Origin of the sequence: Streptomyces sp. NPDC088350, from assembly GCF_044753545.1 — a bacterium.
GTDB lineage: Bacteria > Actinomycetota > Actinomycetes > Streptomycetales > Streptomycetaceae > Streptomyces.
In genome coordinates this window covers 364,544-422,214 of the sequence record NZ_JBIVNL010000002.1, presented here as the reverse complement: position 1 = coordinate 422,214, position 57,671 = coordinate 364,544, and the positions used below count along the sequence as shown (strand labels likewise).

Genomic DNA, 57,671 nt, shown 5'->3' with positions numbered 1-57,671 from the left:
GAGGACCTGGCGAAGGCCCGCACGGCGGCCTCCGTCACGGGCTGGCTGTCGGCACGGCTGACCGGGCCCGCCGTGGAATCCGCAGCCGACGCGCAACCGGCCGACAGCGCCCCGCAGGACGAGGTCACCGGCGCCGCACCCAAGCGGCTCCAACTGCGCCCGGTACTGCTGGCGCACCAGGACGGTGACAACCCGGCCGACCCGGCGTCCGTGCTGAGCGGCCGACGGTTCGTCCTCTACGGCGACGGTGACGGCTCGGAGGCGGTGGTGGCCCGGCTCACCTCGCACGGCGCCGACGCGGTGATCGTCGACCCCGAGCACCAACTCACCGACGAGGACGGCCCGTTCGACGGCGTCCTGTATCTCGCCCCGCTCACGGCGTCGGCACCGGTGCTGCCCGACGCGTTCCCCGTGTTCCAGGCCGCCCTGCGACGCGGCCCGCGCCAACTCCTCGCGGTGCAGAGGGCGGACGGCGGATCGGCGGGGTTGCACGGCCTGTTCCGCACGGTCGCCCGCGAGTATCCGGACACCGTCGCCCGGGTCGTCGAGCTGGCGGACACCGCACCGGACGCCGTCGCCGACGCGCTGATCGCCGAACTGCTGGCACCCGACAACGAGCCGGTGGTGCTGCGAACTTCCGCCGGGCGGCACGGACTTGACCTGGTCGAGACACCGCTCGGCGCGCTCGCGACCAACGGTGCCGGACCGGCGGGCGACGGGGTCGCCGAAGCCTCCGCCATCGGGCTCGACCGCGACTCGGTGGTCCTGCTGGTGGGCGGCGCGCGGGGCATCACCGCGAAGTTCGCCGTCGCGCTCGCCGCGGCTTCCCGGTGCCGTATCGAACTCCTGGGCAGGACGGCCGCACCGGCCGGACCCGAGGACCCGGCGACCTCGGGCGCCCGCACCCCGGCCGCACTGCGCGCGGCCCTCGCGGCCAAGGGCGGTGGACTCACCCCCGCCGAGATCAACCGCACCGCCGAACTCCTGCTCGCCCAGCGGGAGATCACCGCGACGCTGGACGAACTCGCGGCACTCGGCAGCCAGGCCCGCTACCACTCCGTCGACTTCCGCGAACCGGACGCGGCGCTCCAGGCGGTGAAGGAGATCCACGCCGAGCACGGCCGCCTCGACGGTGTCGTCTACGCGGCCGGGGTCATCGAGGACCGGCTGATCGCCGAGAAGACCACCGAGTCCTTCCAGCGGGTCTACGGCACGAAGACGCACGGCGCCGAGACGCTGCTGTCGGCCCTGGAGGAGTTGCCCAACGGCCCTTCTTTCGCCGTCCTGTTCGGCTCCATCTCGGCCGTCCTCGGCAATCGCGGCCAGGTCGACTACGCCGCCGCCAACGACGCCCTGGAAAGCCTGGGCGCCGCCTGGTCCGCCCGTACCGGGCACCGGGCACTCACCGTGCACTGGGGCCCGTGGGCGCCCACCGGTGGTCACCACGGGATGGTCACCCCGGAGTTGGGACGCGAGTACGCCCGGCGCGGCATCAGCCTGATCGACCCCGAGGAGGGCACCGCGGCCCTGCTGCGCGAACTCGCCTTCGGCGACGAGTCGGCCGGAGCCGTCGTCTACACCGCGTCGGGCTGGTGACATGACGGACCGTCAAGTGCCGGTCGCCATCGTGGGAATGTCGGTGCTGCTGCCCGGCGCCGCCGACCTCGACGCGTACTGGCGGAATCTGCTGGGCGGCACGGACGCCATCAGCGAAGTACCGGACGGGCGTTGGGACGCGGACTACTACCGGCCCGGCTCCGCGAGCGGTCCGGCCGTCGCCGACCAGGTGTACTGCCGGCGCGGAGGGTTCGTGGACGGGCTGGCCGAGGTCGAGGTCACCCGGTTCGGCATCATGCCGAACTCGGTGCCCGGCACCGAACCCGACCAGCTCATCGCCCTCCACGTGGCCGCCGCCGCCCTCGCCGACGCGGGCGGCGAGTCCCGCCTGCCCGACCGGCAGCGCGTCGGCGTCGTGCTCGGCCGGGGCGGCTATCTCACCCCCGGCCTGGTCCGCCTCGACCAGCGGGTCCGTACGGCGGGCCAACTCGTCCGCACCCTGGGCGAGTTGCTGCCCGACCTGGACCCCGGCCAACTCGACCGGATCCGCAGCGCGTTCACCGACCGCCTCGGCCCCGACAGTCCCGAGTCGGTCATCGGCCTGGTGCCCAACCTCGCGGCGTCCCGCGTCGCCAACCGCCTCGACCTGCGCGGCCCGGCGTACACCGTGGACGCGGCCTGCGCGTCCTCGCTGATCGCCGTCGACCAGGCGGTGACCGAACTCGCCGCCGGGCGCTGCGACGTGATGCTCGCCGGAGGCGTCCACCACTGCCACGACATCACGCTGTGGAGCGTGTTCTCCCAACTGCGCGCGCTCTCCCCGAGCCAGCGCATCCGCCCCTTCCACCGCGACGCCGACGGCATCCTCATCGGCGAGGGCACAGGAGTCGTCGTCCTCAAGCGCCTCGCCGACGCCGAACGCGACGGCGACCGTATCTACGCCGTCATCCGCGGCACCGGTGTGTCCAGCGACGGCCGTGCCGCGAGTCTCGTCAACCCCGACTCGACCGGGCAGACCCACGCCGTACGCCAGGCCTGGCAGGCGGCGGGGCTGGATCCCGCGCTGCCCGATTCCATCGGTCTCCTCGAAGCGCACGGCACGGCGACGCCCGCCGGTGACGCGGCCGAACTGGCCACGCTGGCCGAGGTGTTCGGGGACACGGGCACCTCCCACGGCCGCGCGGTTATCGGCTCGGTGAAGTCGATGATCGGTCACACGATGCCGGCCGCCGGGGTCGCCGGCCTGGTCAAGGCCGCCCTCGCCGTCCACCACGGCATGCTGCTGCCGACGCTGCACTGCGACGACCCGCATCCGGCGCTCGCGGCGACCCGGTTCCGTCCGCTGGAGCAGGCGGCGCCCTGGGAGACGACCGCCGAACAGCCGGTGCGGCGGGCGGCGGTCAACGCGTTCGGGTTCGGCGGCATCAACGCGCATGTCGTGCTGGAGGAGGCACCGGGGGCGCGCGCATCACGTGCGACGACAGTGCGCGTCGACGAACCGGGCCGCGCAAGCGCCCCTGCCCGCACAGCCTCCATGGACCAACCGGGACGCGCAGGCACCCCCGCCCGCACAGCCTCCGTCGACCAACCAGAACGCGCAAGCACCCCCACCCGCACAACCTCCGTCGACCAACCAGAACGCGCAAGCACCCCCACCCGCACAACCTCCGTCGACGAACCGGAACATGTGCTGACGCTCGCCGCCGACAGCCCCGAGGCTCTCGCCGCGCTGCTGGACGCCGACGACTCCGCCGTACTTGCCGCAGGCCACGCGCTTCCCGCGTCCGGCCGCTCCCGGCTCGGCATCGTCGCCCCGGACGCCAAGCGGCTGGCGCTGGCCCGCCGGGCGGTCGCCAAGGGGCGGGCGTGGCAGGGCCGTAGCGATGTGTGGTTCACGCCGAGTCCGTTGATCGGGCCCGGAACAGGCAAGCTGGCGTTCGTCTTCCCTGGCCTGGAGGGCGACTTCGCGCCCCGGGTCGAGGACGTCGCCGCGCACTTCGGACTGCGCGAGAACCGCTCCGCGACTCCCGCGCAGGTGGGGGACGTCGGCCGCCACGGGTTCGATGTCGTCGGCGTGGGGCGGCTGTTGGACGCCGCGCTGCGCCGGATGGGGGTGGTCCCGGACGCGGTCGCGGGGCACAGTGTCGGCGAGTGGACGGCGATGACGGCCGCCGGGGTGTACGCGGCGGACGAGGTCAGCGCCTTCATGGAGTCGTTCGACCCCGACTCGGTGACGGTGCCGGGGCTGGCCTTCGGGGCGATCGGGGCCCCGGCCGAGCGCGTGCTGTCGGCGCTCGCCGCCGAGTGGGCGGACGCCGGGATCGTTCTCTCCCACGACAACGCGCCGGGCCAGTCGATGGTGTGCGGTCCGGACAGGGCCGTGGACGAGTTCGTGCGGTCCTTCCGTGCGCAGGGTGTCCTCAGCCAGGTGCTGCCGTTCCAATCCGGCTTCCACACACCGATGTTGAGGCCCTACCTCGGCCCGATCGAGGAGGCCACGAACCGCTTCCGCCTCCACCCGCCGACGGTCCCCCTCTGGTCGGGGACGACCGCCTCGCCGTACCCCTCGGAGGAGAAGGCGGTCCGCGAACTCTTCATCCGCCACCTCCTGGAGCCCGTCCGCTTCCGCCAACTCGTCGAAGCCATGTACGCCGCGGGCCACCGCGCGTTCGTCCAGGTCGGCACCGGCCAGCTCGGCTCCCTCGTCGACGCGACCCTCGGCGGACGCGACCACCTGGTGGTGGCCGCCAACTCGCCCCACCGCTCCGGCCTGGCCCAACTCCGGCGCGTGGCCGTGGCGTTGTGGGCGGCGGGCGGAACGGTCGATCCGGCCGGGCTCGCGTCCGGGAAGTCGACGACGCCCCTGCGGCGGGAGCGACCGCCCGTACGGCTCGACATGGACGGGGCGCTCGTCTCGCTCGACGGACCGAGCCTGGTGAAGCTGCGGGCGGAGCTGCGCACGCCCCACCCGATCACCACGGCATCCCCTTTGGGCGCGCTCACCGAACACTTCCCGGTCGCCGCCGAGTTGGACGCCCTGCTGCGCGACACCGCCGACACGGCCGCCCACCTCATCACCGCCGGCAGCCGTCGCACCACGGCAACGATCCCCACTCCGATCCAGCAACCGCCCGCTCCCCCGAGGGAATGGCAGACCACGGTCCACGTCTCCCCCGAGTCCATGCCCTACCTCATGGACCACTGCTTCTTCCCGCAACGCCCCAACTGGCCGGACGTGGCGGACCGTTGGCCGGTGGTCCCCGCCACCACGATCGTCCAGCACATCGTCGAGGCGGCGGAACGGGCCGCGCCCGGTATGCGCGCGGTCGCCGTGCACGAGGCGCGCTTCGACCGCTGGCTGACGGCGACACCGCCGGCGGACGTACCGGTGCGGGTGGTAGCCGAGACCCCCGACCGGCTCGCCGTCTCCTTCGGCCCGCACGCGCGCGCAGTGGTCGAGTTGGCCCCCGCGCACGCCACCGCGCCCCCTCGCCACCCCCGCCCGGACCCCCGCACCGAGCGCACCCCCGACCACACCGCGTCCCATCTCTACGACGAGCGCTGGATGTTCCACGGTCCGGCGTTCCAGGGAGTCACCGAACTCACCGCGATCGGCGACCACCACGTACGCGGCACGATCACCACACCCCCCGCGCCGGGCGCCCTGCTCGACAACGTGGGCCAGATCCTGGGCTATTGGATCATGGCGACCCGCACGGAACGCACCGTCGTCTTCCCGGTCGGCATGCGCGAGATGCGTTTCCACGGCCCCCCTCCGCGCCCCGGCACCGAGGTGGAGTGCCTGGTCCGGATCACCTCACTCACCGACACCGCGCTCGAAGCCGACGTACAGCTCACGGTCGACGGCGAGGTGTGGGCGGACCTGACCGGCTGGCAGGACCGGCGCTTCGACAACGACCCGCAGACCAGGCCGGTCGAGCGCTTCCCGGAGCGCAACACCCTCTCGGAGGCCCGCCCCGGCGGCCGGACCCTGCTGAACGAGCGCTGGCCCGACCTCGCCTCCCGCGACCTCATCATGCGCAACTCCCTGAGCAGGGTGGAGCGTTCGCAGTACGCCGAGCATCCGCCGCGCGGTCGCCGACAGTGGCTGCTGGGCCGGATCGCGGTGAAGGACGCGGTACGGCAGTGGCTGTGGGGCCACGGCGAGGGACCCGTCTATCCGGCGGAGATCCGGGTCCACAACGACGAGTCGGGCCGCCCTTACGTCACCGGACTGCACGGCCGGACCCTGCCCCCGCTGGACGTCTCGCTGGCCCATCGCGCCGAGGCCGCGGTCGCGATCGTACGGCCGCATGTCCCCGGTCCCGGCCCCGGGATCGACATCGAGGAGGTCGTGGAACGCCCCGCGACCACCCTCACCACCGCCCTGGGAGAGGAGGAACTGGCCCTCCTGCGCGTCCAGTTGGAGAGCACCGGCGAATCCGAGGCCCTGTGGTTCGCCCGCTTCTGGGCGGCGAAGGAAGCGGTCGCCAAGGCGGAGGGCACCGGCTTCCGAGGACGCCCACGCGACTTCGCCGTCTTCCAAGTGGTCGCCGGATCACAGCTGTTGGTGTCGGGACGCCTGGAACGCGCCTACCCGGTGCACTACGAACCGGCCGGCAATCCCCCCGGCCTGCCGGACAGGACCTACGTCGTGGCCTGGACGACGGGACCCGCGCACGAAGAGGAGTACGACCGATGACCCCCACCACCGAGGACAGCGTCCTCGCCGACCTCACCGGCATGCTGACCGCCCTCCTGGAGGACGAGTACGGCGTCGACGACGTCGAGATCACCATGACGACGACCTTCAACCGCGACCTGGAGCTGGAGAGCATCGACCTGGTGACCCTCGCCGGTCTGCTCCAGGAGCACTACGGCACGAAGGTCAACTTCGCCGAGTTCCTGGCCGGGATGGAGTTCGACGAGATCATCGAACTCACCGTCGGCCGGCTCGTGGAGTACGTCGTGCAGAGCCTCAAGGCAGCCGAGGCGGGCTGAGCCATGGCGATGGTCGACACCGGTCAACTCCGTTTGCACGTACAGAGGATGAGCCCGCCCGACAGCGTCCGGCCCACCGCTACGGCGGTGTTGGTGCACGGCCTGCTCACCGACAGCCTGGCCAGCTACTACTTCACCATCGCCCCGCCGTTCGCGCTGGCCGGCGTCGACGTCGTCATGTACGACCTGCGCGGCCACGGCCGCAGCGGGCGCCCGGCCACCGGCTACACCCTCGACGACAACATCGACGACCTGGAGGCGCTGCTCGACCGCCTCGGCGTGACCGGCCCGGTCCATCTGGTCGGCAACTCCTACGGCGGGACAGTCGCGTTCGGCTACGCGGCCCGCCATCCGGAGCGCGCCGCCAGTGTCTCCCTCATCGAGTCGGAACCGGCCACCGCGGCCTGGGCACCGAAACTCGGCGGCATCCTGAGCCGCGTCCTGCACGAGCTGGCGCACAACGAGGACGACGCGCTCGCCTGGATCAGCGCGCACCGCGGCCACAACACGGCCCGCCTCGCGAAGGGCGCCGCCCGTCTGGCCCGGGAGACCTCCCTCTCCCAGGACATCCCGGCCAGCCGCGTGCTGACGGAGGATCAGATCCGCTCGGTGCACTGCCCGGTGCTCGGCATCTACGGCGGCGACTCGGACCTGGCCCTGATCGCGCCCTGGCTGGAGTCCGTGCTCCCCGACTGCCGGACCGTCGTCGTCCCCGGCCACGAGCACTCCGTACTGGTCGAGGCGGCGGGCACGGTCGGCGGCCACATCCTCTCCCTGATCCGGAGCAACACGGCTGCCGCCGAGGTGGCTGCCCGGTGAGCCGTTTCCTGTTCGTCGTCCCGCCACTGGTCGGCCACCTCAACCCGGCGGCGGCCGTGGCGGCCGAACTCACCTCGCGCGGCCACGAGTTGGCGTGGGCGTGCACGGACCCCGAACTCGTACGGCGGCTCGCAGGCGAGTCCGCGCGGGTGTTCCCGTGCGAAGGACCGGTCCCGGGCACGGGCGACGGCATCCGCCCACCGGACATCCGTGGCCCCGAGGCGCTGAAGTTCCTGTGGGAGGCGTTCCTCGCGCCGCTCGCCGAGCAGATGGCGCCCGGAGTCACCGCGGCCGTCGCGGAGTTCGAGCCCGACGCGATCGTCGCCGACCAACAGGCCCTGGCCGGTGGCCTGGTGGCCGAGCGCCTCGGTGTGCCGTGGGCGACCTCGGCCACCACGTCGGCCGAGTTCACGGACGTCCTGGCGGGCATGCCCAAAGTCGCCCTCTGGCTGGACGAGTTGCTGCACCGACTCCGCACCGGCATCGGCGACCCGTCGGGCACCGCCGACCCCCGTTTCTCGCCGCATCTGGTACTCGCGTTCAGCACCCCGGAACTGGTCGGCCCCGAGGCGCGGCAGGGCGGGCAGATCCGCTGGGTCGGCCCGTCGATCGCGCCCCGCCCGGCCGCGCCGGACTTCCCCTGGGACCGGCTGGACCCGGCCCGCTCCCTGGTCCTGGTCAGCCTCGGCACGGCCAACACCGATGTGGGCGCCCGTTTCCTCACCGAGTGCGTGACGGCGCTGCGGGCCCGAACGGACCGCGTACAGGCGGTGATCGCGGATCCGGGAGGCGCGCTGGGCACACCGGACGAGCAGGACAAGGACCTCCTCGTCCTGCCCTCGATCCCCCAACTCCCGCTCCTGGAAAGGGCGGACGCGGTCGTCTCGCACGCCGGGCACAACACGGTGTGCGAGGCGCTGTGGCACGGCGTCCCCCTCGTCGTGGCGCCCATCCGCGACGACCAGCCGGTGATCGCGGGGCAGGTCACCGGCGCGGGCGCCGGCATCCGCGTCCGCTTCGGCCGGGTCACCGCCCCCAAGCTGGGCGCGGCGCTCGACGCCGTACTCCACGAACCCGACCACCGCGCCGCGGCCTGCCGTATCCGTACGGCGTTCCGCGCGGCCGGAGGCACCGGCGCGGCGGCGACGCACCTGGAGCGGTTGGCCGCCGCCGTGTCCCCGAAGGAGACCCCGTGAGCAACGAGGACGACCCCCGACCGCCGAGCCCCGACGACCAGGTGGCGGCCCTGCGCCCCACCTACCAGGCCGACTTGGCGGCGGGCCTGGACCGCTTCTTCACACCCCGGCGCGAGACCTGCCCCTGGTGCGACTCGCCCCGCCTGCGCACCCGTCTCCGCACGAAGGACCTGATCCAGCACAAGCCGGGCACATTCGTCCTGGACCGCTGCGAGGACTGCCGGCACACCTTCCAGAACCCCCGACTCAGCGAGGCGGGACTGGAGTTCTACTACCGGGACTTCTACGACGGCCTGGGCGAGAAGCAGTTGGGCAACACGTTCGCGGCCCGCACCAAGATGTACGAGCAGCGCGCGCAGTCCCTGCTCCCGCATGCGCCAACTCCCAAGAACTGGCTGGACGTCGGCACGGGCCACGGTCACTTCTGCGAGTCGGCCCGCACGGTCTACCCCGACACCACCTTCGACGGACTGGACTTCACGGACGGCGCCGAACTCGCCGAGGAGGCGGGCCGGGTGGAGCGCGGCTACCGCGGCAGCTTCCCGGACCTGGCCCCGAACCTCGCGGGCCACTACGACGTCGTGAGCATGTTCCACTACCTGGAGCACAGCACGGAGCCCGAGCGCGAACTGGCGGCGGCACACCGGGCCGTCCGCCCGGGCGGCCACCTCCTGATCGAGGTCCCGGACCCCGACAGCCGCTACTCCCGTCTGCTGGGCCGCTGGTGGCTCCCGTGGCTCCAGCCCCAGCACCTGCACTTCATCCCGGTCGCGAACCTGCGCGCCCGCCTCACCGACCTCGGTTTCACGGTCGTGGCGGAACAGCACGCGGAGCCCCACGACCCCGTCGACCTCCTCGCCGCCACCTGGCTGGCCCTGGACACGGCCGCCCCCCGCGACAACCTCCCGTGGCTGCCGAAACCCCCGTCCGGCCTGGCCCGTACGCTCCGCGCGGCGGTGCTGATCGCGGGGATTCCGGCGCTGATCCTGGGCACGCTCGCCGACCGGTTCGTCGTCAAGCAGCTGTCGCGTCGGCTGGGGGTGTCGAACGCGTATCGGCTGGTGGCCCGGCGGGACTGAGCCGAGGCACCTGCAAGGTTTCGGCAAGGCCGCCGCAAGCCTTCCGTCCTGTTGTCGGGGCACCTCCGAGCAGAGTGCTCGTCACACGACAACGGGGGTATCCATGAAAAGCGACATCGGTGCCGGGACAGCACCTGCCGCACCCACGAACGCGGCCGGCGTTTCGCAGTGGCTGACACTGCCGGGCTGCAAGCGGGTCCTGGTCGTCGTCCACACCGAGGTGTACGGCCAGCGGCTGCGGGACGTGCTGCCGCTGCTGGATTCGGACCTGCGGATCCAGGTCGACTTCACCATCGCGCCGCACGCGTTCAACGCGGGTGCGGCGCGCTCCGTGCCTTCGGCCCACGTCGGCCTCCTGCCCTGGGAGGAGGCCCTCTCCCGGCGCTACGACCTGGTGCTGGCCGCCGGGTCGCAGGGCGTGGAGGGGCTGCGCGGCCCGCTGCTCAGGCTGCCGCACGGCGCCGGACACATGAAGCTGTCGCGGCTCGCCGACGACCGTGATCCGGGGACGCCGCGGACGGTCGGCGGACTGGGCAGGCACTATCTGGTCAGGCACGGGAAGGTGGTACCCAGAGCGCTCGCCCTCGCGCACCGGGACGACCTGCTGACGCTGCGCAGGCACTGCCCGGAGGCGCTGCCCGTCGCCGAGGTCGTCGGCGACGCGACCTACGACCGTATGACGGCGAGTCTCCCGCTCCGCCGGCGCTGCCGTACGGCGCTGGGGCTGCGGGGCGGTCAGCGGCTGCTGGTGGTCTCGTCCACCTGGGGTTCCGGGTCCTCCTTCAACCGGCTCGACGCGCTGCTGCCCCGGCTCCTGTCGGAACTGCCGCCCGACGAGTACCGAGTCGCGGTGCTGGTGCATCCCAACGTCTGGTCCGGGCACGGCGACTGGCAGGTACGGTCCTGGATGTCGGCGGCCCACCGTCGGGGGATCGAGCTCGTCCCGCCGGATGCGGACTGGCGTTCCCTGCTCATCGCGGCGGACTGGGTGATCGGTGACCACGGTTCCGTGACGCTCTACGCCACCCTCACCCGGGCGGCGATCATCCTGGCGCGCTTTCCGGCCGAGGACGTCGATCCGGCCTCGCCGGGGGCCGAACTCGCGGTAGTGGCACCGGCGTTGTCGTCGTCGCACCCGCTGCCGGAGCAGTTGGCGTACGCCCGGGCCACCCGCCCGGCCGCCGAGTACACGAGGATATCGGCGCGCATCTCCTCCGAGCCGGGAAGGTTCGGCCGCAACACCCGCAGGCTGATGTACCGGGTGCTCGGGCTCGGTGAACCCGCCTACGAGCCGTCCCTGCCACCGCTGCCCCTCCCTCCGCAGCTGTGGGGCACGCGCCGCACGCACAAGGGTGGCATGTCCGCGTGAACGACCTGGTGATCGTCCGCCTGGACGGCGACGCGGACGAGAGCCGTCGTGAGTGCGCCGACGTGCTCTACTGCGTGCTCGCGCGCCCGGACGCCGACGCGTGGCTGCTGGCCGGGCAGGTGCTGGCGCGCTATCCGGGGTGCCTGCTGGTGCTGGTCCCCCGCGTGGGCGGTGGTTGGGCGGTGCGGGTCCGGCTGCCCGGATTCACGGAAGGCTCCGCAGCCGCTCTTCGAGGCGGTGCCGGTCCGGCCCGCTGAACGGCCCGTAGCGGGCGAGGGACTGTTCGTACCAGTCCCTCGCCCGCCCGATGTCGTCGCGTTCCGCTGCTCCCTCGCCGAGCATCTCCAGGACCCGTGCCTGCCAGGGAACGGATCCGGTCCCCTCGAACTCCGCGAGCGCTGCCAGCAGTTGACGCTCGGCACGCTCGTGGTCCGCTCCGTCGGCCAGGGCGTGCGCGCGTCCGAGGAAGGCCAGGGCGCGGGCGGCGTCGTGGGGATCGTCGGCGGCGAGCAGCTCTTCGCGGGCCCGGGCGAGCTGGGGCAACGCCTCTTCGGGCCGGCCTGCCGCGAGGGCGGTGTCCCCGAGGGCGAGGCGGGTCAGGGCGGCTCCGCGTCGGTGTCCGATCTCCTCGCGCAGTGTCAGGGCCGAGGTGAAACACTCCCGGGCTTCGGCGAGTCGGCCCGCCAGCCGGTGCGTCTGTCCCAGACCGTGCAGCGCCTGGGCCTCGGCACGGCGGGCGGCTGCGAGACCGCATCCCTCTCCCTGCGCGGCGAGGGAGGCCCCGTCCTCGCGGGCGGCGTCGAGCGCCTGGCGGAACCAGGCGGCGGCGTCCTCGTACCGGCCCACGTTGTACAGTCCCGTGCCGCCAGAGGTGAGCATGCGGCTGATCCCGTCCCGGTCCCCGTCGCGCCGAGCCGCCGCGAGACCGATCTCGTGGGCCTCGATCCACAGGTCGTAGGGCCGAAGACGGAGGCACAACGGCCAGAGCGCGTCGGCCAGTTGCCAGGCCGCCGCGTGCCGGCCGCGCTCCGCCGCGTCCCGTAGCACAGCCATGAGAGCCGCACGTTCGGCGTCGAGCCAGCGCAGCGCACCCGCGGCGTCGGTGAACGGAGGCGGTCCGGGCGGCCGGGAGTAGTCCCGGCGCAGCGTGCGATGACTGGGAGTCAGCAGGAGCTCCGCGGCGGTGGCGGCGGCCAGATGGAAGTCCACGGCCGCCCGCACGGCCCGCTCGACACCCTCGGCCGTCTCCTCCGCCGCGGCGCGTTCCCGCGCGTGGGCCCGGAGCAGATCATGGAAGCGGTAGCGGCCGAGCCCGGTACGCGGGTCGGGTCCGAGGTCCTCGATGAGGTTCACCTCGGCCAGTTCGTCGAGCACTCGATCCGCTTCGTCCGGTGTCGTCTCGCACACGGCCGCGGCGAGGGGCGGGGTGATCACCGGCACCGGGAGCACACTCAACCGCCGGTACGCGGAGGCCAGTTCGGGTGCGAGAAGGCGGTACGACTCCTGCAGCGCCGCGCGTACGGCCGACTCGCCTCCCACGCGCAACGCGTTCAGCGCGCCGTCCTCACCCCCGCTCAGCGCACGCGCCATGACCGCGAGGGGTTGTCGTGGCCGGGCCGCGACCCGGGCGCCGGCCACGCACACGGCCAGCGGCAGTCCCGCGCAGGCCTCCGCCATGGCCAGCGCGGCCTCCGGCTCCCGGCCGACCCGGTCCGCGCCGACCCGCCGGGTGAGCAACTCGACGGCGTCTGTGGTGCCCAGGACATCCAACGGCAGGAAGGCCGCGCCTTCGAGACCCAGCACGCTCAGCCGATTCCGGCTGGTCACGGCGGTCAGAGCCGACCGCGATCCCGGCAGCAGCGGGCGAACCTGCGCCGCGCTGAGAGCGTTGTCGAGAAGCAGGGCGATCCGCGCCTGCGCTGTGACCGAACGCCACAGTGCCGCCTGCTCGTTGAGCTCCGCCGGAATGCGCTCGTGCCCGAAGGACCTCAGCAGTTCCGTGAGCAGTTCACCGGGCCTCGCGGGGCCGTCGGCGGAGTGGCCGCGCAGATCGGCGTACAACTGCCCGTCGGGAAAGGACTCCGTCCTGCCGAGGAGCCAGCGGCGGGCCAGCGTGGTCTTCCCTATGCCCGCCGGTCCGCTGATGACGGCGATCACAGAGCCGTCGCCGGAAGTCGCCGTCAGTCGGTCCAGCGCGGCCAGTTCGTCGTGCCGGTTGATGAAGTGGCCGGGTACGGGAGGGAGTTGGCGTGGCACGGCGGGTGCCGAGACGCCCGAGGGATCTCGCGCGGGATGGAAGTGGATCCCGCCAATGACGTCACGGGCCTGGACCACGGGTCCGGTGATACGGGCAGAGGTCCCGATGGTGTTCATGACCTCGGCACCGCCCGGGGGATCGACAACCTTGACGATCCCGGCGCACCACAGCCGCAGCCCCTCGGCCAGCCACGGCCGACTCGCCGCCTCGCGTGCCAGCAGTTCGGCCAGTTCGCGGACATCGCCGCCCACACGGGAACCCTCCCCGATCCAGTAGCGCATCGCGACGGCGAGCGCGGCGGACGGCACCGGACGGACGAGGTCTGCGAGCGCCTGCCGCGCTTCGGGCCGTAGCGCGGCCATTGTCAGGGCAGCTCGCAGTTCCACGGCCGTCGCCTGATCCATTCGCCGCATTCCCCCCTGCGCCCCGGTGCCCGACGTCCCACCTCCTACCCAACGGAGGCACTCAGCAGACCGAACCGATTCCCCATGCGATCGAGTCAGTCAAGAATGAGCCAATATGCTATTGAAGTAGGTTTCATATTTGAACACTTATTGACCGCATGCGACTCTTAACCATTCCAGAGCACGGGTCGGCCGTCGGACGGGGGCACCGGTGGACTTGGAGATTCGCTTACTGGGACCGGTCGAACTGCGCGGAACCCATCGCGTCGATGCGCTCGGCTCGGTCAAAGAGCGTCTTGTGATCGCCGCCTTGGGAGTTGATGCGGGGCGACCGGTTTCGCTGGACACCCTGATCCGCCGACTGTGGGACGACAACCCGCCCGCCCAGCCGCGCGTCAGCCTGCACTCGTACATCGCGAGAATCCGCCGCCGGCTGCGCGCACTGGACTGCGGCGAACTTCTGGTCCAGCAAGCTCATGCGTACACCCTGGACATACGCCCCGAACAGGTGGACTGCCACCGATTCCATCAGCTGACCGCAACAGCCCGTTCCTTGAGCGACAGCGGCGACGACCAGGAAGCGCTCCGGGTTCTGCGGGACGCGGACGAACTCCGGCGCGGCGAGCCGCTCACCGGCTTGCCGGGGCTCTGGGCCGAGCGCACCCGGAGCGTCCTTGAGGAGCGGCAGTTGTCCGCCCAGCTGATCCGTATCGCCATCGAACTGCGCGGCGGTCACTTCGCCGAGGTCGTCCCCGACCTCGCCACCCTGCTGGAAGAACATCCCACCGACGAACTCCTGGCGGGCCAGCTCATGACGGCCACCTACGGCTGCGGCCGACAGGCCGACGCCCTGCGCGTGTACGACACCGTCCGCCGACGCCTGCTGGAAGACCTGGGCGCCGATCCGGGCGAGACCCTCACCCGACTGCACGGACTCATCCTGAACGGAGCACCGGTCCACAGCCTCCCACCCCGCACCGAACCCGTCGTGACCGGTCCGCAGACCCTGCCGAGTCATGCGGAACTGGTGGGCCGGGAAGCGGAGTTGGCGGTGATCGTACACAACGCCGTACCCCTGTCGACGGCTTCGCCCGCCACCCGTACGGTCATCGCGCTGCAGACCGTCTCCGGAATGGCCGGGGTCGGCAAATCGACAATCGCCCTGCACGCGGCCAGACGTCTCGCCCCCTTCTTCCCCGAAGGCGCCGCCTACCTCGACCTCCAGGCTCATTCACCGGGCCAGGAACCCCTCGCCCCCGAGGCCGCGCTCACCTCACTGATCCGGGCTTTCGGCGTCCCCGCGGCGGACCTGCCGCACGACATGGACGGGCTCGTGAGCCTGTGGCGCAGCCTGCTCAGCAACCGTCGTGCGGTGGTCGTCCTCGATGACGCGGCCGGACCGCAACAACTGCGCCCGTTGCTCCCAGGCGCCTCTCCCTCACTGATCATCGTCACCAGCCGCCGTCGACTGACCGGGCTCCCCGGCATCCGGTCGATCCAACTCGACGTCCTCCCTCCGAAGGACGCCGTCGCCCTCTTCCGCAGCGTGGCCGGCGGGGACCGCACCCTCCAGTCCGGCGAAGTCGCGGACATTGTCCGCCTTGCCGGATATCTGCCGCTGGCCATCGAGTTGGCGGCCGGGCGCCTGGCGTCCCGCCCGTCCTGGACGACCGCCCACCTCCTGCGCAGGCTCACGCACGGACAGGGTCGGCTCAAGGAAATCCGGGACGGTGCGCGCGGGGAGATCGGCATGGCGTTCGACATTTCGTATCGGGCACTCACGAGCGAGCAACAAACAGTCTTCCGATTTCTCGGACTGCGCTTCGGCCCCGATGTCGACACCTTTGGGATCGCGGCACTCACCGGCCTTCCGCAGGACACCGCGGAAGACGCCCTGGAATCGCTGATGGACGTACACCTGATCCAGGAACCCGTGCCGGAGCGTTACACGCTCCACGATCTTCTCGGCGAATATTCACGCGCCCTGGCCATGGCCGAGGAAACGGACTCCGCACGCGACGAGGCCATCAGTCGTGTGATCGATTTCTATCTACAGGCATCGGACGTCGCGGACCGGATGATCTATCCACGAAGCCTCCGCACGGACCGTCCGCCTCCCCCCGCACGACACTCGCTCCCGCCCTGGGACGACCCTCTGGCGGCCCGCCGCTGGCTGCTGGCAGAGCGTGCCGCCCTGATCACGGCCGAGCGTCACTGCCGGACGACCGGACGCCTCCATGAGGCAGGTGTGCTCGCAGGCGCGTTGGCCGCCTTCCTCGACGACGAGGGGTACTCGGCCGACGCACAACGTATGCACGCGTCCGCCGTGCAGCATTGGCACACGGTCGGGGAACGGCAGTCGGAGGTGCACGCGCTGATCGATCTGGGCAACGCGCTGTCCCACTGCGGACGCTACGACGAGGCCCTCACCGCCCTCGGGCAGGCGCACCGGGCCGCCGCCGACCTCGACGACGCAGAGGCCGGCGCCGAAGCCCTCCACCAACTCGGCGTCCTGCACTGGAACACCGGGCAACTGACAGAGGCGCTGGAGTTCCAGCTCAGAACCCTGCGCCTGCGCACCGCTTCGGGCGACATCTGGCAGATTTCCCGGTCGCGAAATAATCTGGGGATCACCTATCTGTATCTGGGCAGATTCCAGGAGTCTCAGGAAAATTTCGACCTGGCGCTCACCGGCTTCCGAAGGTCGGCGGACATGCGCGAATACGCGCACGTATTGAACAACCTCTCCGATCTTCACCTCCATATGGGGAGTACCGATTCCGCCCGGAAATTACTCCAAGAAGCGCTCGCGACCCTCAAGGAGTCAGGGAATCCTTCGGAGCGCGCCATCACTCAGGTGAATTTGGCCAACACAATGGCTTCTCCCCGTGAACTGGTCGCCATGCTGGATCTCTACCAGCAGTCCCTGACCACATTTCGGCGGCTCGGCGATCGCCGCAACGCCTCCGAGACGCTGCACGCGATGGGGACCGCTCTACACGCCGCGGGCCGGTTCAGCGAGGCCGCCGCCCGTCACGAGCACGCTCTGGAACTGGCAAGAAGCGTGGGAGCCGCCCACGAGGAGGCCCAGGCGCTCCATTCACTCGGACTCGCCGAACACCGGCTCGGGCAAGACCGTTCGGCCGCCGCGCACATCACCCACGCCATCGAGGTCGCCGACCGCATCGGCGCGGCACGCGAGGCCGCGCAGGCACGGGAGAGCCTGACCGCCGTGCACAACGCGGGGGAGAAAGCGCGTTCCACGGAGACGGAGTGAGCGGATTGGCGTGCCACCTCACGCGGAGCCCAGTATCAGGTCCGAGGCCCGGTGAATACCCCTGCGAAAGAAACCGCGCGCGGAGTTGCTTCGCGGGCTGTCGTCCCTGTAGAAATCACTCGTGGCACGCGCCACAATCACCAACGAGTGATTCGGGAGAACCACCCACCAATGCCGATACGCACGACCGCGAAGGCCCTCCGGCGCCACCTGGTCCTCAAGCTCGCCGGCCTCTCCGCTTTCACCATCGGGATAGCCATCTGTATCCCCAGCGTCCAGAATTACCTCAGCTGATTCGGTGGGTGCGGTGACGGAAAGGTTTCTCCCGCTGCCGCACCCTCGCAGACACCCCGCCGTCCCGGAAAGGGGAACGCCCTCATGGACCCTGTCTCGGTCGCCCTCCTCGCAGCCCTCGCCGGAGGCCTCGGCGGTGAAGCCGGCCAGCAGGCCTGGCAAGGGCTCGTCGCGTTGGTCCGGCGCCCCTTCCGGCACGCCGAAGAGGTGAGTTCCGGCGAACCTGAGCTCACCGCGCTCACCCGGGCCCCGGACGACTCCGCCCGGGCGCACTCCCTGAGCACCGCGCTGGCCGTCAGGGCCGCGCTCGACGCCGACTTCCGACAGGCCCTGGAGGAGTGGCGGCAGCTCGCCAAGAGGGTCGCCGAGCAGACGGGCGGGATCAACAACCGCATCGAGGGCGGCAGTTACCAGGGGCCCGTCATCCAGGGCCGCGACATCTCCGGCAACACCTTCACCAACCCTCCGCTCCCGCCCACTCCTCCTGCGTAGCACGAGAGCCCCGACGCACCATTGAATGATGCATTCACCGTCCCTAGCATCCCTCGGTGATTTCATTTACTCTGGGCGCCAGAAGGGGAACCCGTGTCTCCAGCCACCCGCCTCACCGCCGCGCTACTGCTGACTGCAGGTCTCACCATCCCGTCACTCTCCACGACGGCGACAGCCGCATCAGCCGTGTCGGCACACACCCAGGTGTGGCCGACGCCCAAGTCCCTGCACCCGAGGCCCGGTCAACTCACCGTCCCTGAGCGGGTGGTGGAGGTGGTGGGCGCCGGGACCGACCCCTCCGCCCGGCACCTCGTCGAGACCGTCCTGCACGAGGCCGGAGCCGACCTGATCACCACGGTCAGCCCCGGTGACCCCCCTCCCGCACCGGCCGCCCTCACGGTCTACGTCGGCGGTCCGTCCGAAAACACCGCCACAGCACGGGTGTTGAAGAGCCTGGGTGCCTCGTCCCCGGCCGGTCTGCCCTCCGGCGGCTACGCCCTCGCCTCCGGCCGCACGGACGGCCGAGCCGTCGTCGCCCTCTCCGGCGTCGACACCACCGGCACCTTCTACGCGGCCCAGACCCTGCGCCAGCTCGTCACCGGATCCCGGCTCCCCCAAGTGACCGTACGGGACTGGCCGACCGCCGCCCTGCGCGGAGTCGTCGAGGGCTTCTACGGCACTCCGTGGACCCACGCCGAGCGGCTGGACCAGCTTGATTTCTACGGCCGTACGAAGCAGAACGTCTACGTCTACTCGCCCAAGGACGACGACTACCTCCGGGCCCGCTGGCGGGACGAGTATCCGGCCGCCGAACTGGCCCAGTTGAAGGAACTCGTCGACCGGGCCCACGCGGATCACGTCCGCTTCACCTACGCCCTGTCCCCGGGGCTGTCGGTCTGCTACTCCTCCGCCGCCGACGTCAAGGCCCTCACCGACAAGTTCGCGTCGCTGTACGCCATCGGGGTGCGCTCCTTCGCGATCCCGCTGGACGACATCAGTTACACCAAGTGGAACTGCGCCGCCGACGGAGAGGAGTTCGGCACCGGCGGCGGCGCGGCGGGTGCGGCCCAGGCCCACCTGCTCAACCGGGTGTGGCGGACGTTCTCCGCCGCCCACGCGGACCTCCAGCCGCTGGAGATGGTCCCCACCGAGTACTCCGACCTCGCCGACTCGCCCTACAAGACGGCGTTGCGGGAGCGGCTCGACCCGGCGGTGGTCGTGGAGTGGACCGGCGCCGGCGTCATCGCGCCGACGATCACGGCCGACCAGGTGGCGCGGGCCCGCACGGTCTACGGCCACCCGATCCTGGTCTGGGACAACTACCCGGTCAACGACTACGTCACCAGCCGTCTCCTGCTCGGCCCCTACACCGGCCGCGAGCCCGGCGTGGCGTCGGCCGCGACCGGAGTGACCGCCAACCCGATGATCCAGGGCGAGGCGAGCCGGATCGCCCTGTTCACCTCGGCCGCCTACCTGTGGAACCCGGAGGACTACGACCCACGGGCCGCCTTCCTGGCCTCCGTCCGCGATCTCGCCGGGCCGGGCGCCGCCAAGTGGCTGCGGATCTTCGCCGAGAACAACTACTCCTCACAGCTCGACGCGACCGAATCCCCCACGCTCACCACGCTCATCGCCGCCTTCCGCACCGCCTACGGACAGAACGGCGGCCTCGACCGCGCCGCCGACGCCCTCACCTCCTACTTCACCGACATGGCCGCCACTCCGGGCCAGTTGCGCGCCCGTCTCCGCAACTCCGGTTTCCTGCGGGAGACTTCGGCCTGGCTGGACAAGCTCGGCGCCTACGGCACCGCCGGCACAACGGCCGTGGACCTGCTGCTCGCCAACAAGCGGGGCGACACCACCGCCGTCACCACGTACTGGAACCGGCTCAGGGACGAGCGCAAGGCGCTGGACGCGATACCCCAGCAGGTCTCGCCCGGTGTCATGGACCAGTTCCTCTACACGACGATGCTGGAGAACGCGCCCGACCCCGGCGTCGACGCCTCCTTCGCCCCCGCGTCGGTCACCCTGAAGCCCGGCGCGTCCGAGACGGTCGCCCTCGCCCTGTCCGACAAGAAGTCCACCACCGCCCGCACGGTCGCCTGGAAGCTCGACGTACCCGACGGTGTCACCGCCTCGCCCGCCGAGGGCACCGCGACCGTACCGGCCGGGGGCAGCGCCTCGGCCACCGTCACGCTGACCGCGGGCACCGAGGGTGTCCACTCCGTCGTGGTGTCGGGTACGGGCATCCTCGACCGGGCGCTACCGGTCCGGGTCACCGACGGCAGCGGTACGTCCCGGGCGCTGACCGCCAACTTCAGTGGCGCGTCGGTCAGTTCGATCGACCTCTCCTCCGGGAGGAGCACCGGGATCACCGTCGGCGACAACCCGGGCGAAGTGGTCGTGAGCGCGGACGGACGCACCGCCTACGCCGCGAATCAGGGCTCCGACACCGTCAGCGTGATCGATGTGGCGAAGGGCACGGTCACCGCCACGGTCGCCGTGGGCAAGGTCCCCGCCGGTCTCGCGCTCACCCCGGACGGCGGCACGCTGTGGGTCGCGAACTACACGGACGGGACCGTGCAGCCCGTGGACACCTCAAGTCTCACGGCGGGCACGCCCGTTCCCGTCGGTTCCGGGCCGGAGAACATGGCGGTCACACCCGACGGCGGGACACTGTACGTGGCCGACATCCACGACGACACGGTCACCCCGGTCGATCTCACCGACAGGACGGCCAAGGCGGCCATCCCCGTCGGGCCCAGCCCCTTCAACGTCGTCGCCGCACCCGACGGCAGGACCGTGTACGTGTCCAACTCCGGTGGTTCCACGGTCACTCCGATCGACACGGCCACCAACGACACCGAGCCGACCTTCCTGGTCTCCGGCCAGGCCTACGGCCTCGCGCTGTCCCCGGACGGCCGGACCCTGTGGGTCAGCCCCAGCAACGGTGACACCGTCACCCCGGTCGACACGGTCACCGGCGCCCCGGGCACGAGGGTGACGGTCGGGAAGTCGGCCTTCGACGTGGCCCTGGACTGGAACGGCGGCACGGCGTACGTCACCACCGCCGACGGCAACGCCCTGGTGCCGGTCGACACCGCGTCCGACACCACGGGCACCCCCTTGACGACCGGTGCCTATCCGCTCGCGGTCGCACTCACTCCCGTACCGGTGGAGTGACGAGAACGAGCGGCCGGGGCCCCGTTCCGGGGGTCCCGGCCGCTCGTCCCCCACCTCCGCGAGGCGTCAGCTCGCCGTACGCCGAATCCGCCCCTCGTACCGCTTCTCCAGCTCCAGGTTCCCCTCGAACCCGCCCGGCACATTGGCCGAGACGTACACCGGCGGGCGCTCCCCCGAGGCGAGCAGCTGGGCCGCCGCCGCCGCGACCGACAGCTGTACGAGCATCGCGCCGGTGAGAGTGGACAGGGCGCATACAGCGCCCCCGGCGGGGAGTTCGAGGAGGGCGTCGCCCCGCGGGGCCGCGTTGTCGAGGACGACGTCGGCGAGGTCGGCGAGCTTCTTGCCGCTGGGGTGGCCGGCGGGGACCGCGCGGGTGTGGGCGAGCGAGGTGATGGCCAGGAGGCGGTGGCCGCGTTCCTTCACGCGCAGGGCCATCTCGACGATCACCTTGTTCACACCGGAGTTGGAGATGACGACGAAGAGGTCCTGGGGGCGCGGGGCGGCCAAGTCGTACAGCCGGTCGGCGACACCGGCCCGGCGTTCCAGCAGCGGGTCGTCGAGGACGCTCGGCGCGTCACCGCCGTAGAGGACGAGGTCGGCGATGCTCAAGCGGTTGGTGGGCACCAAACCCCCGGCGCGGCCCGCGAGTTCGAGGACCATGGCCTGGGAGTGGCCGGTGCCGAAGGCCTGGATGACGCCGTCCGTGCGGACGCAGTCCGCGATCAGTTCGGCGGCGCGGGACACGGTCTCGCGGCTGGACTCGGTGATGTGCTGGAGGACGGCCAGGCTCTCGCGCGCGAAGGTCTCGGCGCTTACGGATTCGGCGGACACGGACTCGGCGGACACGCGATACTCCCCACCGGTGGATCAAACCACCTATTCTTTCCCGATCAATGAATCAATAAATCACACGCGGTCCTGGTATTCAATCGATGGCCTGTGGGGTGGCTGATACCTTCTCCACATGCCCCCGACAGACGTCACCACCCTCATCCGCACGGAGCTGCCCCGGCTGGCCGGCTCGCTGCGGAAGGTCGGCGAGCTGATCCTGGAGGATCCGGCCGCCGTCACCCACTGTTCGGCCGCCGAGCTGGGCCGCCGGACCGGCACCTCGCAGGCGACGGTGACCCGGTTCTGCCGGGCGGTCGGCCTCGACTCGTACCAGCATCTGCTGATCGAACTGGCCCAGGAGCGCGGGCGCGGCGAGGTCTCCGACTGGGGTACCGCCGAGATCGGCCCGGACATCTCCCCGGACGACGATCTGGAGCGAGTCGTGCAGGTCGTGGGCAGTGCGGACCTCCGCGCGGTGCAGCAGACGATCGACCGGATCGACCTCGACGCGGTGGAGCGCGCGGCCACCGCCGCCGCCCGCGCCCGGCGGATCGACGTCTACGGCATCGGCGGCAGCGGGGCGGTCGCCCAGGAGACCGAGACCCGCCTGTTCCGCATCGGCTGCGCGGTGCGCGGCTGGACCGAGGTGCACGCCGCCGCCACCTCCGCCGCCCTGCTCACCCCGGCGGACGTCGCCATCGGAATCTCGCACTCGGGTTCGACCCGCGAGACCATCGAGCCGTTCGAACTCGCCAAGGAACGCGGCGCCACCACGATCGCCCTGACCTCCGACCCGCGCTCCGCGCTGGCCCGCGCCGCCGACATCCGGCTCATCTCCTCGTCCTCCGCGACCAGTTTCCCCACCGGCATCATCGGCGCCCGCCACTCGGTCCTGGTCCTCATCGACTGCCTCTACGTCCGCATCGCGCAGCTCTCCTACCAGCGCGCGAGCGCCTCCCTGGCCCTCACCGACCACATCGCCGGGGAGCACACGGTGAAGGCCCGCAGGGGTCGGTGATCCGAGCCGAGACCCAGCCGTGATCTCGGCCGAGTCTGCATGGATGAACCACCGAAGTTACGCGGGGATGGTTGTTTGAATCATCTTCGCGGTGTCAGGATGGGCGCTCCGCCGAGCCTCTGGTAGGAGACCCATGCGTGTCACCGCTGCCCAGTCGACCGAGCTGTTCGTCGGCACCGCCGAGCATCCGCTCCAGGTGGTGACCGCCGAGATCGCCCATGTCCCCGGCCGGCCGGTCCGCCTCACGGTCGAGGGCCCCGGCCTGCGCGGCACCGCGGAGACGGTCGTGGGCGGGGACGGCACCGCGCGTGCCGAGATACCCGTGACCTGCGACCTCGCGCCCGGCGAGCAGTGCGCGATCGAGGTGACGGCGGCCGACGGCGACCAACTGGCCGGCCTCACCGCCGAGTTCACGGCCGCCGAACCCGGCTGGACGATGTTCATGGTCAGCCACTTCCACTACGACCCCGTCTGGTGGAACACCCAGGGCGCCTACACCGAGACCTGGGACGTCGCCGACGACCCCGCCTCCACCGGCCTCCCCGCCCGCACCTTCGACTCCCGCGGCCAGTCCGGCATGAGCCTCGTCCGGGCCCACTGCGACCTGGCCCGCCGCGACCCGGCGTACACCTTCGTGCTGGCCGAGGTCGACTACCTCAAGCCGTACTGGGACGCCTTCCCCGAGGAACGCGCCTTCCTGCGCGAGCTGATCCGCACCGGCCGGGTCGAGATCATGGGCGGCACCTACAACGAGCCGAACACCAACCTCACCGGCGCCGAGGCCACCGTACGCAACGCGCTTTACGGGGACGGCTTTCAGCGCGGCATCCTGGGTGCCTCGCCCGAAACCGCCTGGCAGTTGGACGCGTTCGGGCACGATCCGCAGTTCCCCGGGCTGATGGCGGACGCGGGAGTGTCCTCCAGTTCGTGGGCGCGCGGGCCGTTCCACCAGTGGGGGCCGACGCTGTCGGTGTTCGGCGAGGAGCCGCGCGATCCCCAACGCATGCAGTTCCCGGCCGAGTTCAGCTGGATCGCCCCCTCCGGGCGCGGACTCCTCACCGCCTACATGGTCAACCACTACGGCGCCGGCTGGGCGATCGACAACGCGCCCACCCTCCCCGAGGCCGAGGCCGCCGCCCTCAAGCTGTTCCGGGGACTCAAGAAGGTCGCGCTCACCCGCAACGTGCTGCTGCCGGTCGGCGGCGACTACGCGCCGCCGTGCCGCTGGGTGATGGACATCCACCGCGACTGGAACGCCCGTTACGTCTGGCCGCGCTTCGTCAGCGCGATCCCCCGCGACTTCTTCGCCGCCGTCCGCGCCGAGTTGGCCGAGGAGGGCCGCAAGGCGTCCCCGCAGACCCGGGACATGAACCCGATCTACACCGGCAAGGACGTCTCCTACATCGACACCAAACAGGCCCAGCGCTACGGCGAGACGCTCCTCGCCGACGCGGAGGCCTGGGCGACCCTCGCCTCCCTCGTCGCCCAACACCCCTACCCGGACGCGGCGTTGGACAAGGCCTGGCGGCAGCTGATCTACGGCGCCCACCACGACGCCATCACCGGCTCCGAGTCGGACCAGGTGTACATCGACCTGATGACCGGCTGGCGCGAGCTGTACGACCTGGCCGAGGCGGTGCACGCCGACGCCACCGACGCGATCGCCGCCAAGGTCGCCCGACTACCAGGGGCGACCGAGGACTTGGTCGTGTTCAACGCGGCGACCTGGGAACGCAGGGACGTACTGACCGTCGCCGACCCCGGCCTGGTCCCCCTCGACGACACCGGTCTGCCCCTGCCCGCCGTACGCGAGGGCGACCAACTCCACGTCGTCGTACCGGAGGTCCCCGGCATGGGCCTCAAGACCCTCCCCCTCTCCGAGGGTTCGGTACCCGAGTGGACACCCGGCGAAGGCCTCACCGTCCGCAACGAGTTCTACGAGGTGACGGTCGACCCCGCGCGCGGCGGCGGCGTCAGCGGCCTGCGCGAACTGGCCGCAGGCGGAAGGGAGTTGCTGCGCCCCGGAGACATCGGCAACGAACTCGTCGTACAGGAGGAGTACGCCAGGCACCCGCGCTTCGGCGAGGGCCCCTGGCATCTCACGCCCACCGGAACGACCGCCGCACGCAGCCGCGATGTCACCGCCGACATCGATGTCGAGCACTCCCCCGCCGGTTCACGGATCACCGTCACCGCCGACCTCGGACTGTTCCGCTACACCCAGCGGCTGACCCTGTGGACCGGCGTGCCGCGCCTCGACGTGACGACCACGATCGACGGCTACGACGGCGCCGACCGGCTGATCCGGGTGCGCTGGCCGTCCGACGTGACCGGCGGACTGCCCGTGCACGAGGTGGCGGACGCCGTGATCGGGCGCGGGTTCGGGTTCGTGGAGGTGGACAGCGAGCGGTTCCCGTGGACGCTCGACAACCCGGCGAACACCTGGTTCGGGCTCGGGTCCACCGCGCGGGTCGCCGTACAGGACGAGTCGGGGCGGTTGCTCGGCCACCGGTCGATCGGCGTCGCGGAACTCGTCTACGCCGACTGGGACGAGGCCGGTGAACTCGGTGCCCCGCTCGCGGCGGCCCTCGTCCGCGCCGGGGTCACCGCGACCTCGACGATCGCCGGCGGCCCGCGCTACGGCGACCTCGAAGTCGACTCCAACCTCCCGGACTTCCGGATCGCCGTGGGCGCTCCCGAGCGCAACTCCGTGGTCGCCGAGGCCCTCGGCTGGGACCCGGCCGCCGGACGTGAACTGCGCCGCCAACTGGCCGAGCGGGGTGTCGCGACGGTCTGGGTCGCGCCGCGTGCCGGGCTGCGCGAGGAGTGGGTGCCCGGGGCCGACCTGCGCGACCTCGAACGGCTGCCGCTGCTCGTGGTGGCGGGCGCCCGCCCCGAGGACGACGCCAAGGCGGTCGACGCCCTGATCGACGACCTCGACGACGCGGTCGTCACGGCCACGGCGGCGGGCGGCTGCGAGGCCCTGCCTCCCGGTGACGCCTGGGACGGCCGCAGCTTCGCCGTCCTCAACCGGGGCACGCCCGGCTGTGTCGTCACCTCCTCCGGCGACCTCTGCATGTCCCTCATGCGCTCCTGCACCGGCTGGCCCTCCGGCATCTGGGTCGACCCGCCCCGCCGCACGGCACCCGACGGCTCCGCCTTCCAACTCCAGCGCTGGACACACGAGTTCGCGTACGCCGTGGTCGCGGGCGCCGGCGACTGGCGCGAGGCCCGCCTGCCCCAGGCCGGACATGAGTTCAACCACCCCTTCACGGCACGCGTGCGGACATCCGCCCAACAGGGCGTCCTGCCACGGAAATTCGCCCTGCTGGGCCTCGAACCGGCCGGCGAGGTCGTCCTCGACGCCCTCAAGCCGCTCGGCTCCCCGCTCGCCCGGGGCAGCGCGGTACCCGTCGACCCGGGGCGCGGAGTCGTCGTCCGGATGCACGAGGTGAACGGTCGGCCCGTGCGGGCCCGGATACGCGGCCCGCACGACTGGACCGAGGGCGCCCGCGCGAACGTACTGGAGGCACCCGGCGAGCGGTTGGCACCGGAGCGGGACGGCGGGCTCGGCGTCGACCTGACCGGATTCGAGGTCGCGACGGTACTGGCGACCACCGCTGTCGAGACCTCAACCGGGCCCGGAATCGCGGCACATGAGCCCGCGCAACCCGTCCACACCCGCTACTGGCTGCACAACTCCGGCCCCGCGCCACGCGGGAACATGCCGGTGTCCGTATACCTCTCCCCCGGCACCCTCACCGCCTCCGGCCCCGTCACCGCGACCGTCCGGGTCGGCTCGGAACTCACCGACGCGCCGGTGTCGGGCACGGTGACCTTCCACGTCCCGCCCGGCTGGCGGGCCGAACCCGCCGAACTGCCGTACGCGCTGGGGCCGGGCGGGTTCACGATGGCCGAGGTGACCGTGACACCACCGCCGGAACCGGCGCCCGGCCGGCACTGGCTCGCGGCCCGGTTGTCGTACGGCGGGCAGACGTACGAGGACACCGTGGCCCTGGATGTGCTGGAGGGGCAGCACGGGCCAACGCTCGTGTCGCGTCTGGGAGTTGACCGGATCACCGTACGAGCGGGTGAGCGCGCCCGCGTCCCCGTGACCGTCCGCAACACCACCCGGGGACCCGTCAACGGCACCCTGTGGGCCGTCTCCTCGTGGGGCACCTGGGCCGGGGTCACGCCGGGCTGCCAGGGGTTCACGGTGCCCGGAGGCGCGGAGGAGGAGTGCGTCATCGAGGTGGACGGTTCGGCGGTACCGCCGGGGTCTTACTGGCTCCTGGTGAAGGTCGCCTGGAACGGGTGCGTCGCCTACACGGAGGCGGTCGCGCTGGAGGTGACGCCGTGACGGAGCACGCGGCCGTGGTACGCGGCAAGGCCGTGGCGAAGCGGCGGGTGGACGCACTGCTGGCGGCCGTACCGGCGCGGGACCGGGAGACCGGGCCCGAGGCGCTCGCGCGGGCCGAACGACAGCGGCGGCGTTGGGCGACCCAGGTGGTGGTCATCGACGAACTCGCCCAACACGCCTGCCTGGAAAGGGGGTTGGCGCCACCGGAAGAGGTGTCGCCGGACCGGGTGCTCGCCGTCGCCGAGACCGATGTCGCGGATCTCGGCAGCATCGTCGCGGCGGCCCTCGCGCACTCCCCGGCCGCCCGGCTGCTGCTGGCCGAGCTGGAGGGCGAGCAGGAGGTCGCGGAGGCCGCCGTACGGGACTACTACGACCGCAACCGGGACCGTTTCCTCACAACGGAGGCGCTTCGGCGCGGTGTCGACCCGTTCGGCGGGGCGACATCGGAGGACTTCCTGGCGTACGGGCAGGTCCGCGAGGGTGTCGCGCGTGAGCTGCGCAGGGCTGCGGGGCGGCGGGCGTTCTTCGGCTGGTTGGACCAGGCCAAGGCCGGAGTGGTGTACACCGCCGGCCACGAGCACCCCGGCGATCCGGCGCACCCGGACCACGAACACCGGCACTGATCTCGCCCGGAACCTAAAAGCAACACGAGAACCATTGACCTCCGATGAATTCTGGTCCACCTTTTCATCAATCGGAGTCGAAGTTGGTTAATTGAACCAGCTGTTGGCTGGTGCTCAGGAGGGCAGCGATGCGCAGAGGAAGACTGACCGGATCGATGGTGGGGATCATCGTCCTGACCCTGACGGCCGCCGGCTGCGGGCTGTCCGGCGGTTCGGGCGACAGCGACTCCACGGCGGGCGGCTGCAAGGTCGACAAGGGCAACGTGGGGTCCGGGAAGCTCTCCGGCGAGGTGAAGGGCAACATCACCTTCCAGACCACCAACTTGAAGAAGGACTTCGGGAGTTTCTTCAACGGGGTCATCAAGTCCTTCGAGAAGGCCTATCCCGGTACGTCGGTGAAGTGGATCGACGATCCGGGCGACAACACGTTCACCCAGCGCAATGTCGCCGACGCCCAGGCGTGCACGCTGCCGGACGTCATCAACCTCAACGCGGAGACGGCGACGGCCCTCACGAAGGCGGGATATCTGCTCAACCTCGGCGTCAAGGACCCCTCGGCCAGCAAGCCGTTCGTCCCCGCCTTCTGGAAGTCCAGCACCTTCAAGGACAGTTCGGGCTCCGCGCTGCACACCGTGCTTCCCTGGTACACCGGCGGCATCGTCCTGACGTACAACACCGACCTGTTGAAGAAGGCCGGCATCGACCCGGCGAAGCCGCCGACGACGATCTTCGGGCTGTTCGCCGACTACGAGAAGATCGCCAAGTCGGCCAAGGGCAAGTACTTCGCGACGATGGCCAACCCCATCTGGCGCATCCCGGCGGACTTCGACCAGATGAACATCAAGACCCTCTCCAGCGACGGCAAGTCGGCCGTGTTCGCGGACGATCCGCGCACCACGCAGTGGGTCGCGTGGATGGCGAAGCTGTACAAGGAGGGCGCGATGCCGAAGGACTCGCTGTCCTCCAGCAACGACCCGTCCACGCCGTACACGCAGGGCAAGGTCGCCTACGGTTCGACGAACCCGAGCTATGTGCGGTTCGTGAAGCAGAACAGCCCCTCGATCTACGCCAAGACGGCGGTCGGGCAGCAGCCGTTCGACGCGCTCGGCCACACCACGGGCGCCCCGCAGTACATCTCGGTCGCCGCGACCAGCAAACACGCCCCCGTGGCACTGGCGTTCGCGGAGTACCTCACCAACGCCGAGAACCAGACGGCCTGGTGCAAGGACCCGGACGTGGTGATCTTCCCGACGACCACCACCTCGCTCAACGACCCGTTCTTCCAACAGGTGAGCGGCACCGACCAGTTCGCGCAGGCCCGCAAGCTGGTCGCCGACCAGCTCAAGACGACCACGGCGTACCAGACCAACCTCTCGCCGGCCGTGCAGAACGCGATCGTGTCCCAGGTGCAGTTGGCGATGCAGGGCAAGAAGAGCGCGGCGCAGGCCGTCAAGGACGCCCAGGCGAAGGCCAACGAGCTGCTGAAGCAGGCTGGTTGACGGTGGCGACGCAGACCGCGAAGCCGGTGACCGTGCCCGGTGCGGAGGCCGTCGTCTCCGCACCGGGCACGTCCCGCATACGCAAGTTCGCCCGGGCCGTCCTCCCCGGTCCCGCCCCCGGCGCCAACGGGGCCGCGCTGTACCGCCGTTGGTGGCTGCCCTGGCTGTGGACCGCACCCGCGATCGTCTGCGCGGCGGTGTTCGGGGTGTTCCCGTTCCTCAACACGCTGCTGCTGTCGTTCACGGACGCCAAGCCGCTCGGCGGCGCCGCGAGTTTCGTCGGGCTCTCCAACTACACCCGGATGCTGGACGATGCGGACTTCTGGCTGGCGACCCGCAACAGCGTCCTGTACGCGATCATCGTCGTCCCGCTGATGGTGCTGCTGCCGCTGCTGCTCGCCGTCCTGGTGGAGAAGAACCTGCCCGGCATCGGCTTCTTCCGCTCGGCCTTCTACACACCGGTACTCGCCTCCAGCGTGGTCGTCGGCCTGAGCTGGCAGTGGCTGCTCGCGGACGACGGTCTGGTCAACACCTGGCTGGAGAAGGCCCACTTGATCCGGTCGGCCATCCCCTTCCTCTCCGACTCGTGGCTGATCCTGCTCTCCGCGATGGGCCTGACCCTGTGGAAGGGCCTCGGCTGGTACATGGTCTTCTACCTCGCCGCCCTCGGGAACGTGCCCAAGGAACTGCACGAGGCCGCCTCCATGGACGGCGCCGGTGCCGCCCGCCGCTTCTGGCACATCACCGTGCCCGGCGTACGGCAGGCGATGATGCTGGTCGGCACCCTCACCGGCATCGGTTCGCTGCGCGTGTTCACCGAGATCTACATGCTCGGCAGCTCCACCGGCGGCCCCGGCGGCGCCGACCGCACCCTGCCCTTCTACATCCGGGACGTCGGCCTGGACCCCATCACCGGAAACGCCGGTTACGGCTCGGCGGTGAGTGTGGCGCTGTTCGTCCTGACGCTGGGCCTGACCCTGCTGGCGCAGCGCCTGACGAAGGAGGACGAGTCATGACGACCGCAGTAGCCCCCAAGTCCCGTCGTCTGACACCCCGTTGGCGGGACTACGGCCGCCCTCGCGAACTCCTCGTCCGCTACCTGCTGTTGCTCCTCGTCCTGGGCCTCACCGTCGGCCCACTGATCTGGCAGTTCCTGGCCTCCCTGAAGGGCACCGGCGAGGACGTCTTCGGCGCGAACGCCTCCCTGCTGCCCCACCACCCGACCCTGCACGCGTACCGCGAGGTCTTCAGCCAGGTACCGGTGGCGACGTACATCAAGAACAGCCTGATCGTCGTACTCCTGTCGGTCGGCAGCCAGTTGCTGTTCTCCACCACCGCCGGCTACATGCTCTCCAAGCCCGCCTGGAAGGGCCGCAGAGCGGTGTGGATCCTCCTCGTCGCCTCGATGATGTTCCCCTTCGAGTCGATCATGGTGTCGCTGTTCCTGAGCATCCGCGACCTCGGCCTGGTCGACAACGTGGTGGGCGTGTGGCTGCCCGGTTTCGTCGGCGCGATCAACGTCCTCTTGATGCGCGGCGCGTTCCTGGCCGTACCGCGCGAGATCGAGGACTCGGGGATGCTGGACGGCGCGAGCGAGTGGCAGCGCTTCCGCTACCTCTATCTCCCGTCCGCGTGGGGCGCGATCCTCGTGGTCACCATCAACACCTTCATCAGCGCCTGGGACGACTTCCTGTGGCCGCTGATCGTGCTGCGCTCCGAGGACCACATGACGCTGACGCTGGGCCTGTCGCGGTTGCAGAGTTCGTCGTTCGGCTACGACCAGCGCGTGGTGATGGCCGGTTCGGTGATCTCCGTGATCCCGGTCCTTGTGCTGTTCGTCATCACCCAACGCTGGTTCTACAAGGGCGTCTCGGCGGGAGCCGTCAAGCTCTGAGCCGTACGACGACGGGTTCGACGGCGAGCGCGGCCCGCGCGGACTGAGCGACACGAACCTCCACGGCACCGACCTGGTCCTCGACGAACTGGTCGGTGCCGAGGGTGATTTCGACCCTGCGGCACTCCCCCGGCGCCAACTCGACGCCCTGGAACGCGTGCAGTTCGAGCGTGCGCGGCCAGACCGGGGTGAGCTGTCGGCGGACGTACAGCTGGACGACCGAACGCCCGTGCCGCTTCCCGGTGTTGGTGACCTCGACCTCGACGGTGTCCCCCGACAGGCAAGGCGTGCCGTACGCGAAGCTCGTGTACGACAGTCCGTGCCCGAAGGAGTGGAGCGGCTCGGCGTCGGCGTCCACGTAGCCGCCGTACTCGATGTCCTTGTGGTTGTAGTGGACGGGGAGTTGGGCGACCGAACGGGGCACGGAGACGGGCAGGCGGCCGATCGGTTCGGCCAGGCCGAGCAGTACCTCGGCGATGGCCTCGCCGCCCCACGGGCCGGGGTACCAGGCGGTGAGCAGGGCGCCCGCCCGCTCGGGGACGACATGCGGGCGGCCCTGGATCAGGACGACCGCCGTGGGGGTGCCGGTCGCGGTGACCGCGTCGAGAAGGGCGTGCTGGGCACGGCCGAGGCCCAGGCCCGCGAGGTCGACGCCCTCGCCGCAGGTCATCTCCGAAACGGCCTTCCGCGCGGCCCCGTTGGCGTCGAAGTCCGTGTCGGGGGTACGGGCGCTGCTGCCGCCCAGCACCAGGACGGCCAGGTCGGAGGCGGCGGCTGCGGCGACCGCCTCGGGGATGCCGGAGAGGTCGTCGCCGGTGAGGGCGCAGCCGTGGGCGTGGCGGATGTCGGTGCCGGGCGGGGCGAGCCGCCGTAGGCCGTCGAGGACGCTGACACCGGAGAGCCGAGGTGCCGTGTAGTCGCCCAACTGGTGGGCGGTGGTGGCGGATTGGGGCCCTATGACCGCGATACGGGAGGCGGTCGGCGGGACGGGCAGGACACCGCCGTCGTTGTGGAGCAGGGTGACCGCGGCTCGGGCGAGGGCCGTGCTCAGCTCTCTGCCCTGCTGCGGGGACGGGAACTCGCCTGTGCTGTAGGGCCGTTCGAAGAGACCGAGGCGGAACTTCAGGCGGAGCACGCGGGCCACGGCGGTGTCGAGGGTCTCCTCGGTCACCAGTCCCCGTTCGACCGCCTCCTCCAGGTGGGTGAAGCCCTCGTCCCAGAGGCTGAGGTCGACACCGGCGTTGAGGGCGAGGGCGCCCGCCGAGACCTTGTCGCCGGTGATGCGGGCCAGCCGGTCCACGGCGAGGCCGTCGGCCATGACCAGGCCCTCGAAACCCCAGTCGTCGCGCAGGAGTTGGGTGAGCAGGGCGCGGTTGCCGGAGCAGGGCAGGCCGTCGACCTCGTTGTACGCGGACATGAGGGCGGCGGCCCCGGCGCGGACTCCGGCGCGGGCGGCGGGGAGGTGGATCTCGTGGAGTTCACGGAGGCCGAGTTCGGACTCGGCGGAGTTGCGTCCGCCGACCGTGGCGCCCTGTCCGGCGAAGTGCTTGAGGACGACGGGGGCCCTGTCCGGAGCGAACCCGGCTGCCGTGTCGCCCTGCATACCTCTGACCAGCGCCTCGGTGAGGCGGGCGGCAAGGTGCGGGTCCTCGCCGAAGCACTCCTCCGTGCGGCCCCAGCGCGGGTCGCGGGCGATGTCCAGGGCGGAGACGAGGGCCACATGGCCGCCACGGGAACGGAGTTCGGCGGCGGCGTGGGCGGCGGCCCGCTCGTACAGGCCGGGGTCCCAAGTCGCCCCGACGGCCAGGTTGACCGGGAGGACCGTGCCGTCCAGCGCCATGTGGCCGTGCGGCACCTCCTCGACGAACAGCGCCGGGATGCCGAGCCGGCTGCTCCCGATCACATGGCGTTGCACCAACTCGGCGAGGGCGGCGCTGTCTTGGGCGCCGGGTCCGTTGGTGTGGTCGACGCCGGACCAGGCGTCGGCGCGGAACAGGCCGTAGAGCGCGCCGAGTCCGGCGAAGCGGGCGGTCTCGGCGCGGAGGGCGTCGGTGAGTTCGTAGCCCTGGGGAGTGCGACGGTAGGCGTCCCAGCCGTACATCCGCTGGTTGAGCTGGCCGACCTTCTCGCGCGGGGTCATACGGGCGAGAAGATCCGAAACCCGTTGGTCCACAGGGGCGTTGGGGTCGCGGTAGAGGGGGGTGGTGGTGTCGGTCATCGGGGGTCACCGCCGTGGGCGAGCCGGGCGAGGGCGACCGCACCGCGGCAGCCGTCCGGTACCCAGTCGAGGGTCAGGCCGAGGGTGTGGAGGCGGGCGGTGAGGGGGGCCGTCAGCGGGCCCTCGGGGCCGAGCAGTCCGCCGGTGGCGACGATCCGCTCGCCGGGGACCGGTTCCAACGCCCTTACGGTGTCGGTCAGTTGATCTGCCGCCTCGTCGAGGATCCGTTCCGCCACGGCGTCCTTCTCCCGGGCGGCCTCCACCACCAGCGGGGCGAAGCGGGCGAGGCGGATGGGAAGTTCGGCCATCACGGCGGGGAGCACGTGCATGCGGTAGGCCTCGCGGCGGGCGCGGGACCAGTCGGCGTCGGCGGGCGGTGGCTCACGCCGATCGTGGGAACCGCCGCCCGGCAGCGGCTCGCGGGGATCGTTGGACCCGCCGGCCGGCAGTGGCTCGCGCCGGTCGTGCGAACCACCCCCCGGGAGCGGCTCGCGGCGATCCAGGGAACCGCCGCCCAGCCGTACCTCGCGGGGATCGTGGGACCCGCCGGCCAGCGGTTCCTCGCGCCGGTCGCGGGAACCGCCGGTCGACAATCCCTCGCGCCGATCACCCGAGCCGCCCCCCGGCAGCACCTCGTCCGGCACCCCCAGCGCCCGCCCGACCGAGACGGCCAGTGCCGTCCCCTGTCCCCTGCCGTCCGCCATGCGCAGCGCCGCCCGTACCGCGCTCCGGCCGATCCAGAAGCCGCTGCCGTCGTCGCCGAGGAGCCAGCCGTCGCCGTCCACGGTGGCCGTGGAGCGGCGGTCGGTGATGCGCAGGGCGACCGCGCCGGTGCCGGCGACCAGGGCGAGGCCGTCGGCGGGGGTGCCGGGGGCGGAGGCGAAGGCCGCTTCGATGTCGCTGCAGATACGGACCCGGTGAACCGGGATTCCGAGGCGTTCCAGCGCCGCCGTGAGGGCGGTGCGGGCGTTGACGTGTCCCGGCTCCTCGCTGGAGGCCGCCGTGGCGCCCGCGAAGCCGCCGGCCACGGCGACCACACGGGCGCGCGCCCACTCGGGCACCGTCAGCGCGAGCGCCTCCGCCAGGTGGTCGGTGAGGCGCGGCACCGGGACGGTCAGGGCGTTGCCGGGCCCGGCGGCGCCCTCGCCGAGGGAACGCCCGTCCTCGGCCGCGGCGAGGACGGCACGGGTACGGGTGCCTCCGGCGTCGAGGCCCACCACGAATTCCTGGTTCAAATCATTGCTCATCACTGACTATGGTGGTTGATACATTCGCCCAGAACAAGAGCGAGCAGGGCAAGAGACAAGACCGAACCTGGGGAGGATCCCATTCCTACGCTCCGCTTCGGCGTCAACTACACGCCGCGCCGCGGCTGGTTCCACTCCTGGCACGACTTCGACCCGGCGCACGCCCGCGAGGATCTGGCCCAGATAGCCGGGCTCGGCCTGGACCACGTCCGGATCTTCCCTCTCTGGCCGCTGCTCCAGCCCAACCGCACCTTCATCCGCAGGACCGCCGTGGACCAGCTGGTGCACCTGGTCGACCTGGCGGGCGAGGCGGGCCTCGACGTCCTCGTGGACGGCGTCCAGGGCCATCTGTCGAGCTTCGACTTCTACCCGGAGTGGACCCGCAGCTGGCACCACCGCAACGTGTTCACCGACCCGGAGGCGATCGCGGCGCAGGCAGAGCTGATGCGCACGCTGGGCCGCGCCCTCGCCGACCGCCCGAACCTGATCGGCCTCCAACTCGGCAACGAGCTCAACAACTTGGTGGAGCACAACCCGGTGACGGCGGGCGAGGTCGACCACTATCTCGACACCCTGCTGGCCGCCGCCCGCGAGCATCTTCCGCCGGACCGCCTGGTCACGCACTCCGCGTACGACGCCGCCTGGTACGGCGACGACCACCCGTTCACCCCGGAGGCCTCGGCCCGCAAGGGCGATCTGACCACCGTGCACCCGTGGGTGTTCTCGGGCGACTGCGCCCGACGTTACGGCCCGCGCTCCCCTCAGGTGCTGCATCTCGCCGAGTACGGAACGGAGTTGGCCAAGGCGTACGCCACCGACCCGGCCCGTCCCGTCTGGGTCCAGGAGACCGGTGCGCCCGAGCCGCACATCCCGGCGGCCGACGCCCCGGAGTTCGCGCGCGCGACCGTGCGGAACGCGGCGGAGTGCGCGGGCCTGTGGGGCGTGACCTGGTGGTGCTCGCACGACGTGGACCGCTCGCTCGCCGACTACCCGGAACTCGAGTACACGCTGGGCCTGTTCGACTCGGCGGGCCGCCCCAAGCCGATCGCCGAGGCCTTCGCCGAGGCGATCGCGGAACCGCACACCGTCCAACTCCGCGACACGGCCCTGGTGTTGGACTGCACACCGGCCACCCGGTCGGTGTCCGGGCCGGGCGGCGCGTACTTCGAGGAGTGGATGCGGCTGCGCTCGACGGGCGTCCGCCCGGCGGTGGTCCTCGCCGAACGGGCCGAGGACCAGGCGTACTTGGCGGCGCGGGGCATCAAGGAAGTCGTACAGCTGCCATGACGGTCACGCGCCCGCCAGCACCTCGGCGACCGCCCGCAGGTTGACCCGGCCCCGCCCGTAGGAGCAGAGGGCGCCGCTCTCCGGCAGCCCGGTGTCGACCAGTACGGCATCCGGGCGCCGGGCCGCCAGCGTGTCGCGCAGCCGGGCCTGCCAGGGGTGCAGGCCGGCGTCGGAGGTGGCGACGACCAGTGGGGCGCCCTCGCTCAGGAGGGCGTCGACGAGGGCGGCGGGGTCGGTCGGCTCCTCGGTGAGGGCGGTGCCGGTGGCCGTGGGGTCGAGGGCGCGGAGTGCGGTGAGGAGGTCCTCGCCGCCCCAGTTGAGCGCGGGGTGCGGGGCCGGGAACAGGTCGACGACATGGGCGCCGCGCACCGGCGGCGGCAGGGGCCGGGTGCGTACGGCGCGGCGGGCGGCCTCCGGTCCGGCGTCGGCGTCCCAAGCGGCCACCGTCCGGCGCGGGATCGCGTACCGCTCGGCGAGCCGGCGTACCCGTCCGGCCGCCTCCCGCACCCGCTCCTCCGGCAGCACCTGCGAGTGCAGCGCGTCCAGCACGGCGTCCCGGCAGGCCAGCGTGACCTCCAAGTCCGGTACGGCGACGATGACTTGGTCAGCTCCGGCGGCGAGCGCGATACGCGCCCCGGCCGCTTCGCCGTACGCGTCGGCGATCGCCTTCATCTCCAGCGCGTCGCTCACGAGGACGCCGTCGAAGCCGAGTTCGAGGCGGAGCAGGTCGCCGAGGATGCGGCGGCTCAGGGTGGCGGGGCGGTTGGCGTCCAGGGCCGGGAAGACGACATGGGCGCTCATCAGCATCGGCACGCCCGCGGCGATGGACGCGCGGAACGGTTCGAGGTCGACGAGGAGTTCGTCGTACGGCCGCGGGTCGACGGCGATGCCGTGGTGGCTGTCGGTGATCGTGCCGCCGTGGCCCGGGAAGTGCTTGGCGCAGGAGGCGACGCCGCGCGCCTCGGTGGCGGTGATCCAGGCGTGCAGATGGCGGCCGGCCAGGGCGGGGTCGGCGCCGAAGGAGCGGGTGCGCACGATCGGGTTGCGCGGCTGGTGCTGGAGGTCGGCGACGGGGGCGTAGGAGGCGGTGATGCCCAGCGTGGCGAGGTGGCCGGCGAGCGCGTCGGCGCAACGGGCGGTCAGCGCGGGGTCGTCGACGACGCCGAGGGCGTAGGAGCCGGGCACGTCCGGGGCGCCCGCGCTCACCAAGTGCCCGATGCCGCCGCCCTCGTTGTCGATCGCCACGAGCAAGTCCGGGCGCAGCGCGCGGAGTTCGTCGGTGAGCCGGCGTACCTGCTCGGCGTCCCGGATGTTGCGGGTGAACAGGATGACCCCGCCGAGGCCGCGGTCGATGAGCCGCTTGAGCGTGTGCGGCACGGTCGTCGCGCCGTCGAACCCGGCGACCAGACAGCGGTGGGCCGCCTCGTCGAGGTCGGGGGGAAGGGCGGTGGCGGCGGACGATCGCTCGGCGTGGGTCATAATGGAATTCAAATGGCTCGATCAGCCGGAAGTCAACAAACCGATGGATTGTTGATTCAGGCAATGATCTCGGGTGGCCCCGGGTATGCCACGGAGGAGCGGATGGCACACCCACCCGCGCGATTCACGCCATTCACGTCGTTCACTCCGTCCGCGTCGCCCACCCGCCCGCGCGCCTTCCGCTTCCGGACACCACGACGTCATACCGGATGGGAACGTTTCGCCTCGTGTCCCTGCTTCCGCTCGAAGACATCCCCGGGCCGCTCCCCGCCTCCACCGCCGGCCCCGATCCCACTCCTCCCGCCCCCGTACCCACCCCGGCCCCCGCGCCCTTCCGCCTCCCCTCGGCGGCGCGCCTCGTCACCAAGGTGCTGACCCTGCTGCCCCTGCTGCTGATCGCGGTGTGGGCGGCGGTCGACTGGCGTGCCATGTACGACGGCACGACCCGGCTCGCCTCCGCCGACCCCTGGTGGCTGCTCGCCGCGTTCTTCTTCACCTGCCTCGGCTGGGGCACCGCCGCCCTCGTCCGCCAGGGCGCGGTGCCGGACCGGCTGCCGACCGGCCTGCTGATCGCCTCGCAGTTCGCGGCCGGCGCGGCCAACCACGCCCTGCCTGCCAGCATCGGCGCCCACGCCGTGACGCTGCGCTTCCTCCAGGGCCGCGGCATACCCCTCGCCCGCGCCACCGCCTCGCTCGCCCTGTACTCCCTGGTCAGGCCGATCGCGAAGACGTGCGTGCTCCTCGTCTTCCTGATCTCCTTCCCCGAGATCCTGCGCTCCGGCCAACTCGCCCCGCGGGGCTGGTCGTTGGTCCTCGCGTTCGGGGGCCTGGGCCTCGCGCTCGGCACGGCCGCCGTACTCCTGACGCTGGTGCCTCCCCTGCGCCGCCCGGCCCTCCGATGCGTCCGCACCGCCCTGACCGACGTACGGCAGCTGCACACCATGCCCAGCCGGATCCTCGCCCTGTGGGGCGGGGCCGCCGCCGCCCCGGTGCTCCAGGCGACCGTGATCTTCTCGGTCGGCGCCTCGCTCGGCCTGCCGCTGTCCTGGGCGCAGGTGGTCCTCGCGTTCCTCGCCGCCAGCACCGCCGTCGGCGCCGTCCCGGCACCCGGCGGGATCGGTCCCGTGGACGCGGCGACGGTGTTCACGATGGTCGCGTTCGGTGCTCCCATGGACCTGGCCACGGCGAGTGTCATCGGCTACCGCGTCCTGACGGTGTGGCTGCCATTGCTGCCGGGGGCGTTGCTGCTGTCGGCGCTGGTCCACCGGAAGGTGCTATGAGCCCAATCCGCCGGGCAGTTGGGAGGCCTCCCGCACCGCCGCCTCCGTCAGTGTCGTCGCGGTGCGTACGGCGCTGGCGATTGCCTCGTCGGGGGTGAGCCCCACCTGGTCGGTGAGCGTGAACAGGGCGTCCGCGCCGACGACGACCGCGAGACTCCGCTTGAGCTGGGTGAACGCGTCCGGGTCCGACACCCCGAGGGTGTCGTCCAAGGGTGCGAGGGCGTGGTCGATCAGACCGAAACGGATCCCGGGTCTCATGCTCTCGGCCTCGGGACGGACGATGGTCGCGGCCATCATCGCGCGCACCCCGCCCTGGCGAGCGAGTATGCCGCGGAGCAGGAACTCACTGGCGAAGGCGACCCGTTCGACGGGATCGCGGGAGTCGGCGACCGGACCGAGCGCGTCGACGGGGTCGGGCCAGACACCGGCCAGCGCCTCGCCGATCAGTGACGGCAGGTCCGGGAAGTAGCGGTAGGCGGTGGCCTCCGAGACCAGGGCGGCACGGGCGATCGCGGGCATGGTCACCTCACTGCCCGCGCCGATCAGTCCACGGGCCGCGTCGACGATCGCCGTACGGGTGCGCTTCTTCTGATTGCTGCGGCCCGTATCCGTCTGTGCTGTCGCCATCGGTGCGTCACATCCCCGTATCTGCTCGTCGTTGCCGTCCGTCCCCTTACTTTATCACGACAAGCTCTCGTCGTGAGAGTTCACTTGCATAACGAGAGCCTCCCGCCTACTGTCCGGAGGGCGCACAGCAGACGGCGACACACATGAGGGAGTCAGCGATGAACGAGGTTTCCGTGGTCGGCCCGGACGACGGCGAGACGATCCACCTCGGCCCGGCCACCATGCGCATCCTGGAGGACGGCAGCACCACCGGCCACCGCCTGGGCATCGGCGAGATCACCCTCGCCCCGCACACCCAGGGCCCGCCGCAGCACCGGCACGCGCAGCACGACGAGGGTTTCTACGTCGTCTCCGGCATCGTGCGCTTCACCATCGGCGAGACCACGCACATCGCCCCGGCGGGCACCCTCGCGATGATCCCGCCCGGCGCCCCGCACACCTTCGCCAACCCCGGCGACGAGCCCGCGGTGATGGTCAACACCTTCACGCCCGACCTGTACGTGCAGTACTTCCGCGACCTGCGGGAGATGATCGCCGGCGGTCAGGAACTCGACGCCGAGTCGACGATCAAGGTGATGAGCCGCTACGCCACCGTCCCCTCGACCGACTACGCCCGTCCCTGACGGGACGTCACTTGCGCGTGCTGGTGGTGGGCTTGGGCCCGGTGCCCTCGGCGCGCACGGTGCTGTGGCCCTTCTTCGGGTGGAGGTGCCGGGGCACGACGTCCTGGGGGAAGGTGAGTTGCTGGTTCATCCACTTCAGGGCGGCGGGCATCTCCCGTACCCAGGTGGGGAAGTTGTGGCTGCCGGACTCGGGCAGGATCGACACGACGCGCATGGGTGCCTTGACGGCCCTGATGAAGGCGAGGGTCTGCGGGTAGCCCCGCTCGCCGTGCTTGCTCTCGGCGACCAGGACGGAGACCTGGGGTACGGGCAGGTGCTTCAGCCGCCACATCAGGTCGTGTCCGTTGACCCGGTTGACCCGGTCGAGGCCGCTGCCGAAGAGATTGCCGGTGGTGGGATCGTCCTTGATCCGGTAGTCGGGCGAGAGCGCGGCGGCCGTCGTGTACACGTGCGGGTTGCGCATCGTCAGCTGCAGGGCGCAGGTGCCGCCGGAGGAGTAGCCCATGACCCCCCACGCGCTGGCGTCGTGCCCGACCCGGTAGGCGGACTTGAGGGCCTGCGGGAGGTCCTTGGCGAGGAAGGTCTCGGTCTGCGGTCCGCCGGGGACGTTCACGCACTCGGTGTCGCGCGGCGGGGCGATCGTCGGCCGGATCATCACCATGATGGTCGGCTGCATCTGCCCGCTCTTCTGCAGCTGCCCGGCGGTCTGCGACACCCGCAGGTACTGCGCGAGGTTGAAGATGCTGCCCGGGTAGCCGCTGAGCGCGACGACCACGGGGAAGCGCTGCCTGGCATACGCCTTCTGGAAGTACTGCGGCGGCAGGTAGACGAACGCCGGGTCGACCACGCCGGTGCGGCGGCCGATGACCTTCACCGACTCCACCTTCCCGTTCACCGCGGGATCGCCGGTGGGCAGGCCGCTGACCCGGTTCAGCTGCTCGTCGGAGGCGGGCTGCACCAGCGCCCCCTTCACGGAGACACCCGTCAGGCCGTCGCCGTTGTGGTCGGCCGCCTGGGTCACGCCCACGGGCGCGGTGTCGACGTTGCCGAACAGCTCCCCCCACGATCCGAAGAACTGGTACGACGAGTTCAGCCAGCAGGCGAAGGCCGCGATAATCGTGATCTGCGTCACCCCGATGGCCGCCAGCCGCCCGAGTACGTGCCGCACCCCTCGCTTGGCGAGCCGCGGCCACACCCAGACCAGCAGCGCCACGCAGACGACAGCCACGGCCGCCACCACATCAACGGTTGTCTCGCTGGTCAAACCCATGCCACTCAGTCCCCGGTTCCTTGCCTGTGCTCGATCCTTCACACAGAAGGAGGGCTACGGACCCTTCTGCGTTCCTCAACGAGCACGAATAGGACAAAGAAGCGGGTCCGACCGTGTTTGCACGGACGGACCCGTCAGAGGTTTACGGCCTACGTCGTGCCACCAACGGCAGGTACTTGATCCCGGCGATGAAGTTCGAGTGCAGATGCGCCGGTTCACCCGCCGGCGCGAAGTCCTCGAACTGGGCGAAGAGCTCCTGGAAGAACTCCTCCAGTGTGACGGTGACGAGGGCGTGGCCGAGGCAGAAGTGCGGGCCGACCCCGAAGGCCAGGTGCCGCTTGGCGTCACGCCGTACGTCGAAGGTGTACGGGTCCGGGAACACGCTCGCGTCCCGGTTCGCGGAGCCGATCCACGCGGCGACCGCCTCACCGGCGCGGACCGTGACCTTGCCGAGCCGCACGTCGTGCGTCGCGTACCGGATGAAGTGGCTGGTCGGCGAGGACCAGCGCAGCGCCTCCTCGATTCCGCCGCTCAGGAGTTCGGGACGGCCGGCCCAGTCGGCGTACGTGCCGGTCGCGGTCAGCTCGACCAGCGCCGCGTTCGGTACGTGCGGTGTCGTGACGTTCGCGCCGAGCAGCAGGCTGTAGCAGTTCGAGACGATCTCCCCGGCGCTGAGCGGTTCCTCGCCTTCCATGTCCATCGTGGAGAGTACGTCGATCAGGTCGCCGGTGCCGCCCGGGCGCCGCGCGATGGCGTCCTGGAGGCAGGCGAACAGTTCCCGGTGTGCCCCGTGCAGGGTGGCCCGCGCGCCCTCGGGCCGTACGAACTCGGGGTCGTCCGGGGCGACGGCCTGGGTGGTGACGAACGTCAGGTGGGCCCAGTCGTCGCGGTCGAGGCCCATGAGCGTGCCGATCACCGCCATCGGCAACTGGCCGGTCAGCTCGGCGAAGTCGAAGGGCTCGCCGTCGACGACCGTGGCGAACAGGCGCCGGACCTCGTCCCGGATCACCCGTCGATGCCCCTCCACCGCACGGCCGTTGAGGACGCGCTGGATCGGCGAGCGCATCCGTGTGTGGCGCGGCGGGTCGGTCGCGGGCAGCTGCCTCCCTCCCGCCGGGTCCTTCCTCCCCAACAGGTTGAGCAGCGTGCCGTGTTCGGAGGTGAACGCCGTGTGGTCCCGCAGCACCCGCGCCACGTCGTCGTAGGCCGTCGCCGACCAGAACCCCAGATCCGGCCGCAACTGCTGCCAGTGCACGGGGTCTTGGGCGCGCAGGGTGTGCCAGACGGCATGCGGGTCGCCCTCCGCGTGCAGGACGGGATCGACCAGGTCGATCCCGTCCAGGTCGATCGCTTCGTCTCCGGTCGGGTGGGTCAGTCGCATGGCCTGTCTCCCTCGTGGATCTGGCGGATCTGTTGGATCTGTTGGATCTGTTGGATCTGTTGGACTTCGTCGGACGGTTCGGTGAGTGGTTCGGTGGACGGTTCGGTGCGCGTGGCGACCACTTCCGCCAGGCCCGCCACCGTGGGGTTCTCGAAGAACAGGCGGGTTGCCGGCAGGTCGAGGGCCAACTCCCCGCGCAGCCGGGCGAGTACGTCGGCGGCGATGAGCGAGTTGCCGCCGATGGCGAAGAAGTCGTCGTGGATACCGACCTGTTCGACCGCGAGGGCGTCGGCGATGACGTCGGCCACCTTGGCCTCGACGGGTGTCCTCGGGGTGTCGTACGCCGTGTCGATGGCGCGCGGCGCGTGCTTCGGCACCGGCAGCGCCGTTCGGTCGATCTTGCCCGCCCGGGTCAGCGGGAACTCGGGGACCTTCATGATCACGGCGGGGACCATGTGCCACGGCAGCCGGTGGCGGAGTGCCCGGCGCAGTTCCGCGGACAGGTCGACCGGGTGCGCGGCCGGGAGGGTCGCGACGACATAGGCGACGAGCACCTTCTCGCCCGGCGTGACGTCTTCCCGGGCGATCACGACGGCCTCCGTCACACCGGGTTGGTCGGTGAGTACGGCGACGATCTCGCCGGGCTCGATCCGGTGCCCGGCGATCTTCACCTGGTCGTCGACGCGGCCCCGGAACTCCAGCACACCGTTCGCCCCGCGACGGACCACGTCACCGACCCGGTACATCCGCTCGCCCGGCACGAACGGGTCGGGCGGGAACCGCTGTCGGGTCAGTTCCAGGCGGTTGCGATAGCCGCGCGCGAGCCCGGCACCGGCCGTGTACAGCTCGCCCCACTCCCCGTCGGGGACCGGCCGCAGGTCCTCGTCCAGGACGTACACGCGCGTCCCGGGGATCGGCTTCCCGATCGGGACCGTTCCCCTGACCTGCCGGGTGACCGTGTGGGAGGTGGTGAAGCAGGTGTTCTCGGTGGGGCCGTAGCCGTTGACCATCCGGACCTCGGGGTGGGCCCGCCGCACCCGGTTGACGTGGGCCGGGGACAACACATCGCCGCCGGCGACGAGTTGGCGCAGCCCGCCGAGGCTGTCCGGGTGGCGGTCGACCATGCGGTGGAACAGGCCTGCGGTCAGCCACAGTGTCGTGATCCCCTCCCGGCGGAGGGAGGCCGCCAACTCGGGCAGCGACAGCGGGCCGGGCGGGTGGACGACGAGACGGCCGCCGTTCAGCAGCGCTCCCCAGATCTCGAACTCGGACGGGTCGAACGTAAGCGGGCACAGCTGGAGGAAGGTCTCGCCGGGCCCGAACTCGATCCAGTCCGTGTCGTGCACGAGCCGGACCACACCGCGGTGCGGCACGGCCACGCCCTTGGGATGACCGGTCGAGCCCGAGGTGTAGCGGACGTAGGCGAGCCCGTCGGGCGACACGGTGGGCAAAGGCGCAGGAGCGGCCGTTGCTTCGATGTCGTCCAACCGCAGTACGGTCACGCCGAGTTGGGGCAGCCGCCCGAGGTCGGGCAGGTGGGTGAGCAGGACGCGGGCGTCGGCGTGGTCGAGCATGAACCGGAGCCGCAGCGCGGGCTCTTCGGGGTGCAGGGGGAGATAGGCCGCCCCTGCCTTCAGTGCGCCGAGCAGGGCGACGATCATCTCGAAGGAGCGCTCGGCGCAGACGCCGACGACGTCCTCCGGACCGACACCGGCCTCCCGCAGCCGGTGTGCCAGACGGTCGGCCCGCCGGTCCAGGTCCTCGTAGGTCATCTCCTCGCCGCGGAAGCGCAGCGCCGTCGCCCCGGGTGTGCGCCGCACCTGGTCGGTGAACAGCTCGGTGATCGTGATGTCCCGCATCCGTGCCCCCGTTCTTCGTTCCCCTCGACCGACTCAACCAGCGGCCGGGAGGAGGGCACATACTCCGGTGATCCGGATCCATACGCGGGCGTACACCAGCGACTCCCGGGACGCGGCGGTCTGGTTGAGTCGACCGAGGGCCGCATCGCCCGGCCCGAGCCGGTAGGTTTCGCAGCGGCCCGAGAGGTCGACTCCGGGGAGGGGAACGGCATGGCGAAGGAAGGCTCCGCCGTCCTGGCCGACAGACTGGCTTCCGCCCGGTTGCAGTACTTCGTCGGCCGGCAGGAGGAACTCGCCCTCTTCCGGCGGGCGTTGGCCGGAGAGCCCGGTACTCCGACGGTCATCGTGCTGCACGGCCCGGGAGGCATGGGCAAGAGCGCGCTGTTGCAGCGCTTCGGCGCGGAGGCGCGCGAGGCGGGTCGGCCGGTCGTCGGCGTCAGCGCCCGTACGGTCGGTCTCTCCCCGTCCGCCTTCGAGGAGGCGACCGCCGAGGTCTTCGCCCAGGACAACGCTGTCCTGCTGGTCGACGACTTCGAGCGCTACCGGGACATGGAGGAGTGGGTCCGCGACCGTTTCCTGCCCCGGCTGCCGTCCGGTGCCCTGGTCGTCGTCGCCGGCCGGCTCGCGCCCGACCCCCTCTGGAAGGCGGACCTCGCGTGGAGCGAGGTCCTCCAGGTCGTGCCGCTCGGGGAGTTGGGGCCGGCGGACTCGGCGGCCCTGCTCCGCTCGCGGGGCGTCGACCCCTCACTGCACTCGGCTCTGCTCCGGTTCGCCGCCGGCCATCCGCTGGCCCTGCGCCTGGCCGCCGAGACGGCGACACACGGCAACTCCTTGACGGAGGAGGTGTTCTGGGCGCCGCTGCGGACGGCCGTCGACCGGCTGCTGACGCACGTCGTCGGCATACCGCCGTCGTCCGCGCACCGTCGGGCGCTGGAGGTCTGCGGCCATGTCGTGGACACCACGGAGGAACTGCTGCGGGTGGTGCTGCCGGACGAGGACGCCGGCGAACTGTTCGCCTGGCTACGGCAGTTGTCGTTCATGAAGTCGGGTCCTTTCGGGGTGTGTCCCTACGACGTGGTCCGGGACGCCCTCGACAGCGACTTCCGCTGGCGGGATCCTGAGCGGTACAAGGCCATGCACCGCACGGTGCGCCGTCACCTGGTGGAGCGGGTCCGCGACGCGTCGGAGAAGGAAGCCCTGCGGGCCGCCCGCGAGTTCAACCACATCGTGTCCAGGGCCCAGTGGCTGCGGGAGTTCCAGGGCGAGCGCGAGGAAGGCACCGTCCACGAGGAACCGATGCGGCCGGAGGACGCCCCGGCGCTGATCGAACTGACCCGCAGGGTCGAGGGTGAGGACAACGCCCGTGCCGTCGCTTACTGGTTGAGGCGTCAGCCCGAGGCGTTCCACGTCCACCGGCGCGGCGGCACGGGCCGACTACTGGGATTCATGGCCTGGTTGAGGATCGACGGGCTCGACGACGAGACCCGCGCGGCCGACCCGGTGACGGCGGAGGCGTGGGAGCTGGTCTCCGCGATGACACCCCCGCGCCAGGGCGAACACCTCGGTGTGGCGCGGTTCATGGTGCACGAGGAGAACCACCACCGCCCCTCGCGGTCGTGGGACCTGGTGCGTATGCGGATCGTCTTCGAGTTACTGCGCGCCAAGCACTGCGCCTGGTCCTGTTTCGTCAGCGCCGAACCGAAGTTCTGGGCGCCGCTGATGACGTACATGGGCATGTTCCAGCCGCCCCGCCAGGCCGTCCACGCCGATCACGGATACGGCCTGTTCTGCCACGACTGGCGGGCGGCGCGGGTGGACGAGTGGGCCGAGGGGATCGACGCGCGCCTCCTCAGCGGGGCACCGACCGCGGCGGCCGGGAAGCCCAAGTCCCGGCTCACGTCGCTGAGTCGGGAGGAGTCGGACGCGGCGGTCCGGGAGGCGCTGCGCGGCTGGCTGGACCCCGGCGGGCTCGCCGACAACCCGCTGCTGCGCAGCCGGCTGGTGGAGGAACTCAGCGAGGGCGACCCGGTGACCGCGCTGCGCGAGCTGGTCGGCAAGGCCGTACAGCGGCTGAACGCGCATCCCCGGACCCGGCATCTGCACGAGGTGCTGACGCTGACGTACCACTCGACGTCCACCCAGGACGCCGTGGCACGGAGGCTGAACCTGGCGTTCAGCACCTACCGCAGGCATCTGGCCCGGGCCCTGGACGAGGTGCGGGAGACGGTGTGGGACTGGGAGGTGCACGGCCGGATCAGGGCCGAACAGGAGCCGTCACAGGGGAGTTGAGCGGGCGTAGGCGGCGGGTGTCAGGCCGTAGCGCTTCTTGAAGGCGCGGATGAAGTGGCTGCTGTCGGCGAACTGCCAGTGGGCGGCGAGTTCGGAGATGCTCAGCCGGCCGCGCGGTGCGGTGAGCGCGAGGCGGGCCTCTTCCAGGCGCCGGTGACGGATGTGGGCGGTGACCGACTCTCCCGTCGTCGCGAACGCGCGCTGCAACGTGCGTATCGAGACGTTGAGTTGGCGTGCCAGCATCGCCGGGGAGAGTGCGGGGTCGGCGAGGTGGCTGTCCGCGAGGTCTTTCGCGGCCCGGGTGAGGGCGGGGGCCAACTGGGGCTCCACGTCGTCGAACTGACGTAACGCCACCGCCTTGGCCAGCTCGATCAGCGTGCTGTGGGCGGCGTGCAGCCCGGCCGGGCCGAGGTCGGCGACGGTCGCGTGGACCATGTTCGCGTGGGCCGTCAGCAGCCGCATCTCGGCCGAGTCCGCCGGCCCGGCGACACTGCGGTTCCCCAGCACGGGGAGGAGCCCGGCGGAGGGCAGGACGAGGAACTGCGCGGAGGTGTGCGGCGCGGCCTCGAAGGCGTACTGGCGCCCGACGTGGCGCAGCAGGAACTGCCCTGCCGGTACGGTGCGTTCGCCTCGGCCGCGCGGGCCTCCCAGCCGCCACGCGCCGTTGCGCACCACGTACATCCGCACCTGGTCCTCGTCGCCGCCGGGGCGGTCCGCGCTGTGGGTGGCCGACACGCAGTGGACATCGGTGACGGCCACGTCGCGCACGCGGGTGAAGCGTCCCCTGACCCGCCAGTCACCGATCGTGCCGGGGCTGAGCACCGGCAGCCGGAAGCCGTCGCCGAAGCGTCTCTCCCAGCCGCGCCGGAAGCCGTCGAATCCGCGCGGTACGCCGCCCGGGACGGTGGAGTCCACCGACAGCACCCCGCTGCGCGGCCTGTCCGCCTCCGCTCTCGCGTCCATCGTCCTCTGATCCCCCCTTGTGCGCCGCATGCCGTGCGCCGACCCTCCTGTACTTCGGAGGGAAGGGCAAAACGGCTCGGCGGGGGACATCAGCGCGTGACGCTCACCCGCACCGTCATCGCGCCCTTGTTGTCCGCGGAGCAGGACCCGGCGAGGTCGTTCATGCCCAGTTGGAGGGTGCCGTTCCCGGTCGCGCGGAAGGTGACTTTCTGTCCCACCGGGTGGATGGGGAAGGTCTTCTGGCCCTTGAGCTGGGCGAGCAGGGTGGCGAAGGGGGCCTTGGCGTCGGCCTTGCAGTTCTTCGCGCCGTCCAGCAGTTCGTCGGTGGCGGCGTCGTATCCGGCCGGTCCGGCCATGGGCATGTTCCGGTAGTCGGCGGTCCACTGCCCCGACACGAAGCGCACGGTGACCTCGTCGCCCTTCCGGACGGTCACTCCGGTCACCGGCTGCCAGCCGGCCGCCGACTGGACGACCTGACGGGTGGTCGTCGTCTTCGGGCCCGCCGTGAGCGGCAGCGTGCCGGTGAGGAAGAGGCCGCCCACCACGCCCGCCGCCAGTACGGCCGTTCCGGCCAGCACCCACAGCAGCCGCCGACCGGTGGACGAACGGGGCGGCTGCGGACGGGAGTTGAGCGACGTGGTGTGCCGCTCGGTCTGGGCGAACGGCTGCCGCCCGCTCGTCATCGTGTCCGCGTCGTAGGACCCGGCCGGCGGAAAGAACACGCGCACGGTGGCCGACGGCAGCGGCCCGGCGTCCGGCTCCCCCGCCGCGACGCGCCGGAGCGCGGCCCGCGCGCTCGCCGCCGAGAGGCGGTCGTCCGGGGTCTTGCGGAGCAGCGCCTCGACGACCGGGCGCAGCGGGCCGAGCCGCTCGGTCAGGACGGGTGCCTCGTACGCCACCGCGTGCAGTGTCGCGGGCCGTGCCGGTCTGCGGAACGGGGACTGTCCGCCGCAGACGGTGGCCAGGGTCGCGCCCAGCGACCACAGGTCGGAGGCGGGGCCGACCTCCCAGCCCATCACCCGCTCGGGCGCCATGAACTCCAGGGAGCCGACGAGTTCACCGGTGGTCGTGAGGAACTCGCCGTCGTCCAGGGCCGCGATGCCGAAGTCGGTGAGGACGGCGCTGCCGTCGGGCCGCAGCAGGACGTTGGCGGGTTTGACGTCGCGGTGCAGGGTGCCGGCCGCGTGCACGGCCTCCAGGGCGTCGAGGAGTTGGAGCCCGAGGGCGGCGGTGTGCTGGGGTGTGAGGAGTCCGGTCCCGGCGATGCTCTGGGCCAGCGAGGGGCCCTGGACGAGTTCCATCACGATCCACAGCCGGTCCTCGTACTCGACCAGGTCATGGACGCCGACCACATGGGGGTGCGGCACACGGGCGACGGCGCGGGCCTCACGGATCGCGCGGCGCACCCGGATGCGGTGCTCCTCGTCGCCGTGGGTGAGGATGTGGAGTTCCTTGGCGGCGACCGGGCGGTCCAGCAGCTGGTCGTGGGCGCGCCAGACCGTGCCCATGCCGCCTCGGCCGAGGACGTCGTGAAGCTGGTAACGACCGGCGATCAGCCGCTGCCGGCCGGGGTGCGGGTGCGTCGCCGCCTGGTGGTCGCCGTCTCCGGATGTCACGGGCTCTCTCACGTTTCCTTCGGGTCGCGGGTGCTCCTGCCTGGGACGCGGCACGGCAGCGGCCCCCGGATCGTCCGGGAGACCACTGCCTTGGCGCTGCCCGCCGTGTTACTTGGCGGGCTTGTAGAACGCGTAGGTGGCGGAGTACCGGACGCTCACCTGGTCGGTGCCGGTGCAGGCGGCGGCCGGAGCGACACCGCCGTGCGTGTCGAGGCGCTGGATGTAGGAGACGCCGGCGAAGACGCCGGTGCCGCGCGTGGCGGTGGACTCCAGCAGCAGCTCGGGGATCGTGCCGGTCTTGGGCGATTTGGCGATCGCGGAGCCGTTGACGGCGCTGCCGTCCACCGTGGAAACCCACACCGGGCCGCGGGAGTGCAGGGCGACGGAACGCTTGGAACGGTCGTTCTTGGCCCACAGGGTGGCGGCCGGCTCCAGCAGCGTCCAGGCGCCGTTGGTGCAGGTGTAGGTCTGGACGCCGGCGGCGGAGAAGACGCCGGTGAGCTTGTTGCCGTCGGGGACCTTCAGCGCGTCGGGCACGGTGACGCCGAGGTGGAGCGACTGCGGGGTGGCGGCCTGGCCGGCCGTCGCGCTCACGAGCGTGCCGGCGGTCACGGCGGCGAGGGCCGCGGTGCTGAGGACGAGACGTCTGGCGATCTTCATCGGTATGTCTCCAGAGCGATTTCTGAACAGGGTCGCGGGTATCCGGGCTTCCGGGCCGATCAGATGATCTTCGGCCCCGCTGCCGCAATGTACGGGGGGATACGCGCGTCACGCGGGGGAATACTCGCACCCGGCTTGCCAACTTCTGATCGACTTATGACCACCGCTGCTCACCCGCGGCGCCCTGTGCCCCGCGAGGCCGGCGGGACTCCAGGGCACGGAACCGGCCGGGCGGGATCCCGTACTCACGCCGGAAGGCGGCTCCGAACGCGAACTCCGTGGAGTAGCCGACCTGTCGGGCGATCGTCGCCAGCGGCGACCTGGTCTCCCTCAGCAGCCGGGCCCCATGGCTCAAGCGACGGCCGGTCAGGTAGGTCATGGGCGGGGTGCCGACCAGCTCGGTGAAGCGTTTGGTGAACGCCGTCCGTGACATCCCCACGCGCGCGCTGAGCTGCCCCACGGTCCACGGCTCGTTCAGGCTCGTGTGGATCTCGCGCAGGGCGACGGAGATCACGGGATCGCAGATCTCGGGCCGGTCCGGATCGCCGTTCTGCTCCAGCCACCGGCGCAGGTAGTGGGTCAGCAGAAGATCCAGTAACGCGGGGCGGGTCGCGCCGCTGCCCGGCCGGGTGTCGGACGCGTCCGCCGCCAACAGGTCGGCCAGCAGCCGCAGTTGCAGGTCATAGCCCGGCGATATCGCGAGGACGTCGGGCAACGCCCGCAGATAGGGGTGCACTTGGCCGTGGTCGAGCCGGTACGCGCCGGAGAGGAACTCCGCGTCGCCCGGTTCGGGACCGTACGGGGCCTCGCCCGCGGTCCCGGCCGCCCGGGGCAACTCCCCGAGCGGGCCCGGCGCGTGGCCGAGCCCGAACTCGGCGCCGAACGGGGTGAGGACGACATCGCCCGCCGCGAGCGCCCGGGGCCGGCCGGTGGCCGTGATCAGCCAGGCGCTGCCGCGCAGGAGGACATGGAACCCGCTGCCCACGAAGGCCGGGAACCGTACGCCCCAGGAGCCCGACCTCCGCACCCGGCCGGCCTCGGCCCGCCCGGTCCGCACACTGCCGATCGCCTCGCTCAGGATGTCCGTGCCCGCGTCGATACCGGCCGAACAGGCCGTACGGACGCGGGAGTCGGCGACCGCGCAGCTGGAACTCTCTTGGTTCACGGATCTCTCGTCCTTCGTGTGCCCAGGGCCGCACCGCGCCCGGAACCGCCCGGCCGACCCACTCCCGCCGGAGCCTAGGAGGAGCGGCACGGCACACACTTGGACCACAGCGGCATCCGAACAGAACATGAGCGCCACGGGAGAATCCCGGCGAGGCTGGTCCGCCGACTGGGTGAACCGGAGCCACATCGCACGCGAAGTGCCCGTTGAGGCCGCTACGAAGATCACGCGATGTTCGTGATCTTCGGAAGGAATCGTCGGTGTACCTCTCCCGTACGGGCCGCAGGCTCGCTGCCGCGTTCTGCTCACTCGCCGTCGTACTCGCCCCGGTCACCGCTCACGCGACCGCTCCCGGTGCGCCGCACGCACGGGCGAAGCAGGAGAAGCGGCTGAAGTCGTGGGGCAACAACCGTTCCGGTCAGCTCGGTGACGGCACCTGGACAGCACCCCGGTCACCTCGCTCACCGCGCTGACCGGCGTCGACAAGATCGCCGCACCGGTCGGCGGCGACTTCAGCCTCGCCAACTGACGGCGTTTCGATCTCGGGGACGTAGGGCTTGTCGTCCTCGGCTTCCTCCTCCGGCCCTTCCGACACACATCCCTCAAGACCGGAAAGCCAACAGGCAATTGCATATGCACAGTTGACGGTCAATGAGCATAATCACTCATCAAGTGACGAATGACCGGATATACCCCTGGACCCCTTCCGTCCGCCTCTAGGCTGCCCGTCCCTTGCCTGGATGCCCGGAGGTCCTGAGTGCTGCACCGGCTGCCCGAGGACGAGCAGAATCTCGTCCTGCCCAGTGGATTCGACGAAATCGTCCGTGTGGTCGACCTCTATGCGGCCGACCGGCAGAGTGGGGTGCCACGACTGAGGCGGTCGACGAAACGACGGCTCCCCGCACTGCTGTTCACACGCGTGCCCGGGGCAGCGGACACCGCGGCCTCGGGCGATTCGCCTCCCGGGGGCGCCTCCGCCCCGAGCGCCCTGGTCCGGGCCTACCGGAAGCGGCTGGTACGGCCCGGCCAGGGTGAGGCGGGCCACCTGGCGAGTCTCGTTCCGCACGCCCTGGCCGACGAGGCGCGGCTGGCCTGCGAACCCGTACCGGAGGACGGCTCGCCGGCGGAGGATCCGTATCTCGTCCTGCTGGACAAGGTGGCGCGCCAACTGCGCGACTCCATGCCGGACGGGGCAGGCTCCCTCCGCCTGGGCGAATTCGCCGTCTGCCTGTCGGTGCTGCGCTGCCAGCTCCCCGCCGACGCGGTGGACGAACGCGTGGCCATGCGGAACCTGCTGTACGGCAGGCACGCCTGGACCTTCGGACTGGGTGCGGAGGTCACGCGCCTCACCGAGGATCTCGGCCCCAGGAAGGGCGCGGCCCTGCTGCGGGCGGCGGCCGTGCCGGTGGCACTGCTGTGGCGCTGGTGGTACGGCGTACGGCTCAACCATGGCCCCCGTCGCCGCTGGGTGGCCGGCATGCTCGGCGAGACCGGGCGCAGCTTCCTCGGTGCGGCGGTCGCCCTGCGCGAGGCGCACCTTCGGGCGCGGGCCGCGGCCACGGGCGAGGCGCGGCATCCGGCGGCAGGGGCTGCCGCGGCCCGCGACGCGGCGGCGGTCCGGCAGATCCTGCTGACCGCGCTGATCCGCGACCTGGCGAAGGCCTCCCGGCCCCCGTTCTGGAGCCGGCGCAGGCCCCGGCGCCCCTGGTCCTTCGTCGTCCTGCTGCCCGACGTCGGCGCCGAGGGAACACCCAGCCGGAAGTTCCTCGACACCTTCGCCGCCGTCGCCGAGGACAACCCCGACTGCCCCCTGCTGGTGCTGGGCGCCGCCAACGTGGACGTCCCGCCGTACGTTGTCCAGCACACCGGACAGGACGGCCTCCCGGACCCGGCCCGGGAGATCGCCGCGCTGTACGCGTCAGGAACCGCTGGACGGCCGGACCAGGCCGTCCACGCACTCACGCTGTCACGGACCCCCGACGGCGGCAGCGCCGCCGACCGGCTGGCCGTGCGCCCCACCGTCCGGGTGCGGGGCGGCCGTCACCAGGGCTGGGCCCGCCCGATCGCGGCCGGTACCGCGCTGCTGCTGGTGGCCGGCGGCGGCTACGAGCTGTGGCCTTCGGGGACCCGCGCTTCCGCCGACGACAACAAGGCCGCCCCGGTCGCGTCGTGCCAACGCGTCAGGACCGGCGAGGTCGTCGGCCTGACCGACGGCAGCGACGGCTGCGACCTCGCGCACGGCCTGTACGCCTCCCAGCTACGAGCCCTCGAACACACCATGGGCCAGCAGAACGCGCAGGTCGACCCGTCCAAGCCGTACCGCACCCTTGTCTTCTTCGCGCCCCTGAGCGTGGGATCGCAGTCCCGCCGCACCGTGCCGACCGGCCTGCAGATCCTGCGCGGGGCGCTGCTCGCGCAGAAGGAGGTCAACTCCCTCAACCTCAAGCACCAGGTGCAGGTGCGACTGCTGGTGGCGAACTCCGGCGAGTACTTCCACTACGGTTCGCTCCACGGCCTCAACACCAAGAACCTCAGCCACACCGACGTGTCGCGAATGATCGTCGACCGGGTCGCGCGGGACCACATCGCCGCCGTGTTCGGCCTCACCCAGAGCCGCCCCGAGTCCCTGCAGGCCGCCATCGAACTGGGCACCCGGGGAATCCCCGTCCTCGGCACGGGCGTCACCGGCCAGCCCATGGTCGAGGACTCCCCCGTGTCGTACTTCCAGCTCTCGCCACCCGACGAACGCGTGGCCCAGATCATGGCATCGTTCGCCGGCCAGTCCCCCCGACTGCACGCCCTGACGAAGCCCGCTCCCGGTCACCCGGCGCCGGCCGCGATCGTCGTCTTCGACCCGGACGACACCTATTTCAGCGCCGACCTCAAGAACAGGTTCACCTCCGACTACGCCACGGCGGGCCCGGTGCGGCTGGTTCCCTACCGGGAGTCCGACGGCGGCAGCCAGACACCCGCCGTCGCCGCCAACGTCTGCACCCTGGTCCGCCAGACCAACGGTTTCGTCCTGTACGCCGGCCGCTCCGGTGTCATGCACGACCTCTTCTACTACCTCCAGGGCGACAAGAACTGCCGTACGCACGGGGGCCGTGTGCCGGTGCTGGCCGAGAGTTCGGCCCCGGACCTCGTCCTCCACCCGGAGCTGATGTCGCAGAACTACGGCTCACTCGCGCTGTTCTACAGCCAGTTCAGCCTGCCCGACGCCAACGGCCCCTTCGCACGAGGCTTCCGCGAGGCGTTCGGCGTCTCCACCGACAGCGACGCGGCGGCGGGCTACGACGCCGTGAAGATCCTTTTCGGGGTCATGACGGACATCTCCGGGACCGACCCGGACTTCAGGCCCAGCTCGGTCGTCACCTTCCTCCAGTCGCCCGGCGTCAAGGACTACGTCGGCGAGTCCGGCATCATGACGCTGGGCAACGGCGCCAAATACCCGCGCGGCAAGGAGGTCCACATCCGGGAGATCACCTCGTCGGGCACCACGGAGACCGACCTGACCTGCGGCGCGCTGGCCGCGAGCAAGGATCCCGTCACACGGTGGGGTCCCTCCGACCGATTCCCCTGCCCACCGGAGCCCGAGCCGGGCGTCGGTCCCGCCTCCTGATCAGTACGGTGCCACCCGTCGCGGGGCGGTGGCCTTGTCGGTGTCGGAAGCGGCGGCGTTCGCCGCCCCGGCAGGTGTGGTCGTCGGGGCTGGCGCGGCCGGATGGGTGATGTCGGCGCGGTTCACCGGTTCGTCCGGGCCGCAGAACAGCGGCCGTATGTCACCGATTGCGCGAGGGATGGTAGAGCGGTCGACGCCGAACCAGCAGGCCGGCACGTCATGGGTGGCGCCATGCCGAAGGTGGACGAGGGTGGCCAACAGCCGGTCGATGAAGACCGGCTTGTGTTTCGCCCCGGCCCCTACGGCCCCGCCGGCGGGGCCGTGACGCGGGACCAGCCTGCTGTCGCTCGTGCCACAACGGGCCGGTCTCGGCGACGAGTTCGGCGACCACTCCGGGCGCCAGCCCCGTGATCCGCTGGCATCGCATGATCGCCGCACGAGCTCGTTGGCCCGGCAAGACGCCACCGGGCGGGTTCTTCCCCGGCTGCGACGGCGAAAGGACGCGTCTGTGCCACCCCAGCTGATGGCACAGACGCCGGAGGAAGATCTCCGCCGCGGCCAACGGTCGTTGTGCGCCGCGCTCGTCAAGCGCTCAAACGGCGACGCGAAGCCTCCGTTGGCTCAGGCTTCGTCAGGAGTCAGCCGCAGCGAGATGCTGTTGATGCAGTACCGCTGATCGGTCGGCGTCGCATACCCCTCGCCCTCGAACACATGCCCAAGGTGCGACCCGCACCGGGCACACCGCACCTCGGTGCGGACCATGCCGTGCGAGCGGTCCTGGATCAGTTCGACCGCGTCAGTGTCCTTCGGGTCGTAGAAGGACGGCCAGCCGCAGTGGGACGCGAACTTCTCCGTGGAGGTGAAGAGTTCGGCGCCGCAGGCGCGGCAGGAGTAGACGCCCTTCGTCTTGGTGTCGGTGTACTCACCGACGAAGGCCGGCTCCGTGCCGGCCTGCCGCAGTACCGCGTACTCGGCCGGGTTCAGCTCCGCGCGCCATTCCTCGTCCGGCTTTTCGACGTCGTACGACATGAAGCTCAGCCCCTTACTTCGCGAGACGGTCCAGGATCCGCGGGCCGAGGTCTGTCACATCGCCCGCTCCCATGGTGAGAACCAGATCACCGGGCTTCGCCATTCCCGCGACGACCTCGGGCACGTCAGCCTTGTCGTGGACCGGGGTCACGTCGGCGCCCGCGACGCGCGCGGCCTCGATGATCAGGTCGCTGGTGACGCCGGGGATCGGGTCCTCGCGGGCCGGGTAGATGTCCAGGACCAGCGAGGCGTCCGCGAGGGCCAGGGACTGGCCCATCTCCTTGCCGAGTTCCTGCGTGCGGGAGAAGAGGTGGGGCTGGAAGACCACCAGCAGCCGCGAGGAGGACGCCGCCGCGCGCATCGCCTCCAGGTCCGCGGTCATCTCCGTGGGATGGTGGGCGTACGAGTCGATCACCTGGACGCCGGCCGCCTCGCCCTTGAGCTGGAGGCGCCGCTTCACGCCGGTGTACGCGGCCAGCGCGGGCGCCAGTTCCGCCGCCGGGATGCCGAGCGCGACGCCCGCGGCGAGGGCCGCGACCGCGTTGCTCGCGTAGTGGCGGCCGGGGACCGACACGGTGAAGGTGAGCTGCGAGCCGCCCAGCAGGACGGTCACCTCGCTCTTCAGGCCCTGCGCGACCACGGAGAGGATGCGTACGTCGGCGTCCTCCGCCTCCCCGTACGTCACCGTCTTCACCGGGCCCGAGCCGGACGACACCCGTCGTGTCAGCTCGCGCGCGCCCTCGTGGTCCGCCGAGATCACCAGCGTGCCGCCCGGCACGATCCGGTCCGCGAAGGTCTGGAAGGACTCGTAGATCTCTTCCATGGACGCGTAGTTGGCGTGGTGGTCGAGTTCGACGTTGAGGACGATCGCCACCTCGGGCGCGTACTTGTGGAAGCTGCGGTCCGATTCGTCCGCCTCGGCGACGAAGATCTCGCCGTCGCCGTGCAGCGCGTTCGAACCGGGGGCGTCCAGGTCGCCGCCGATCGCGTACGAGGGCCGCAGGCCGAGCTCGGTCAGGGAGACCGCGAGCATCGATGTCGTAGTCGTCTTGCCGTGCGTGCCGGCCACGGCGATCGGGCGCAGGCCGTCCATCAGGCGGGCCAGGGCGTCCGAGCGGTGGACGACCGGGATGCCCAGCTCGGCCGCGCGGGCCAGCTCGGGGTTGTCCTTGCGGATCGCCGACGACACGACCACACAGGTGGCGTCGTCGGCGAGGTGCTCCGCCGCGTGCCCGATGTGCACGGTGGCACCCAGGGCGCGCAACGCGTCGGCGGTCGCGGAGTCCTTGGCGTCGCTGCCCGCCACCTTCGCCCCGCGCTGCGCGAGGATCTTGGCGATCCCCGACATCCCGGCCCCGCCGATGCCGATGAAGTGCGGTCGGTCCATGGCGGTGGGAAGGCCGGGTGCCATGTGTGTCTCCCTGTGCGTGCTGGTTCCGTACGGATACGTGTGTCTGCTGGTTCCGTACGGATACGGCGGACGTTCGGCGGCCAGCCTATTCGGTGCCACCGACAATCACGGACACCCGCCGGCCGCCGCCCCGCCCGCTACTCCTTGCTGTGCGAGAACAGCTTCAGCACCGGTACGCCGACCTTGTGACGCGCGCGCGAGGCCCAGTCCCGGTGGAAGAACTCCTCCACGTAGTGGGGATCGGTCAGCACGATCACCTCGTCCGCGCCGATCTCGTCCACCAGGGTCTTCAGCGCGTCCAGCGGATGGTCCTCGATGAGCCGGCCCTCCGCCGCGCTGCCCGCCGCGCGCAGGGCGTCCAGGGACACCGACAGGGCCTGCGCGCCGAGCGCCGCCGCGTCCTTGCCCTCGGGGGTCTCCCGCTCGTGTGCCGCCTCGTCGAGTTCGCCGAGGGCGACGTCGTCGATGGCCCGCAGCAGGCGGTCCGCCTGGTCG

Annotated in this window: 41 protein-coding genes (2 of these 41 running past the window's edge); 24 read left to right on the top strand and 17 right to left on the bottom strand. The window is 71.3% G+C overall.

The genetic code is table 11. From position 1 onward, the window contains the following. From ACIQBL_RS07115 to ACIQBL_RS07080, 8 genes are all read left to right on the top strand, one after another. A protein-coding gene (locus tag ACIQBL_RS07115) for an SDR family oxidoreductase (protein WP_401937778.1) crosses the window boundary here: on the top strand, window positions 1-1,596 show its final stretch. It extends 5,307 nt beyond the left edge of the window; only the last 1,596 of its 6,903 coding nucleotides appear in the window; its start codon lies off the left edge, out of view; its stop codon occupies window positions 1,594-1,596. 1 nt (window position 1,597) lies between these two features. Continuing rightward, a complete protein-coding gene (locus ACIQBL_RS07110; protein ID WP_401937776.1) occupies window positions 1,598-6,259 on the top strand; it encodes a beta-ketoacyl synthase N-terminal-like domain-containing protein in 4,662 nt (1,553 codons plus the stop codon). After that, window positions 6,256-6,558, top strand: coding sequence for an acyl carrier protein (locus ACIQBL_RS07105; protein WP_401937774.1), 303 nt, complete (start codon window positions 6,256-6,258; stop codon window positions 6,556-6,558). The genes ACIQBL_RS07110 and ACIQBL_RS07105 overlap by 4 nt, the downstream gene beginning before the upstream one ends. Window positions 6,559-6,561: 3 nt before the next feature. After that, the gene (locus tag ACIQBL_RS07100; RefSeq protein WP_401937771.1) at window positions 6,562-7,377 is read left to right on the top strand and encodes an alpha/beta fold hydrolase; all 816 of its coding nucleotides are present in this window, start codon (window positions 6,562-6,564) and stop codon (window positions 7,375-7,377) included. Next, window positions 7,374-8,573, top strand: coding sequence for a glycosyltransferase (locus tag ACIQBL_RS07095; RefSeq protein WP_401937770.1), 1,200 nt, complete (start codon window positions 7,374-7,376; stop codon window positions 8,571-8,573). The genes ACIQBL_RS07100 and ACIQBL_RS07095 overlap by 4 nt, the downstream gene beginning before the upstream one ends. Further along, window positions 8,570-9,652: a class I SAM-dependent methyltransferase gene (locus ACIQBL_RS07090; RefSeq protein WP_401937768.1), complete on the top strand. Its 1,083-nt coding sequence runs from the start codon at window positions 8,570-8,572 to the stop codon at window positions 9,650-9,652. Before ACIQBL_RS07095 ends, ACIQBL_RS07090 begins: the two co-directional genes overlap by 4 nt. Before the next feature lie 103 nt (window positions 9,653-9,755). After that, on the top strand, window positions 9,756-11,021 hold the full coding sequence (locus ACIQBL_RS07085) for a hypothetical protein (protein ID WP_401937766.1): 1,266 nt from the start codon (window positions 9,756-9,758) through the stop codon (window positions 11,019-11,021). Beyond that, a complete protein-coding gene (locus tag ACIQBL_RS07080; protein WP_401937765.1) occupies window positions 11,018-11,278 on the top strand; it encodes a hypothetical protein in 261 nt (86 codons plus the stop codon). Before ACIQBL_RS07085 ends, ACIQBL_RS07080 begins: the two co-directional genes overlap by 4 nt. Here the strand turns inward: ACIQBL_RS07080 and ACIQBL_RS07075 are convergent. Beyond that, a complete protein-coding gene (locus ACIQBL_RS07075) occupies window positions 11,226-13,682 on the bottom strand; it encodes a tetratricopeptide repeat protein (RefSeq protein ID WP_401937762.1) in 2,457 nt (818 codons plus the stop codon). The two genes, ACIQBL_RS07080 and ACIQBL_RS07075, sit on opposite strands and share 53 nt — an antisense overlap. A gap of 298 nt (window positions 13,683-13,980) precedes the next feature. Between ACIQBL_RS07075 and ACIQBL_RS07070 the strand changes: the two genes are divergently transcribed. The 4 genes from ACIQBL_RS07070 (at window position 13,981) to ACIQBL_RS07055 (ending at window position 20,928) form a co-directional block, all read left to right on the top strand. Then, window positions 13,981-16,959 carry a BTAD domain-containing putative transcriptional regulator gene (locus ACIQBL_RS07070; RefSeq protein ID WP_401937759.1) on the top strand — a complete coding sequence of 993 codons (2,979 nt, stop codon included), beginning with the start codon at window positions 13,981-13,983 and terminating at the stop codon, window positions 16,957-16,959. Between the two features lie 171 nt (window positions 16,960-17,130). Beyond that, window positions 17,131-17,253 (top strand): hypothetical protein, encoded by a 123-nt coding sequence (locus tag ACIQBL_RS07065; protein ID WP_401937757.1) that lies wholly within the window; start codon window positions 17,131-17,133, stop codon window positions 17,251-17,253. A gap of 84 nt (window positions 17,254-17,337) precedes the next feature. Continuing rightward, entirely contained in the window at window positions 17,338-17,745 is a 408-nt protein-coding gene (locus ACIQBL_RS07060) for a hypothetical protein (protein WP_401937754.1), read from the top strand. A gap of 93 nt (window positions 17,746-17,838) precedes the next feature. Further along, window positions 17,839-20,928, top strand: coding sequence for a beta-N-acetylglucosaminidase domain-containing protein (locus tag ACIQBL_RS07055; RefSeq protein ID WP_401937752.1), 3,090 nt, complete (start codon window positions 17,839-17,841; stop codon window positions 20,926-20,928). Between the two features lie 66 nt (window positions 20,929-20,994). Here the strand turns inward: ACIQBL_RS07055 and ACIQBL_RS07050 are convergent, their stop codons facing one another. After that, window positions 20,995-21,759 carry a sugar isomerase domain-containing protein gene (locus ACIQBL_RS07050; protein ID WP_401938907.1) on the bottom strand — a complete coding sequence of 255 codons (765 nt, stop codon included), beginning with the start codon at window positions 21,757-21,759 and terminating at the stop codon, window positions 20,995-20,997. Between the two features lie 133 nt (window positions 21,760-21,892). On the opposite strand from ACIQBL_RS07050, the gene ACIQBL_RS07045 reads away from it, so the two are divergent. The 6 genes from ACIQBL_RS07045 to ACIQBL_RS07020 all read left to right on the top strand — a co-directional run bounded on the left by ACIQBL_RS07045 (window position 21,893) and on the right by ACIQBL_RS07020 (window position 31,153). After that, window positions 21,893-22,777 (top strand): MurR/RpiR family transcriptional regulator, encoded by an 885-nt coding sequence (locus ACIQBL_RS07045; protein WP_401937749.1) that lies wholly within the window; start codon window positions 21,893-21,895, stop codon window positions 22,775-22,777. A 133-nt stretch (window positions 22,778-22,910) separates the two neighbouring features. Continuing rightward, window positions 22,911-27,137 (top strand): NEW3 domain-containing protein, encoded by a 4,227-nt coding sequence (locus ACIQBL_RS07040; protein ID WP_401937747.1) that lies wholly within the window; start codon window positions 22,911-22,913, stop codon window positions 27,135-27,137. After that, window positions 27,134-27,760, top strand: a complete 627-nt coding sequence (locus ACIQBL_RS07035) for a peptidyl-prolyl cis-trans isomerase (RefSeq protein ID WP_401937745.1) — start codon at window positions 27,134-27,136, stop codon at window positions 27,758-27,760. The genes ACIQBL_RS07040 and ACIQBL_RS07035 overlap by 4 nt, the downstream gene beginning before the upstream one ends. 128 nt (window positions 27,761-27,888) lie before the next feature. After that, window positions 27,889-29,259 carry an extracellular solute-binding protein gene (locus tag ACIQBL_RS07030; protein WP_401937742.1) on the top strand — a complete coding sequence of 457 codons (1,371 nt, stop codon included), beginning with the start codon at window positions 27,889-27,891 and terminating at the stop codon, window positions 29,257-29,259. Window positions 29,260-29,261: 2 nt separating this feature from the next. After that, window positions 29,262-30,275, top strand: coding sequence for a carbohydrate ABC transporter permease (locus ACIQBL_RS07025; RefSeq protein ID WP_401937739.1), 1,014 nt, complete (start codon window positions 29,262-29,264; stop codon window positions 30,273-30,275). Next, on the top strand, window positions 30,272-31,153 hold the full coding sequence (locus ACIQBL_RS07020; protein WP_401937737.1) for a carbohydrate ABC transporter permease: 882 nt from the start codon (window positions 30,272-30,274) through the stop codon (window positions 31,151-31,153). The genes ACIQBL_RS07025 and ACIQBL_RS07020 overlap by 4 nt, the downstream gene beginning before the upstream one ends. On the opposite strand, the gene ACIQBL_RS07015 is transcribed toward ACIQBL_RS07020, so the two are convergent. Together ACIQBL_RS07015 and ACIQBL_RS07010 are read right to left on the bottom strand one after the other, a co-directional pair. Next, window positions 31,143-33,371, bottom strand: coding sequence for a glycoside hydrolase family 3 N-terminal domain-containing protein (locus ACIQBL_RS07015; protein WP_401937735.1), 2,229 nt, complete (start codon window positions 33,369-33,371; stop codon window positions 31,143-31,145). The two genes, ACIQBL_RS07020 and ACIQBL_RS07015, sit on opposite strands and share 11 nt — an antisense overlap. Beyond that, entirely contained in the window at window positions 33,368-34,618 is a 1,251-nt protein-coding gene (locus tag ACIQBL_RS07010) for an N-acetylglucosamine kinase (protein WP_401937732.1), read from the bottom strand. The genes ACIQBL_RS07015 and ACIQBL_RS07010 overlap by 4 nt, the downstream gene beginning before the upstream one ends. 18 nt (window positions 34,619-34,636) lie before the next feature. Between ACIQBL_RS07010 and ACIQBL_RS07005 the strand changes: the two genes are divergently transcribed. Further along, window positions 34,637-35,905: a glycosyl hydrolase gene (locus tag ACIQBL_RS07005; RefSeq protein WP_401938904.1), complete on the top strand. Its 1,269-nt coding sequence runs from the start codon at window positions 34,637-34,639 to the stop codon at window positions 35,903-35,905. 3 nt (window positions 35,906-35,908) lie between these two features. On the opposite strand, the gene ACIQBL_RS07000 is transcribed toward ACIQBL_RS07005, so the two are convergent. After that, window positions 35,909-37,384 carry a glycoside hydrolase family 3 N-terminal domain-containing protein gene (locus ACIQBL_RS07000; protein ID WP_401937730.1) on the bottom strand — a complete coding sequence of 492 codons (1,476 nt, stop codon included), beginning with the start codon at window positions 37,382-37,384 and terminating at the stop codon, window positions 35,909-35,911. A 227-nt stretch (window positions 37,385-37,611) separates the two neighbouring features. Here ACIQBL_RS07000 and ACIQBL_RS06995 point away from each other — a divergent pair, with 227 nt between their 5' ends. Next, window positions 37,612-38,664, top strand: a complete 1,053-nt coding sequence (locus ACIQBL_RS06995) for a YbhN family protein (RefSeq protein WP_401937728.1) — start codon at window positions 37,612-37,614, stop codon at window positions 38,662-38,664. Here the strand turns inward: ACIQBL_RS06995 and ACIQBL_RS06990 are convergent. Beyond that, entirely contained in the window at window positions 38,659-39,291 is a 633-nt protein-coding gene (locus ACIQBL_RS06990; protein ID WP_401937725.1) for a TetR/AcrR family transcriptional regulator, read from the bottom strand. The two genes, ACIQBL_RS06995 and ACIQBL_RS06990, sit on opposite strands and share 6 nt — an antisense overlap. 158 nt (window positions 39,292-39,449) lie before the next feature. Between ACIQBL_RS06990 and ACIQBL_RS06985 the strand changes: the two genes are divergently transcribed. Continuing rightward, window positions 39,450-39,914 (top strand): cupin domain-containing protein, encoded by a 465-nt coding sequence (locus ACIQBL_RS06985; protein WP_401937723.1) that lies wholly within the window; start codon window positions 39,450-39,452, stop codon window positions 39,912-39,914. A gap of 7 nt (window positions 39,915-39,921) precedes the next feature. Here ACIQBL_RS06985 and ACIQBL_RS06980 read toward each other — a convergent pair whose 3' ends face one another. The 3 genes from ACIQBL_RS06980 to ACIQBL_RS06970 form a co-directional block, all read right to left on the bottom strand. Beyond that, window positions 39,922-41,184, bottom strand: a complete 1,263-nt coding sequence (locus tag ACIQBL_RS06980; RefSeq protein ID WP_401937720.1) for an alpha/beta hydrolase — start codon at window positions 41,182-41,184, stop codon at window positions 39,922-39,924. A 142-nt stretch (window positions 41,185-41,326) separates the two neighbouring features. Next, on the bottom strand, window positions 41,327-42,565 hold the full coding sequence (locus ACIQBL_RS06975; RefSeq protein WP_401937718.1) for a cytochrome P450: 1,239 nt from the start codon (window positions 42,563-42,565) through the stop codon (window positions 41,327-41,329). Next, on the bottom strand, window positions 42,556-44,424 hold the full coding sequence (locus ACIQBL_RS06970) for an amino acid adenylation domain-containing protein (protein WP_401937716.1): 1,869 nt from the start codon (window positions 44,422-44,424) through the stop codon (window positions 42,556-42,558). The genes ACIQBL_RS06975 and ACIQBL_RS06970 overlap by 10 nt, the downstream gene beginning before the upstream one ends. Window positions 44,425-44,634: 210 nt before the next feature. Between ACIQBL_RS06970 and ACIQBL_RS06965 the strand changes: the two genes are divergently transcribed. Next, window positions 44,635-46,713 (top strand): AAA family ATPase, encoded by a 2,079-nt coding sequence (locus tag ACIQBL_RS06965; protein ID WP_401937713.1) that lies wholly within the window; start codon window positions 44,635-44,637, stop codon window positions 46,711-46,713. On the opposite strand, the gene ACIQBL_RS06960 is transcribed toward ACIQBL_RS06965, so the two are convergent. The 4 genes from ACIQBL_RS06960 to ACIQBL_RS06945 all read right to left on the bottom strand — a co-directional run bounded on the left by ACIQBL_RS06960 (window position 46,699) and on the right by ACIQBL_RS06945 (window position 51,117). Continuing rightward, a complete protein-coding gene (locus ACIQBL_RS06960; protein ID WP_401937711.1) occupies window positions 46,699-47,676 on the bottom strand; it encodes a helix-turn-helix domain-containing protein in 978 nt (325 codons plus the stop codon). The genes ACIQBL_RS06965 and ACIQBL_RS06960 overlap by 15 nt on opposite strands. An 89-nt stretch (window positions 47,677-47,765) precedes the next feature. Further along, window positions 47,766-49,292: a serine/threonine-protein kinase gene (locus tag ACIQBL_RS06955; RefSeq protein ID WP_401937709.1), complete on the bottom strand. Its 1,527-nt coding sequence runs from the start codon at window positions 49,290-49,292 to the stop codon at window positions 47,766-47,768. A 108-nt stretch (window positions 49,293-49,400) separates the two neighbouring features. Beyond that, complete coding sequence (locus ACIQBL_RS06950) at window positions 49,401-49,952, bottom strand: DUF3455 domain-containing protein (protein ID WP_401937706.1); 552 nt, start codon at window positions 49,950-49,952, stop codon at window positions 49,401-49,403. 154 nt (window positions 49,953-50,106) lie between these two features. Further along, window positions 50,107-51,117, bottom strand: a complete 1,011-nt coding sequence (locus ACIQBL_RS06945) for an AraC family transcriptional regulator (protein ID WP_401937703.1) — start codon at window positions 51,115-51,117, stop codon at window positions 50,107-50,109. Window positions 51,118-51,377: 260 nt separating this feature from the next. On the opposite strand from ACIQBL_RS06945, the gene ACIQBL_RS06940 reads away from it, so the two are divergent. Both ACIQBL_RS06940 and ACIQBL_RS06935 read left to right on the top strand, forming a co-directional pair. Next, window positions 51,378-51,590, top strand: a complete 213-nt coding sequence (locus tag ACIQBL_RS06940; protein WP_401937701.1) for a hypothetical protein — start codon at window positions 51,378-51,380, stop codon at window positions 51,588-51,590. A 284-nt stretch (window positions 51,591-51,874) separates the two neighbouring features. Continuing rightward, window positions 51,875-54,736: a hypothetical protein gene (locus ACIQBL_RS06935; RefSeq protein WP_401937698.1), complete on the top strand. Its 2,862-nt coding sequence runs from the start codon at window positions 51,875-51,877 to the stop codon at window positions 54,734-54,736. Here ACIQBL_RS06935 and ACIQBL_RS06930 read toward each other — a convergent pair whose 3' ends face one another. From ACIQBL_RS06930 to ACIQBL_RS06915, 4 genes are all read right to left on the bottom strand, one after another. Next, window positions 54,737-54,994 (bottom strand): transposase family protein, encoded by a 258-nt coding sequence (locus ACIQBL_RS06930; RefSeq protein ID WP_401937695.1) that lies wholly within the window; start codon window positions 54,992-54,994, stop codon window positions 54,737-54,739. A gap of 363 nt (window positions 54,995-55,357) precedes the next feature. Beyond that, entirely contained in the window at window positions 55,358-55,765 is a 408-nt protein-coding gene (msrB, locus tag ACIQBL_RS06925; protein WP_401937694.1) for a peptide-methionine (R)-S-oxide reductase MsrB, read from the bottom strand. 13 nt (window positions 55,766-55,778) lie between these two features. Beyond that, entirely contained in the window at window positions 55,779-57,176 is a 1,398-nt protein-coding gene (murC, locus tag ACIQBL_RS06920) for a UDP-N-acetylmuramate--L-alanine ligase (protein WP_401937691.1), read from the bottom strand. A 137-nt stretch (window positions 57,177-57,313) separates the two neighbouring features. Beyond that, window positions 57,314-57,671: the 3' portion of an indole-3-glycerol phosphate synthase gene (locus ACIQBL_RS06915; protein WP_366092920.1), read on the bottom strand. 116 nt of this gene lie beyond the right edge of the window; 358 of the gene's 474 nt are visible here — the last part of the coding sequence; the start codon falls outside the window, past its right edge; the stop codon is at window positions 57,314-57,316.

Coding starts and splice junctions, on each gene's coding strand:
- ACIQBL_RS07110 (WP_401937776.1), top strand. CDS start 1,598: ATGACGGACCGTCAAGTGCCGGTCGCCATCGTGGGAATGTCGGTGCTG.
- ACIQBL_RS07105 (WP_401937774.1), top strand. CDS start 6,256: ATGACCCCCACCACCGAGGACAGCGTCCTCGCCGACCTCACCGGCATG.
- ACIQBL_RS07100 (WP_401937771.1), top strand. CDS start 6,562: ATGGCGATGGTCGACACCGGTCAACTCCGTTTGCACGTACAGAGGATG.
- ACIQBL_RS07085 (WP_401937766.1), top strand. CDS start 9,756: ATGAAAAGCGACATCGGTGCCGGGACAGCACCTGCCGCACCCACGAAC.
- ACIQBL_RS07075 (WP_401937762.1), bottom strand. CDS start 13,682: ATGGATCAGGCGACGGCCGTGGAACTGCGAGCTGCCCTGACAATGGCC.
- ACIQBL_RS07065 (WP_401937757.1), top strand. CDS start 17,131: ATGCCGATACGCACGACCGCGAAGGCCCTCCGGCGCCACCTGGTCCTC.
- ACIQBL_RS07060 (WP_401937754.1), top strand. CDS start 17,338: ATGGACCCTGTCTCGGTCGCCCTCCTCGCAGCCCTCGCCGGAGGCCTC.
- ACIQBL_RS07045 (WP_401937749.1), top strand. CDS start 21,893: ATGCCCCCGACAGACGTCACCACCCTCATCCGCACGGAGCTGCCCCGG.
- ACIQBL_RS07040 (WP_401937747.1), top strand. CDS start 22,911: ATGCGTGTCACCGCTGCCCAGTCGACCGAGCTGTTCGTCGGCACCGCC.
- ACIQBL_RS07030 (WP_401937742.1), top strand. CDS start 27,889: ATGCGCAGAGGAAGACTGACCGGATCGATGGTGGGGATCATCGTCCTG.
- ACIQBL_RS07020 (WP_401937737.1), top strand. CDS start 30,272: ATGACGACCGCAGTAGCCCCCAAGTCCCGTCGTCTGACACCCCGTTGG.
- ACIQBL_RS07015 (WP_401937735.1), bottom strand. CDS start 33,371: ATGACCGACACCACCACCCCCCTCTACCGCGACCCCAACGCCCCTGTG.
- ACIQBL_RS07010 (WP_401937732.1), bottom strand. CDS start 34,618: ATGAGCAATGATTTGAACCAGGAATTCGTGGTGGGCCTCGACGCCGGA.
- ACIQBL_RS07000 (WP_401937730.1), bottom strand. CDS start 37,384: ATGACCCACGCCGAGCGATCGTCCGCCGCCACCGCCCTTCCCCCCGAC.
- ACIQBL_RS06990 (WP_401937725.1), bottom strand. CDS start 39,291: ATGGCGACAGCACAGACGGATACGGGCCGCAGCAATCAGAAGAAGCGC.
- ACIQBL_RS06985 (WP_401937723.1), top strand. CDS start 39,450: ATGAACGAGGTTTCCGTGGTCGGCCCGGACGACGGCGAGACGATCCAC.
- ACIQBL_RS06980 (WP_401937720.1), bottom strand. CDS start 41,184: ATGGGTTTGACCAGCGAGACAACCGTTGATGTGGTGGCGGCCGTGGCT.
- ACIQBL_RS06975 (WP_401937718.1), bottom strand. CDS start 42,565: ATGCGACTGACCCACCCGACCGGAGACGAAGCGATCGACCTGGACGGG.
- ACIQBL_RS06970 (WP_401937716.1), bottom strand. CDS start 44,424: ATGCGGGACATCACGATCACCGAGCTGTTCACCGACCAGGTGCGGCGC.
- ACIQBL_RS06965 (WP_401937713.1), top strand. CDS start 44,635: ATGGCGAAGGAAGGCTCCGCCGTCCTGGCCGACAGACTGGCTTCCGCC.
- ACIQBL_RS06960 (WP_401937711.1), bottom strand. CDS start 47,676: ATGGACGCGAGAGCGGAGGCGGACAGGCCGCGCAGCGGGGTGCTGTCG.
- ACIQBL_RS06950 (WP_401937706.1), bottom strand. CDS start 49,952: ATGAAGATCGCCAGACGTCTCGTCCTCAGCACCGCGGCCCTCGCCGCC.
- msrB (WP_401937694.1), bottom strand. CDS start 55,765: ATGTCGTACGACGTCGAAAAGCCGGACGAGGAATGGCGCGCGGAGCTG.
- murC (WP_401937691.1), bottom strand. CDS start 57,176: ATGGCACCCGGCCTTCCCACCGCCATGGACCGACCGCACTTCATCGGC.